At 41.9% G+C, this 57671-nt stretch carries 52 protein-coding genes and 1 pseudogene; 32 read left to right on the forward strand and 21 right to left on the reverse strand.

Annotated features, from left to right (window positions below; genetic code table 11):
- Nucleotides 1-488 precede the first annotated feature (488 nt).
- Together ACE3G9_RS12500 and ACE3G9_RS12505 are read left to right on the forward strand one after the other, a co-directional pair.
- Nucleotides 489-845 (forward strand): helix-turn-helix domain-containing protein, encoded by a 357-nt coding sequence (locus tag ACE3G9_RS12500; RefSeq protein ID WP_449219286.1) that lies wholly within the window; start codon nt 489-491, stop codon nt 843-845.
- Between the two features lie 387 nt (nt 846-1232).
- On the forward strand, nt 1233-1820 hold the full coding sequence (locus tag ACE3G9_RS12505) for a hypothetical protein (RefSeq protein ID WP_449219287.1): 588 nt from the start codon (nt 1233-1235) through the stop codon (nt 1818-1820).
- Nucleotides 1821-1883: 63 nt separating this feature from the next.
- On the opposite strand, the gene yghU is transcribed toward ACE3G9_RS12505, so the two are convergent.
- The 3 genes from yghU to ACE3G9_RS12520 all read right to left on the reverse strand — a co-directional run bounded on the left by yghU (nt 1884) and on the right by ACE3G9_RS12520 (nt 4943).
- On the reverse strand, nt 1884-2738 hold the full coding sequence (yghU, locus tag ACE3G9_RS12510) for a glutathione-dependent disulfide-bond oxidoreductase (RefSeq protein ID WP_449219288.1): 855 nt from the start codon (nt 2736-2738) through the stop codon (nt 1884-1886).
- Between the two features lie 268 nt (nt 2739-3006).
- Entirely contained in the window at nt 3007-3681 is a 675-nt protein-coding gene (locus tag ACE3G9_RS12515; protein WP_449219289.1) for a peptidoglycan DD-metalloendopeptidase family protein, read from the reverse strand.
- 2 nt (nt 3682-3683) lie between these two features.
- A complete protein-coding gene (locus ACE3G9_RS12520) occupies nt 3684-4943 on the reverse strand; it encodes an MFS transporter (RefSeq protein ID WP_449219290.1) in 1260 nt (419 codons plus the stop codon).
- 352 nt (nt 4944-5295) lie between these two features.
- Here ACE3G9_RS12520 and ACE3G9_RS12525 point away from each other — a divergent pair, with 352 nt between their 5' ends.
- Nucleotides 5296-6402: a 4Fe-4S binding protein gene (locus ACE3G9_RS12525; protein WP_449219291.1), complete on the forward strand. Its 1107-nt coding sequence runs from the start codon at nt 5296-5298 to the stop codon at nt 6400-6402.
- A gap of 107 nt (nt 6403-6509) precedes the next feature.
- Here the strand turns inward: ACE3G9_RS12525 and sstT are convergent, their stop codons facing one another.
- Nucleotides 6510-7748: a serine/threonine transporter SstT gene (sstT, locus tag ACE3G9_RS12530; protein WP_417879763.1), complete on the reverse strand. Its 1239-nt coding sequence runs from the start codon at nt 7746-7748 to the stop codon at nt 6510-6512.
- A 379-nt stretch (nt 7749-8127) separates the two neighbouring features.
- Here sstT and ACE3G9_RS12535 point away from each other — a divergent pair, with 379 nt between their 5' ends.
- The gene (locus ACE3G9_RS12535; protein ID WP_449219292.1) at nt 8128-8283 is read left to right on the forward strand and encodes a hypothetical protein; all 156 of its coding nucleotides are present in this window, start codon (nt 8128-8130) and stop codon (nt 8281-8283) included.
- A gap of 44 nt (nt 8284-8327) precedes the next feature.
- On the opposite strand, the gene ACE3G9_RS12540 is transcribed toward ACE3G9_RS12535, so the two are convergent.
- Together ACE3G9_RS12540 and ACE3G9_RS12545 are read right to left on the reverse strand one after the other, a co-directional pair.
- Entirely contained in the window at nt 8328-9650 is a 1323-nt protein-coding gene (locus tag ACE3G9_RS12540; RefSeq protein WP_449219293.1) for a polysaccharide deacetylase family protein, read from the reverse strand.
- A 181-nt stretch (nt 9651-9831) separates the two neighbouring features.
- Nucleotides 9832-10419: a LysE family translocator gene (locus ACE3G9_RS12545; protein ID WP_449219294.1), complete on the reverse strand. Its 588-nt coding sequence runs from the start codon at nt 10417-10419 to the stop codon at nt 9832-9834.
- Between the two features lie 110 nt (nt 10420-10529).
- Between ACE3G9_RS12545 and ACE3G9_RS12550 the strand changes: the two genes are divergently transcribed.
- Nucleotides 10530-10970, forward strand: coding sequence for an Lrp/AsnC family transcriptional regulator (locus ACE3G9_RS12550; protein WP_449219295.1), 441 nt, complete (start codon nt 10530-10532; stop codon nt 10968-10970).
- A 40-nt stretch (nt 10971-11010) separates the two neighbouring features.
- On the opposite strand, the gene ACE3G9_RS12555 is transcribed toward ACE3G9_RS12550, so the two are convergent.
- Entirely contained in the window at nt 11011-12216 is a 1206-nt protein-coding gene (locus ACE3G9_RS12555; RefSeq protein WP_449219296.1) for a multidrug effflux MFS transporter, read from the reverse strand.
- Nucleotides 12217-12386: 170 nt separating this feature from the next.
- Here ACE3G9_RS12555 and ACE3G9_RS12560 point away from each other — a divergent pair, with 170 nt between their 5' ends.
- Nucleotides 12387-13295: a LysR family transcriptional regulator gene (locus ACE3G9_RS12560; RefSeq protein WP_449219297.1), complete on the forward strand. Its 909-nt coding sequence runs from the start codon at nt 12387-12389 to the stop codon at nt 13293-13295.
- A gap of 58 nt (nt 13296-13353) precedes the next feature.
- Here the strand turns inward: ACE3G9_RS12560 and ACE3G9_RS12565 are convergent, their stop codons facing one another.
- Entirely contained in the window at nt 13354-13602 is a 249-nt protein-coding gene (locus ACE3G9_RS12565; protein WP_449219348.1) for a hypothetical protein, read from the reverse strand.
- A gap of 109 nt (nt 13603-13711) precedes the next feature.
- Here ACE3G9_RS12565 and ACE3G9_RS12570 point away from each other — a divergent pair.
- The 4 genes and pseudogenes from ACE3G9_RS12570 to ACE3G9_RS12585 all read left to right on the forward strand — a co-directional run.
- Nucleotides 13712-13855: pseudogene (locus ACE3G9_RS12570) on the forward strand (SDR family NAD(P)-dependent oxidoreductase); the annotation flags it as partial.
- A 309-nt stretch (nt 13856-14164) separates the two neighbouring features.
- Nucleotides 14165-14323 (forward strand): hypothetical protein, encoded by a 159-nt coding sequence (locus ACE3G9_RS12575; protein WP_449219298.1) that lies wholly within the window; start codon nt 14165-14167, stop codon nt 14321-14323.
- A 123-nt stretch (nt 14324-14446) separates the two neighbouring features.
- A complete protein-coding gene (locus tag ACE3G9_RS12580; RefSeq protein WP_449219299.1) occupies nt 14447-14854 on the forward strand; it encodes a hypothetical protein in 408 nt (135 codons plus the stop codon).
- A gap of 91 nt (nt 14855-14945) precedes the next feature.
- Nucleotides 14946-15230, forward strand: coding sequence for a hypothetical protein (locus tag ACE3G9_RS12585; RefSeq protein ID WP_449219300.1), 285 nt, complete (start codon nt 14946-14948; stop codon nt 15228-15230).
- Between the two features lie 110 nt (nt 15231-15340).
- Here the strand turns inward: ACE3G9_RS12585 and yjjG are convergent, their stop codons facing one another.
- On the reverse strand, nt 15341-16015 hold the full coding sequence (yjjG, locus tag ACE3G9_RS12590; protein WP_417879779.1) for a pyrimidine 5'-nucleotidase: 675 nt from the start codon (nt 16013-16015) through the stop codon (nt 15341-15343).
- A gap of 153 nt (nt 16016-16168) precedes the next feature.
- On the opposite strand from yjjG, the gene ACE3G9_RS12595 reads away from it, so the two are divergent.
- Nucleotides 16169-17065 carry a homocysteine S-methyltransferase family protein gene (locus ACE3G9_RS12595; RefSeq protein ID WP_417879780.1) on the forward strand — a complete coding sequence of 299 codons (897 nt, stop codon included), beginning with the start codon at nt 16169-16171 and terminating at the stop codon, nt 17063-17065.
- A gap of 75 nt (nt 17066-17140) precedes the next feature.
- On the opposite strand, the gene ACE3G9_RS12600 is transcribed toward ACE3G9_RS12595, so the two are convergent.
- Nucleotides 17141-17632: a MarR family winged helix-turn-helix transcriptional regulator gene (locus ACE3G9_RS12600; protein ID WP_417879781.1), complete on the reverse strand. Its 492-nt coding sequence runs from the start codon at nt 17630-17632 to the stop codon at nt 17141-17143.
- Between the two features lie 204 nt (nt 17633-17836).
- Here ACE3G9_RS12600 and ACE3G9_RS12605 point away from each other — a divergent pair, with 204 nt between their 5' ends.
- Nucleotides 17837-20710 (forward strand): alkaline phosphatase family protein, encoded by a 2874-nt coding sequence (locus ACE3G9_RS12605; protein ID WP_449219301.1) that lies wholly within the window; start codon nt 17837-17839, stop codon nt 20708-20710.
- A 94-nt stretch (nt 20711-20804) separates the two neighbouring features.
- On the opposite strand, the gene proX (ACE3G9_RS12610) is transcribed toward ACE3G9_RS12605, so the two are convergent.
- The 4 genes from proX (ACE3G9_RS12610) to proV all read right to left on the reverse strand — a co-directional run bounded on the left by proX (ACE3G9_RS12610) (nt 20805) and on the right by proV (nt 25278).
- A complete protein-coding gene (gene proX / locus ACE3G9_RS12610; RefSeq protein WP_417879783.1) occupies nt 20805-21806 on the reverse strand; it encodes a glycine betaine/L-proline ABC transporter substrate-binding protein ProX in 1002 nt (333 codons plus the stop codon).
- A gap of 85 nt (nt 21807-21891) precedes the next feature.
- Nucleotides 21892-22899 carry a glycine betaine/L-proline ABC transporter substrate-binding protein ProX gene (proX, locus tag ACE3G9_RS12615; RefSeq protein ID WP_417879784.1) on the reverse strand — a complete coding sequence of 336 codons (1008 nt, stop codon included), beginning with the start codon at nt 22897-22899 and terminating at the stop codon, nt 21892-21894.
- A gap of 85 nt (nt 22900-22984) precedes the next feature.
- Entirely contained in the window at nt 22985-24085 is a 1101-nt protein-coding gene (gene proW / locus ACE3G9_RS12620; protein ID WP_417879785.1) for a glycine betaine/L-proline ABC transporter permease ProW, read from the reverse strand.
- 5 nt (nt 24086-24090) lie between these two features.
- The gene (proV, locus tag ACE3G9_RS12625) at nt 24091-25278 is read right to left on the reverse strand and encodes a glycine betaine/L-proline ABC transporter ATP-binding protein ProV (protein ID WP_449219302.1); all 1188 of its coding nucleotides are present in this window, start codon (nt 25276-25278) and stop codon (nt 24091-24093) included.
- A 428-nt stretch (nt 25279-25706) separates the two neighbouring features.
- On the opposite strand from proV, the gene ACE3G9_RS12630 reads away from it, so the two are divergent.
- A complete protein-coding gene (locus ACE3G9_RS12630) occupies nt 25707-26063 on the forward strand; it encodes a RidA family protein (protein ID WP_417879787.1) in 357 nt (118 codons plus the stop codon).
- Between the two features lie 104 nt (nt 26064-26167).
- Here the strand turns inward: ACE3G9_RS12630 and ACE3G9_RS12635 are convergent, their stop codons facing one another.
- Nucleotides 26168-29329, reverse strand: coding sequence for a chitinase C-terminal domain-containing protein (locus tag ACE3G9_RS12635; RefSeq protein ID WP_449219303.1), 3162 nt, complete (start codon nt 29327-29329; stop codon nt 26168-26170).
- A gap of 989 nt (nt 29330-30318) precedes the next feature.
- Between ACE3G9_RS12635 and ACE3G9_RS12640 the strand changes: the two genes are divergently transcribed.
- On the forward strand, nt 30319-31899 hold the full coding sequence (locus ACE3G9_RS12640) for a BCCT family transporter (protein ID WP_417879789.1): 1581 nt from the start codon (nt 30319-30321) through the stop codon (nt 31897-31899).
- A gap of 116 nt (nt 31900-32015) precedes the next feature.
- Here ACE3G9_RS12640 and ACE3G9_RS12645 read toward each other — a convergent pair whose 3' ends face one another.
- Nucleotides 32016-32591, reverse strand: a complete 576-nt coding sequence (locus ACE3G9_RS12645) for a hypothetical protein (protein WP_449219304.1) — start codon at nt 32589-32591, stop codon at nt 32016-32018.
- Between the two features lie 418 nt (nt 32592-33009).
- On the opposite strand from ACE3G9_RS12645, the gene urtA reads away from it, so the two are divergent.
- From urtA to ACE3G9_RS12680, 7 genes are all read left to right on the forward strand, one after another.
- Nucleotides 33010-34320 carry an urea ABC transporter substrate-binding protein gene (urtA, locus tag ACE3G9_RS12650; RefSeq protein ID WP_449219305.1) on the forward strand — a complete coding sequence of 437 codons (1311 nt, stop codon included), beginning with the start codon at nt 33010-33012 and terminating at the stop codon, nt 34318-34320.
- A gap of 167 nt (nt 34321-34487) precedes the next feature.
- Nucleotides 34488-36143, forward strand: a complete 1656-nt coding sequence (gene urtB / locus ACE3G9_RS12655; RefSeq protein WP_449219306.1) for an urea ABC transporter permease subunit UrtB — start codon at nt 34488-34490, stop codon at nt 36141-36143.
- Nucleotides 36144-36179: 36 nt separating this feature from the next.
- Nucleotides 36180-37331 (forward strand): urea ABC transporter permease subunit UrtC, encoded by a 1152-nt coding sequence (urtC, locus tag ACE3G9_RS12660; protein WP_449219349.1) that lies wholly within the window; start codon nt 36180-36182, stop codon nt 37329-37331.
- The gene (gene urtD, locus ACE3G9_RS12665; RefSeq protein ID WP_237293897.1) at nt 37328-38191 is read left to right on the forward strand and encodes an urea ABC transporter ATP-binding protein UrtD; all 864 of its coding nucleotides are present in this window, start codon (nt 37328-37330) and stop codon (nt 38189-38191) included. The genes urtC and urtD overlap by 4 nt, the downstream gene beginning before the upstream one ends.
- Nucleotides 38192-38193: 2 nt before the next feature.
- Entirely contained in the window at nt 38194-38889 is a 696-nt protein-coding gene (urtE, locus tag ACE3G9_RS12670) for an urea ABC transporter ATP-binding subunit UrtE (RefSeq protein ID WP_417879792.1), read from the forward strand.
- A 311-nt stretch (nt 38890-39200) separates the two neighbouring features.
- Nucleotides 39201-40064: a mechanosensitive ion channel domain-containing protein gene (locus tag ACE3G9_RS12675; RefSeq protein WP_417879793.1), complete on the forward strand. Its 864-nt coding sequence runs from the start codon at nt 39201-39203 to the stop codon at nt 40062-40064.
- Nucleotides 40065-40229: 165 nt separating this feature from the next.
- Nucleotides 40230-40412, forward strand: coding sequence for a hypothetical protein (locus tag ACE3G9_RS12680; RefSeq protein WP_027695013.1), 183 nt, complete (start codon nt 40230-40232; stop codon nt 40410-40412).
- Between the two features lie 103 nt (nt 40413-40515).
- Here the strand turns inward: ACE3G9_RS12680 and ACE3G9_RS12685 are convergent, their stop codons facing one another.
- On the reverse strand, nt 40516-40608 hold the full coding sequence (locus ACE3G9_RS12685) for a GFA family protein (RefSeq protein ID WP_449219307.1): 93 nt from the start codon (nt 40606-40608) through the stop codon (nt 40516-40518).
- 119 nt (nt 40609-40727) lie between these two features.
- On the opposite strand from ACE3G9_RS12685, the gene ACE3G9_RS12690 reads away from it, so the two are divergent.
- The 10 genes from ACE3G9_RS12690 to ACE3G9_RS12735 all read left to right on the forward strand — a co-directional run bounded on the left by ACE3G9_RS12690 (nt 40728) and on the right by ACE3G9_RS12735 (nt 50114).
- Nucleotides 40728-41618 (forward strand): urease accessory protein UreD, encoded by an 891-nt coding sequence (locus tag ACE3G9_RS12690; protein WP_449219350.1) that lies wholly within the window; start codon nt 40728-40730, stop codon nt 41616-41618.
- Between the two features lie 140 nt (nt 41619-41758).
- Nucleotides 41759-42061 carry an urease subunit gamma gene (ureA, locus tag ACE3G9_RS12695; protein ID WP_417879794.1) on the forward strand — a complete coding sequence of 101 codons (303 nt, stop codon included), beginning with the start codon at nt 41759-41761 and terminating at the stop codon, nt 42059-42061.
- A gap of 9 nt (nt 42062-42070) precedes the next feature.
- Nucleotides 42071-42406, forward strand: a complete 336-nt coding sequence (locus ACE3G9_RS12700) for an urease subunit beta (protein WP_417879795.1) — start codon at nt 42071-42073, stop codon at nt 42404-42406.
- A gap of 149 nt (nt 42407-42555) precedes the next feature.
- Nucleotides 42556-44298, forward strand: coding sequence for an urease subunit alpha (ureC, locus tag ACE3G9_RS12705; protein WP_449219308.1), 1743 nt, complete (start codon nt 42556-42558; stop codon nt 44296-44298).
- A 188-nt stretch (nt 44299-44486) separates the two neighbouring features.
- Nucleotides 44487-44972, forward strand: a complete 486-nt coding sequence (gene ureE, locus ACE3G9_RS12710) for an urease accessory protein UreE (RefSeq protein WP_417879797.1) — start codon at nt 44487-44489, stop codon at nt 44970-44972.
- A gap of 52 nt (nt 44973-45024) precedes the next feature.
- A complete protein-coding gene (locus ACE3G9_RS12715) occupies nt 45025-45627 on the forward strand; it encodes a HupE/UreJ family protein (protein ID WP_417879798.1) in 603 nt (200 codons plus the stop codon).
- Nucleotides 45628-45642: 15 nt separating this feature from the next.
- Nucleotides 45643-46398, forward strand: a complete 756-nt coding sequence (locus tag ACE3G9_RS12720; RefSeq protein ID WP_417879799.1) for an urease accessory protein UreF — start codon at nt 45643-45645, stop codon at nt 46396-46398.
- A gap of 48 nt (nt 46399-46446) precedes the next feature.
- Entirely contained in the window at nt 46447-47076 is a 630-nt protein-coding gene (ureG, locus tag ACE3G9_RS12725) for an urease accessory protein UreG (protein WP_417879800.1), read from the forward strand.
- Nucleotides 47077-47474: 398 nt separating this feature from the next.
- A complete protein-coding gene (locus ACE3G9_RS12730; protein ID WP_417879801.1) occupies nt 47475-48800 on the forward strand; it encodes a peptidoglycan DD-metalloendopeptidase family protein in 1326 nt (441 codons plus the stop codon).
- A 78-nt stretch (nt 48801-48878) separates the two neighbouring features.
- Entirely contained in the window at nt 48879-50114 is a 1236-nt protein-coding gene (locus ACE3G9_RS12735) for an MFS transporter (RefSeq protein WP_417879802.1), read from the forward strand.
- A 100-nt stretch (nt 50115-50214) separates the two neighbouring features.
- Here the strand turns inward: ACE3G9_RS12735 and ACE3G9_RS12740 are convergent, their stop codons facing one another.
- From ACE3G9_RS12740 to ACE3G9_RS12755, 4 genes are all read right to left on the reverse strand, one after another.
- Nucleotides 50215-50739, reverse strand: a complete 525-nt coding sequence (locus ACE3G9_RS12740) for an RDD family protein (RefSeq protein ID WP_449219309.1) — start codon at nt 50737-50739, stop codon at nt 50215-50217.
- A 49-nt stretch (nt 50740-50788) separates the two neighbouring features.
- The gene (locus ACE3G9_RS12745; RefSeq protein WP_449219310.1) at nt 50789-51499 is read right to left on the reverse strand and encodes a DUF445 family protein; all 711 of its coding nucleotides are present in this window, start codon (nt 51497-51499) and stop codon (nt 50789-50791) included.
- 108 nt (nt 51500-51607) lie between these two features.
- Entirely contained in the window at nt 51608-51964 is a 357-nt protein-coding gene (locus ACE3G9_RS12750; protein ID WP_417879805.1) for a YibL family ribosome-associated protein, read from the reverse strand.
- A gap of 127 nt (nt 51965-52091) precedes the next feature.
- Nucleotides 52092-54923: an FAD-binding and (Fe-S)-binding domain-containing protein gene (locus tag ACE3G9_RS12755; protein WP_449219311.1), complete on the reverse strand. Its 2832-nt coding sequence runs from the start codon at nt 54921-54923 to the stop codon at nt 52092-52094.
- A gap of 231 nt (nt 54924-55154) precedes the next feature.
- Here ACE3G9_RS12755 and ACE3G9_RS12760 point away from each other — a divergent pair, with 231 nt between their 5' ends.
- Nucleotides 55155-57524: a Lon protease family protein gene (locus tag ACE3G9_RS12760; RefSeq protein WP_449219351.1), complete on the forward strand. Its 2370-nt coding sequence runs from the start codon at nt 55155-55157 to the stop codon at nt 57522-57524.
- Nucleotides 57525-57671: the final 147 nt, after the last annotated feature.

A 57671-nucleotide genomic window follows, 5' to 3' on the forward strand; every position in this document is an offset into this window, starting at 1 on the left:
AACCATGACACCACGTATCCTCAGTTTGCTGAACCGAAGAAAAGTTATCTTGTCCTTGATAGCTTCTCACGACTAACGATTCGTCACTGACGCCATCGACACTAATACTAAATTGTAGCGTTGCCATAGATAAACCTGCTCGTTAAATTTGGAGTTCAATAGTGGCCATTTATATGATCGGTTGAACACTATGTTTGGAGTGGTCTAAGCAATTATTGAGCCATTTTTTATTTTTACTTAAATCATATGGTTATGTTTTTGTTGTTTTTAAGTTAGGCAAAAACTTGCCAACAGTTCGGCAAGTTTTTGCCTAGTCGATACGTGTGGTTTTTAACGAATAAAATCCGATTAGCAAGTAAGGTGCTATAGCTCGTGTGGTCATAGTTTTAAATTTCCCTAAACAAAACCTGACCTGTCAATGACATGCCATTTACCGGATTTTGTCATTTTTATAAGCAGTTTTTATCGGTTATGGATTTACAGAAGTAATGGAATATACAGAGCAAGACAGAGACGCGATTTATCATTTATGGATGTCACAAAAAGCCAAGCGTCACTTAACACAAATGGATATGGCAAAGCGTTTAGGCATGACGATCAGTGAGTTTTCTGAAGTGATCCGAGGCAAAGGCGAGATTAGCAAAAGCTTTGTCAGTCGCTTCTTTCAGCAGTTAGATATTGAGCCGCATACGATTTTACCGTCACTTAAAAACCAGATCGCGCCAGAAAATGCGGTGGTGTATTTGCAAAATCGAATTAGCATTGATGGTGAGATTCAAAATGTACAAATCGATGGTAACCAAGTGGTCATTGATTACTGTTGTAAGGTGGTTAAGCAGAAGTAGTTTGGATAGAAGCAAATCAGACAGAAATAAGCACTTATCTTTATGAGTTTTTAAGTCCCTAACTTTGATTTTTCAGGTTGGGGATTTTTGGTGTTTATGAACCAAAATTTTTATATCGGTCTAAATTTTCTGTTTTTAATCAGCATAATACTCTCCCTCGTATATATTGATTTACTCAAGAAACTTACAAACAGTGTGTGAGTAAGGGTAATTTTCATATCTATATCAAGCGGGTTTCCCATGTTATGCCGAGCTATTTTTATCATTATTAACTTATTGCTTATATCGAGTTCTGCCAATGCTGCGAAAATCTATCAGTGTGGCGAAGGAGATAGCCTGGTTTTTCAATCGTCGCCTTGTGCGGAAGATTTTAATCATGGTAACGGAGTGTCTGCATTTGATGGTTGGCAGTATGGGATGAATATTATTGCGGTAAAGGCTGAAGCAAAACGTCGAAACCTACCAATGGGCTCAAATAATATATTGTTTAGTACCCAATATAATGAAACGATTGTGAATCGAGATCCTTCAGCTAGAGCTTATTCATATTTTTCGGAAATAGCAGGGAAGAAAGTCAGGGTTACACTGCACTTTACTCAACAGTCTCAGCGGCTTTATAAGGTTCAGGCTCGCTTTATGATTATGCAAAATACAAAGGAAGAAAAACGATATTTTTATGATAGCCTTGTTCGTTCGCTAACAAGTAAATATGGCGAATTTATGGAAGTGACCAACTATCCAAATTCTGGCAATACATTTAGTAAGTGGACTCTTAAAGATATAGTCGGTACTGCAAAGCTGTGGGGCTGGACATCTAATAATGTTATTTCATTAACAGGAAATAACTCTATAGAAAGTGCTTACGATGTCATTTATCGTTTTACTCCTTTAGTTAAATTGAATGCGGCTGAAACAACCAAAGAAATTAAAGTTAATACTAATAATGACTTTATAGTTGATTCGAATAAGTTCTAATTAAAAAATCCCCCAACAGCAATGCCATTGGGGGATGATATTTCAAACATATACTCAATTAACTTAAGGCTTCAAACTCAGTGCTTTATCAATATCTTCGGCGCTATGACGCTCTTCAATGGCTTCCCAAGCTTCGCCCATCGGTTTATTGACGATACGGCCACGTTGAACAGCAGGGCGATCTAATACCGCTTTCGCCCAACGCTGAACATGAGTGTAACTTTCAACGTCTAAAAATTCAGCGGCATTATACGCATTATTTAGTACCAAGTTGCCATACCAAGGCCAGATTGCGATATCAGCAATACTGTACTCTTCACCCGCAATATAAGTATTGTTGGATAATTGCTTATCGAGTACATCTAGTTGGCGTTTGGCTTCCATGGTAAAGCGATTAATAGGGTACTCATATTTTTCTGGTGCATAGTGATAGAAATGGCCGAAACCACCGCCTAAATATGGTGCAGAGCCTTGCAGCCAGAACAGCCAGTTTAATACCTTAGTCCGGTCTTCAAGGTTACTTGGAATGAAGTGGTCAAATTTCTCGGCAAGATAAAGCAGGATTGACCCAGATTCAAAGACATTGATCGGTGAATCACCACTACGATCAACTAACGCTGGAATTTTGGAGTTCGGATTCACTTCAACAAAACCAGAAGAAAACTGCTCACTATCGCCGATCTTAATCAAAAAAGCATCGTATTCAGCTTCGGTAACGCCTTTTGCCAGTAATTCTTCAAGCAAAATCGTGACTTTTTGGCCATTTGGCGTACCCATTGAATACAGCTGAATTGGGTGCTGACCGATAGGTAGTTCTCGTTCAAAACGCGCGCCAGAATCCGGGCGGTTAATACTACCCCAAGTGCCACCTTGTTGTTCATTGGTCCAAACTTTCGGTGGAATATATTCGTTCGTCATCATTTTCCCTTTTGTTGAGTTTACCCACTATTGTATAGCCAAAGTAATTGGAGTTGCAGCGAGGCGACAAGTGAATGAGACCCCATGAGCATAGCTCGTCTATGACTTTCTTTATAAAGAGATAGGGAGCGAATGAACGCCATCAACAAAGCTGCAGCTTCAAGTATGAAGGATATATTAGATATTAGGCCGTTTATTTAGATTAAAAGGATAGACAGACTTTTTCCGTGATTTTGTTCAGATCCTTTAGTTATTAAAAAGAGAGTTTTTATATAGCTAAATCTTCACGCTTAAGCATCAAATTAGGATTTGGACAATTCTTGAGGTAAAAACTTGCGTGAATGGGATCGACAACGCCGGGGTAATCATTTTGATATTCTGCCATATCACGGATGATTTGAAAGTGTAGGTGAGATGCCCAACCGCCATTTTCATGATAATCGCCAATGGTCGCGAACGCTTCACCCGCTTTAATGATTTGCCCACGTTGGAGGTTATTTAATGATGATGCCGCTAAATGGCCATAAAGCGTGTGAAATATATAACCTTCTAGCTCATGACGCAAAATGATGGTTGGGCCGTAATCGCCTTGTTGTTGGTGGTTGGCAAATCCAAGCACTTCACCTTCTAATGGTGCGAAAACACATTTCCCAGTTGGGATACCAAGATCAATCCCAATATGTAGCGTACGAGATTCACTACCCGAAAAGTTATCGGTATCTTGATAAATCATACGTTGTTCCGCATAACGACCAATCTCGACTACCGCCCCGATTTCAGCCACCTGTCTTTTTATTTCTGCTGAAAAATCATGCTGTTCATTCACCCTGTTCCAGATATCACTACTTGGTGAAAGGTCGACAATCAGCCCTTTACCAAACTGATACTTACTATCCAGAACAGGATGAAATTGATGATTTTTAAGAACAGATTCAAAAGTCATGATTACGCTTTCGCCTCTTGAAATTCTGCTGATGATTGACTAGGCACTAGCATCATAGCTACCGCATAACCCGCCGCGGCAATAAAGGTTGGCAGCATTAAATCAATATTAACGAAAATAGCGGTGAGATAACCTGTTAATGTCCACGCTAAACCGACCATGGCACTTGATAACGCCATCGCCCAACCTTGGTCACCATCACTGGCACGATCTGATAATGCTGTAATGTATAAAGGGAACGAAGAGGCCACCATAATTGATGTCCATATCATGGCGAGAACGTGAGTGGTTGGCGTCGGTGTGATCGCCAGTAAAATCATGCCTATGCCCGCACCGATTAACACAGATTTTAGAGCACGCGTGAGTGGCATCCAAGTAAGTAGTAGGCGAGGAACAAACAACAAAGAAACAATCATCACGATGCCAATTGCCAACATGAAGTATTGGTAAAATTCACTTTCTACTGCCAGTTGCCATTTTTGCGGCAAAATAAAAGAGATATTCTGGAAATATAAACTCCAACTGAACTGGCAAATAAAGACAATGGCTAAACAAGGCAATAAACCTTTTTGACTACGTGATAATGGCGCCGCTAACGAGAATGGACTTTCCTGTTTTAGAGAAGTTTGCTTTAAAATAGCTTGTTTTGGTAGTTGGATGATGTGCAGCAAAATAAAACACACCACAGCAATCAATAAACAAGCATAGAAAGGGGCTTGAGGGCCATAGAGCGCAGTAAGTTTACTGCCCAGTGCCGGGCCAAAAGACATTGCTGCCGTCATCACAACTGCCACAAAACTCATTAAAGTTGTTTTGGTTTTTCCTTGGCTATTATCGGCCAAAATCGCTTGAGCAATAGGCTGGCTAGCCGAGCCCAAGCTGTTGATCATATTGCCTGCAAACAACAAGGCCACCGAACCTGCAATAATCGCATACACCGGCATCACAAAACCAATTGCCGCTACCACCAAACATAATGCCATGACCATTTTACGACTATAACGATCCGCAAAACGAGCGATAAACGGTGTAAAAAACATCGAGATAAAAGGCGCAGCAGACATGACCGTACCAAATAAAGTGCGTCTATCTTCCAATGGAATCGCTTGAGCTATCTCCAGAGAATGATCAGTTAAAAACAAGTTCACATAAGCCGGAATGGTAATAAAGAACCCCGCCGAACCTAGAAAGATAATGAAATATAAAGCGAAAAGAGTGCCTTTAGGCAGTTGAGGTAAAGCGCTGTTGGTTGTGGACGTCATGACTATCTCCAAAATTGTCTGAGTATTTTACTCGGGTATATGGAGGATGGGAATAGGACTAGGAGAATCTAGTTATTTCCATTGATATGCATGTAAAACTTTTGGCACCTCGCCACCCAAGTTATGAATATCAGAACTACTCTTAAGTAGTAGTTAAACTCGCACCAATCTTAATGCGCATCAAAGAAACAATAAGGGGAGGTTTTACTATAGAGATATAATAAATAGCGTAAATGGTGCGGTTGTGACAATTATAGAATCTCTGATCTTAATGTTTGCCCTGGTGTATAGCATTAGCCTTTTGTATTCTAGTGGGAAAAAGCTAGGCGCTAGTCTCACCTTTGGCATATTGATGTTAGCGAGTGTAGCTTCACTCTATTGGCCATTGATGTTATCACTTAGCTTGGCGGTCATTGTGATGGTGGTTGTGCATCGGTATCAACCGGAAGTTCTACAAGCCAATTATCGCCCAAACACATTACGTTATTTTTGCCAGCACACGATGGCGTTATTATTTTTTTTCGTCGCGATACAATACACGCTCCACACTGCACTATTAACCGCACAAATATCTCCGAAATTCTTGCGTCCTGATGTTGTGGATGCCTTCTTACCGATTGCTGCTGCCATTGAATTAAAAGCGATTGTTAGTCTTGGATTTTGGGATCAAACTCACCCTGCTGGAGCAGTGATGTTATTTACGGTTCTCATCACGGGGATAGTCTGCAAACGTGCATTTTGTGGATGGATCTGCCCACTCGGGTTGGCCGGAGAATACTTATATCAGTGGCGTGTGAAGTGGATTACAAAACCTTATCCTGTTCCCAAGTGGCTAGATTGGCCGTTGAGGATGATCAAGTATCTATTGCTGGCCTTTTTTGCTTTTATTTCTCTAGGTATGCACCCTGCCAATATTCCTTATTACCTCAACGGCAACTACCATAAGATTGCTGATATCAAAACGGCTTGGTTATTTGTCAACCCAGGTGTGATTACCCTAAGTGTCTTAACCATTATGCTATTGCTTGCGGCGTGGCGTCAGCGTGCATTTTGTCGTTACTTGTGTCCTTATGGCGCATTGCTCGGAATTGTTAGTGTTATTAGTCCATTTAAGATCCATCGTAATACAACGCATTGTTTAAATGAACGCGGTGATCTCAACTGTGATAAGTGCACACGTGCTTGTCCTTCGAATATTATTATTCATACCGTGAACACAATTCGTACGGATGAATGCCAAGCTTGTATGCGTTGTGTGAGTGCTTGTCCTAAAAAAGAGGCATTGGGGTTTGGTACGCGTAATGGGTGGCAATTATCGAGTAAGCAGGTGCTTGGGCTTGTGTTAGCTATTATGTTTGGCATTCCATTATTCGCATTCTTGGCTGGTTTTTGGCACAGTCAAACGCCAAATGAAGTGCGTATGCAATTGATCCAAATTATGGATTACATTAGTTATTAAATTCTGTCGTTTTCGAGTTAGATGTATTTTTAGATTGGATAGGAAACAAAAAATGGCCAACTGATCATTCAGTTGGCCATTTGCATTTCTAGTTTATTTAAAGAAACTTAAGCTTGGCTAGATTGTGCTGCTGCTTGAGCTTCATCTGCGCGACATACTGCTGCAGTGAATACTACGTCTGTAGAGCTGTTTAGGCCCGTTTCTGCTGAATCTTGGATAACACCAATGATAAAGCCTACACCTACAACTTGCATTGCGATGTCGTTTGAAATACCGAACAAGCTACATGCTAGTGGGATAAGTAGTAGAGAACCACCGGCAACACCAGATGCGCCACAAGCAGAAACTGCTGCGACTAGGCTTAGTAGAACCGCTGTTGGTAGGTCAACTTGAATACCAAGTGTGTTTACTGCAGCAAGCGTTAATACGGTGATCGTAATCGCTGCGCCGCCCATGTTAATGGTTGCACCTAGTGGGATAGATACCGAGTAAGTATCTTCATTTAGCTTTAGTTTTTCACATAACGCCATGTTAACTGGAATGTTCGCAGCACTTGAGCGCGTGAAGAATGCCGTTACACCACTTTCACGTAAGCATTGGAATACCAACGGGTATGGGTTTTGTTTAGTTTTTAGGAAAACAAGTAATGGATTCACCACTAAAGCAATAATTGCCATTGAACCAAGCAAAACTGCGAGTAGTTGAGCGTAACCAGCAATTGCCTCAAAGCCAGTAGTAGCAAATGTTGTTGCAACAAGGCCAAAGATACCAATTGGCGCAAGACGAATGATAAAGCGAACAACGGCAGAAACACCGTGGCTGATATCACTAAACATATCTTTAGTTGCGGTATTCGCATGACGAAGTGCTAAACCTAAACCAACAGACCAAGCAAGAATACCAATGTAGTTCGCGTTAATTAATGCATTTACTGGGTTATCAACGATCTTAAAAAGTAGTGTATTTAATACTTCGCCAATGCCTTCTGGAGGTGTAGTGCCAGTTGCTGCATTCACTAAAGTAAGCGATGTTGGGAACGCAAAGCTCATTAGTACTGCTGTTAGCGCTGCTAAAAATGTACCGATAAGGTAAAGAGTAATAACTGGGCGCATGTTACTGCTAGAGTTTTTTTTCTGGCTAGCAATAGATGCTGCAACCAAAACGAAAACTAGGATAGGTGCGACGGCTTTTAGTGCGCCTACGAATAGGCTACCAAAAATAGACATACTAGTTGCTGATGAAGGAGAGATCATAGCAAGTGCAGCACCTGCAATAATACCCACCAAAATTTGCAGTACTAAATTGCCGTTGGCCAATCGATAAATCAAAGAGTTATTGTTTTGCATATTTAAGCCTGTTTTATGTTTTATTGTCAGTCAAAAATCCTGTTTGACCGGCCTAGTAGCTTCTAGGCTGAACCATCATAGCTTCTGTAGTGAATCTGTCTACTAGAAAGCAATAATATCAGTACAAGAATTAACAATTGATGCCTTTGGGTGTGCATATATATTGTTAAATAAATGTTGCGCAGGTTTATAGCATATTAAATAAGCGTGAGAAAAACTTTTTTGTTGGTTTTGTGTTCACAGTTTGAATATTGATATTGTTTGCTTCTAGAACAAATTAAAAAGTCTAATTAGCTATGACTTCTGATGATGTGATTCACTCATGGTGGGGGTAGGTACCTGATGTTGTGCAGTGTGTCATCAGGTCAATAGTGAGAGTATGGCGAATGTCTTCCCGGTAGTGAAAGGCAGCCCAATTGCTACTGGAAATTTATTGTCGCACATTAATGTTGTCATCAATGGTAAAGCCTGCATGGCCATGCAGGCGTTCGTGAATCAATTAAATAAAGAACAGTCGCTTGAGAAGAAAGAGTAGTTGGTTGAAGTTAAAGTGTAATTAGCCGAGAAAATTGATCTCCTTTAACGACAAGCCCCCACTTTCTGCCATGCAGACCAGCTTTTATCTTGTGGTCTTGCATTGTAAGACCACCATTTCGCCTGCCATTCAAACCTTGCATAGTTGACGTTTTGAGCCTTACTATAAGAAGTATCTTTCATCCATTCAGCAGATTCACATCGAGCGGGCAATGCTTGAGGATTTTCCATCCAATTGACCAATTCTAAGTAACTAACAATCCGCACATCCCGTTTTGAAAGCGCGTAATCTAAGAAGTCTTCGATTGCTTGTCGACGTTCTTCGGCGGTAGATGCGGTGGGTGTCCATTGATCGATTTGGTCATCATATTGAGTTGAGTGACCAAGAAATGTCATTGGCGCTTTGTTGCCTGCCAGACGCAGATCGAGGTTGTATTTCAAAATCGCCAATACTTCTGGGCCGCTAAGTTGCGCCATATAAAATAAGTTGTAGTCACCAGCTTCAATTTTGCCAGACTGAACATCAAACCAGCTCATCTTTTGTTGTATTTTGTCGCGCAATGAATAATCAAAGCCGTATTGTTTAGCTATTTCATCATCTGGCACGGTTAAGGCATACACGGGCACTTCCCATAGTCCAACATGTTGAGTGATAGGTGGTTTTATGCCCCAACTTGCGGCCATATCAGCACCCGGGCTGCCGTTATCTAAGGTGTAAGGCCAATACTGATTTCCTGCATGATGATCCGGCTCATAGCCTTCTACAATACTAGCATCGTATTTAAATCCGTTCTGTTTTAAGTAAGCAAAGAGTGCATCGTTGTATTCTAAATAAGGTGAACGAAAGCCCACCGCTTTGGCATCGATTCCTTGAGCATCGGATGGAAATTCAGGATCGATTTGGGTAAATGGCTTACTCATGGCGTTCTGGCAATCATTGATTTGTTGTTGCCATTCTACGGAAGTAAATTCTAAACCATGTAAATGATTGAGAGTGTGATTGGCCATTTCATGCCCGAGTAGGTTGGCTTGATACCAAGTTTCTTTAACATGACCTGCATTGATGCCTTGTTCAATTGCCACGACTATCGCCTCACAGGTATTAAAAAAAGTGGTGTGAATAGCCGAACCATCAAAGGTTGCAGCATTGCCGTGTCCAGTGGGGTTTTGGCGCTTACCCCACTGATCAAGTACCCAGTTTTGCCCATCGACTAACGTGTTGTCATCAAACGCAATGGCGACAAATTGGGGCGCATTTCCAACGGCAATGCCAGCTGGTGGAAGTTGTGAAGGGGCTTGGTGGCCAGCGTGGCTATAAAATGACACAGCGGCCAGTCCTAAACTTAAAGTAAATCCTTGTTTAATCATTATTTTCTCCTTTCCTAATAACGTTAAAACTAATCATAGAAAGAAGAGAAATATCCTGTGTAAAGACTACTCGTAATGGAATCAATATTGAATTTACAATGTAAATAAGCGATTTGTAGATTGCTTTATTGGAATCGAAATGTTCTTTTTAAAGCCTCATTTTTTAGAGATCTATTTCTTTTTAGAACATCATCGGCGCAATTGAGAGTACTAACAATCCTGCCATTGAATAGTTAAACCATTTCACACGTAGTGGGCTATTAAGCCAGATTTGCAGTTTTTGCCCTGCATAAGTCCACAATGTGGCGGACGGCATATTCACCAAGCTAAACATCAGTGACACAATTAACACACCTTGCCAGTTATTGAGGGTGTTATAGACACTGACTGCGGTGATCGCCATGGTCCAAGCTTTGGGATTGATCCATTGAAAATTGACCGCAGCAAAAAAACTCATTGGTTGATATTCGGCATTTTGAGATCCGGGCTGTGCGCGAGCAATTTTTAATGCCAAATAAAAGAGATAAGCAATACAAGCAATATTCAACACTTGGTGTAACACCGGATATAACTGAAACAAGCCCATCAAACCAACCCCAACCAGAAGTACCATAAAGCTAAAACCAAACACCACGCCGAGCATGTGTGGAACGGTGCGCAGAAAGCCAATGTTAGCGCCAGAGGTCATCAACATAATGTTGTTAGGGCCGGGTGAGGCGGTTGAGACTAGAACAAAAGTAAATAATGCGATCAGTTGTTGAATATCCATTTCTTCGTTTCCATTTGATGTGACGGCTCCTTGTATACTATTTGGTTTATGGTTACATTTTATGTCTATTTGATGTGCTGTTTAGATAAAGTGAGCAACAAAGTTAAGTTATGGATAGATTTGACGAAAGAATATTGCAAGAGCTTCAAGCGGATGGTCGATTATCCAATGTTGAGTTGTCGGAACGAATTGGTTTATCGCCTTCTGCGACGTTAAGGCGAGTGCAAGAATTGGAACGCCAAGAAGTGATCAGTGGATATCGAGCGGTGCTTAATTCAGAGAAATTAGGGATTGGTTTTATTGCCTATATCACGATTGGACTATCGGATCATAGTCAAAAATCACAGCGTGGATTTGAGCAAGAAGTGATGTTGGCAAAAGAAGTCACCGAATGCCATAACATCACCGGTGCGAATGAGTATCTACTACGAGTGGAAACCAAAGATTTGACTCGCTATAAACGCTTTCATTCTGAGGTGTTAGGTGAGATCCCGCAGGTAAATACCATAACGACATTAGTAGTGATGGATACCCCGAAAGATACCCGTTAAGGAGTGTGTCCATGAGTTAAGTGCAATTTACCAGTTTGCTTTAGCTTACTGGAACCTGAGTTTCTTTTTGTGTGCGGCGGCTGCCGAGCAATACCAGCATCATGACTAACGCAGTGCAGCAATAAAAAATGCCGAGATCGTTTTGGCTAGCAACAAAGTTGCGCACTAGAAATTCCCCAAAAAAACCCGCAATACACATTTGAATTGAACCGGATAACGCTGAAACGGCGCCTACACGGTTTGGATGAGGTTCTAGTAATAAGGACATGGAAATAGGGAAACTCATGCCTTGCGCAACCGTTAATAAGGTAAACGCGCCAATTAGGTGAAAAGCGGAAAGTGGCATAGTCAGCAACCAAACACCTGAAATCACCATCAAGCTAAATGCGATGCACAACAAGCGAGCTTGCGAGAAGTACTGATGTAAGCGGTTAACCGTCACGCTGCCAATTAATAATCCTGCTGATGGAATGATCATCGCTTCACCATAGTCAGATACCGTCATCCCCAATTGTTTTTGTAACAAGAAAGGTAAAACAGATAGCGAGACGACCGCGCCTAAATAGCTGATCCAGTTATAACTGGCGCTAGACACCACTTGTTTACAGGTGAGCAGTTCACCATAACCTTTTAATACTTTGACCGGATTAAAGCGGCTTTTAGGGTAGGGTAAAGTTTCTGGCAGCACTTTCCAGCCGAGTGTGACAATCGCAATTAAATACACCAGTACCGCACTAAACACACTTTGCCAGCCGAAATGATAGGCGACCCAACCACCAAATACTGGCGAGATAATCGGTAAAATAGAAGCAGTTATCGAGAGATAAGATAACGCTTTGGTGAGATCCGGGCCGTTATAACTATCGCGTAATACACTACGGCCGAGTACCGAAGCACTGCCAGCCCCTAGACCTTGCAAAAAACGGCCAAATAATAACGCTTCAAAGCTGGTCGCCCATAATACACAAATCAATGTACCTAATAGATACACACCTTGCCCTGCCAGAAAAACGGGGCGGCGACCAATCGCATCGGATAATGGCCCATAAAATAACTGTGATAAGCCAAAGCTAATTAAAAAGAAGGTCACGATAGACTGAACTTGCGCTTGAGAAACCGCTAAATCATGGCTAATTAAAGGCAAAGAGGGCAGATAAATGCTTACACCAACTTGACCCGTTGCAATGATCATCATCGCGAGCAAGAGTGGTGTTTTTTTAAAGACATTTATTGTTTTATTTGTCATCTAGGCACTATTGATTTTGGATTGAATTTTTTTGAGATAAAAGCATTGTTGGCGAGAAAGCCGATTGAAGCTTAATGAATACTAAGTTTACTTTGATGAATATAAAATGATAATAGACTTTATAGGAAAGAGATTGGGTCTATTTGAGATATAATGGAATGGAGCGTGCGATGGATTGGATTGAATCGGTAAAAACGTATATTCGAGTGGTTGAAGAAGGCAGCTTTAATCAAGCGGCACGTCGTTTAAATACCACTAGTTCCGCGGTAAGTAAACGCATACATTTTTTAGAAGAACGTATTGGCGTGCAACTACTCAAACGCACCACGCGCTCATTAAGCCAAACGGAAGCTGGAGCAATGTTTTATCAACGTGGTAAAGCTCAGGTCGAACAATGGCAATCGCTGGTGGATGAAACACGTTCAATTAATCAAACCCCAACAGGGATGCTAAGGGTTGGTGCTACGCTCGCATTAGGCTCTAAGTTTTTTATGCGTTATGTTGATGACTTTCTGCATCAATACCCACAAATTAAAGTTCAGTTGATCACTACACTCCCCGGTCAATTGCCGGAGCTGAGCTTTGATATTTACATTGGTCGTGAAATTGAAAACCTTGATACTTTGAGTTTTCGTGCCGCTCCTTTGGTGGATTACCAATCTGGCTTTTATGCCGCGCCAAGTTACTTAAAGAAATATGGCGCGCCACAGACGATCGATGATTTGAGCAATCACAACATGTTGATTTGGGGTGAAAAAGTCGAACGAGAAGTGCGGCTTACGACCCTCGGTGAACGCAGCAAAAAAGTACGCTTAACAGGTAACTTCTCGACAACCAATCCAGAAGCATTATTTCACAGTGCAAAACGCGGCATGGGGATTATTTTATCCAATCAAGTGATGCTGCAAGAAGAAATTGAGCGTGGGGAATTAGTTCGAGTACTACCGAATGTCATCTCCGATCATACTCGTGTATACGCTTATTATCCGAAGTTGGACTATGAACATACTCGCACGCAATTATTTGTGGAATATTTAAAGCAGAGATTGGAAACAGAGAAAGACGTGAAAGTGGTTTAAATCGATATAAAAGAGTAAGGCTGAGCTGGTGATCAGCCTTTCATTCACATAGAAAGCATTAGTGTGCTTTACTTGGGCCATTACGGACAAGATCTTTGCCGTTATCAAACACGTCTTGAGTGACCCAGCGGCCAAGCAATAATTGGTGCTTATCATCTAAAACCGCAACAAACGGGCGACCATTACTGTTATTGGTTGCCAGCGCCACACCGGTGACATTTTTAAGCCCTAGGCCGCCGTTTTCTACTAAGCGCAAAAATGCTTCTAGATCGTCTAAGGTTTCAATTACTAGGTTATCGTCAATCATCATAAATACTCTATTAAAACGTTATGTGTGTAGGATAACAGTTCTGATCACGTCGATAAATATACCCTATTTGTTAATATCATCTTTCACTCATAAATAAGGATGGTTTATGAATGATCAAAGAGTAGCATTAGTTACCGGTGGAGGCAGAGGTATCGGTGCTGCAGCCGCTGAACTGTTTGCAAAGCACGATTATGCGGTGTGTATTAATTACAAGTCTGATTCTACTTCTGCGCAACATTTGGCTGATAGCTCTGAATTCTGCATATTGCAATCACTTAGGTATATGTATCTTACTGTTTATATTGAACGCAACCTGATTTTTATTAGATAACACTATGATTATATTATGATTTTACGGATTTGTGGCCAATCGTTGTAAACCTAAATAACAGCTGTTCTAAATAAAAATCACCTGATTGATGAAAGGTGATGACTATCGTTATCACATCACTGTGGTTAATTTAGTTCTCACACTGACTCTTTATGAGTATTGGCTTTGCCGTGTTAGTTTTGTACTCTGTTTTAAGTGATATAGTTAAGACTTTATGGAGAAAGTACAATGGATAAATGTGGACAATGCCGACAATTTACTCGTACGCCGGATAATCAAAAAGACTTATGCGGTGCATGGGAGCAACCGACTGTTGCAACACGTATCGCTTGTGACTTTTTTATTCCCAAAAAATCACCACGTAAAACCCACAATAAACAAGTCTAATGTCGTCACTTATTTCATCAAATAACGAATTTTTTTACTTACTCCGCAGCCGTTACTTTTTTATTGCAACGCTTCACTATTGAGCGATACCATGCAAGTCCGTTATTTAGTAAAGATCCTGTTATGTCTGATGAAAAACTCGCGCTCGAGTGGATGCGCCAACAAGCACGTAAAATTGATCCATACGTCGTCACCCCGTCATTTGATGAATGTGTGGAGTTGCTCGAACCTGCCTTTAAAAAAGGAAAGAGCGTTGCACAGCTGAAATATTTGCTGTCAGAAGCTGACCGTCGAGCGGGAGCGGCTGAGCGCAAACACGCCGCGCTAAAATATGCTAAAGAAAAGAACCCCAATGCTGGGCAAGTGCTGCGTCTGCAAAGTAAACTTCAGCAAGTTCAATTGGCGTTAAAATTGGCGACGGGTGATAGCAATATGACGATATCGCAATTCTGCGCTGAGTATGATGTGACAAAGAAAGACGGTAGCGCCGCTTGGCATGAAACCTTAGTGCAACTGAGCAAGAAAAAGTAATCACTGCAACATTCCGTATCTGATATTGATACCTTGTGGTACTCTGAGTTTAAACGTGACAATGAGTTAGCGTTGGTAGGAGTAGATAAAGATGAACGTGGATAAAGCAAAAAAACGCATCGCAAAGCTAGTTAAAAAAGGCTTTAAAGGATACCCACAAATTACCCTGCAATATTTTGGTCCGAACCTAGATTGTGCCACAGAGGTGGTAGTCAGTTTTACTTTAGAAGAAGGCGCGGAAGTTCAAGAAGAGCGTTTTTCGAGTGAAATCGATGTTCGAGAGCATGAAGTGATTCAATCAGCCTTGATTAAAATTATTGATCGCGCAGATGCTAAATCTGTCATGGAAGTGGAAGGCGTGTTGGTTAAGCAATAGGTTGTTTGACGTTATTGAGAATTAAACATTGAGCCACTGGTTTCCTATTTCAATATGAATAGAGAATCGGTGGCTCTATCGTTTGTGTTCAGTGCTATTTGAAGACGTTACTATGCTTCTAAAATCGCTTGCAATTCCATTAGCGAACTCACGGTGTAGTGTGGGTTAATGCCATCGGTTGCGATTGCGCCGTGTGGATTTAACCAACAAGTCTCTATCCCAAAATTGATGCCGCCCAGAATATCTGAATGCAAATTATCGCCTACCATCAGCACTTTTGATTTACATGGATTCCCCGCGCGCTGTAGAGCATGTTCAAATATGATGCTATCCGGTTTTGCCATGCCGACTTCTTCTGAAATGATCACTTCATCTATGTAGCTATCCATACCAGTACGAGTTAATCGAATTGCTTGTAAATCGGTAAAGCCATTAGTAATGATGCCAACTTTTGCTTTGCCCGTAATCGCTTCCATTAACTCTTTGGCACCGGGTAGAACAGAACAAATATCAGCCATGGCTTCTAAAAATGCTGAGTTCAGTTCTGCTGGCGTAGTGTTTAGTCGCTGCGCCCAGGAATCAAAACGAGTGTGCTTGAGTTGGTCGGCCGTGATATCGCCATTTTGATAATCAACCCATAGTGGTTTATTAATGTTTTGATAGGCTGCGTAGTCGTGTTCGGTGAAATCAATGCCTTTGCGAGAAAACATCAATTGCATGCCTTTGAACGCGTCAAAGTGGAAAAGGGTTTCGTCGGCGTCAAAAAAGATCCAGTCGTATTTCATGATTTATCCATTGGTTATTGAAGCTTTAGTATACCTTTAATCGTGAGATTGATTAAACCATCGCCGAGGAGAAAAATTCCCATTAAATTTATTTGATCTCTAATCTAATATGATTCAATCTTCATCACAAACAAGCCAATTAAGTTAAATGAAATGAAGAAAGCATTAACGATCCTTGATGGTGGAATGGGGCGAGAATTACAAAGAATAGGCGCACCATTTTCACAACCTTTATGGAGTGCACAAGCGCTAATTGAATCACCACAACAAGTGACACAAGCTCACCAAAACTTTATCGATGCGGGTGCTGATATTATTACTGTTAATAGTTATGCATGCGTTCCTTTTCATTTGGGTGAGGCGTTGTATCAAAGCAATGGTGCTGATCTGGCAAGACAAGCAGCGGAAATTAGTTATCAAGTAGCTAAAGAAAACGCTGTCCTTGTCGCGGGTTGTATTCCTCCTGCATTAGGTAGTTATCGACCAGACCTTTTCGAATCATCACAAGCTGAAAGTATTTCCCGCGCACTTTTTAATGCACAAGATGAGTATGTTGATCTGTGGTTAGTCGAGACCATTTCGAGTATGGCTGAATTAACGGTGATTCATTCAATACTGAACTCGACCAATAAAAAATGCTACTACGCTTTTTCATTGGATGATGAAGTTTTGAATCAAGCTAAGTTACGTTCAGGCGAAGCAGTAGAAGAGGCGGCGGAATTTGTTTGTCGTCATGGTGGGGAAGGCGTGTTCTTTAATTGCTCGATTCCTGAGGTGATGGAGCAGGCAATTAAAGTCAGTAAAAAGGTTATCGATAGTCATGGGCTCGATTTAGAAATTGGAGTGTATGCTAATAATTTCACCCCTATCTCCTCTGGGCATCAGGCAAATAATGAGATTAGTTCACTACGGACTTTTACCCCGGATGACTATCTGAAATTTGCACAGCGTTGGTACGAACTCGGTGCGACGACAATAGGTGGGTGTTGTGGTATTCGTCCAGATCATATTCAAGCATTATCCCAATGGAAACTTGAACAATTCAATTAAATCGACTTTGTTATGGTGACTATCTGTTAATAAACTAACCGCCACAAAGAGTATGGTGGCGGTATTAACTTGGTACTAGTTACTTGGCGTACCTTGATGGTGCGCGATATTACCCACTTCCAATAGCGGTGCGACATCAAGATCGGCAGCGTTCATCATTTTTGAAATACGTTGTACCGATGAAAGCAGTAGCGATTGTTCCCATGAATCGAGATTTTGGAAACGTTGAATAAAGTGATCTTGCAATGGTAGCGGCGCTTTTTCTAGCAGCTTTGCACCTTCTTCGGTTAAGTAGGCATGCACTTTACGCTTATCAAGCTGGCTGCGTTGGCGCTGAACTAAACCACGCTTTTCGATGCGATCAATAATGGTTGTCGCGGTCGCCTGACTCATATTGGTGTTTATGGATAACTGACGGATCGTTACTTCTCCTGAGTCACGAATTGAACGCATCAGAAGTAATTGCGGCCCGGTTAAACCAAGCTCTTTATTCAGTTGTCTTGAGTGCAGATCGATCGCGCGAATAATTTGTCGAATAGCGATCAGAACTTCTTCGTGTTTATCCATGTTATTGCTCCCATAATGAAGACGTGAAAGTAACCTATCTGTCTTTCGCAAAGGGAAAAGTACATTGAGGTATAAAGATGTGGGTATTTTACGTTAAGTGTAGATAACAGGTGAAATTTTACTCAAATCATCACTGTTGCTTATGTATTTGTGGTTAAATTAATCACTTAAATATTGACGATATTGTACAAGAATTAAAGGTATATGGAAATGAAGCCAAGGAGAAAAATAAAGCTTGTCAGTTTGTGGGTCGTGGCCACTTTGACCAGTTTTAAGATGTCGATAGTTCATGCGGAGAGTGTTTCGAATATTCCCGTTGTTGCCCCTATTTATTACAGTGGTACTTTAATAAAAAATAATATTTTAAATCAGTTCGATACCACTATTTCAACAGGAAGAGATGTTACCGTATTCACGATTGCAGGCATGACATTAGATGCTTATATTCTGACACTTCCTCTTGATGTTGAAACCAAAAGTAGAGTGATTAAACGCCTTTCTAACCCTTTTTATAGTATCTCTTTAGGGCGCTTTCTCTACGTTTTTTATGATCAATACAGCCGTGCAGAAAACCAAGACCAGTTTCGAAAATATTTAATTGATCATTATTCTTCTACTCAATTAGAAGCTTGGCAACATTCTCTTTTTCGTCTGGATGAAGATAAATCTAAAATAACAGAAGAAGAATTAAGTGATGGTGTTGAGCGCCGTGAAGGGCTGACGATGAATCGCCAGTTTTTCGCTATGTTAGTGAGTATTTACGATGAACTATTTAATAATGATGATTGGGAGTTGGCGAAATCTTTGCCCGATCATTACCAATATTTAACCACCTCTGCAAAAGATCGAGCAACCATTGAGCATGTTCAATGGTTGCTTATGGAAGCGTTGTCCAAATATGTTCAAAGTATGCCGCAAGGTGAAATGAGATCCGCAATGAACGCCATCTTGGATGATGCGAAACCAGCCAACCAAGGTAAAACCAACAATAAAGCACAAGCATTGACGATTACTTTAATCGATTTTGTTCGCATGAATGTATTGAAAGCCTACCGTCAATATGTGCAGCCGACTCAACGAGCGGAAGTTTTTACGGCATGGATGCAAGATAAATTAGAAGATAACCCGGATGAATTAATTGCCTATTTACAATCACGCCAGAACCGACCGAGAGCGGTTCAAATTGTGGTGGATGGTTTAAGTCAAGGTTTAATGGAAGGGTTAGCGCAATCTAAAGACAGCCCATATTTACACCAAGTACTCAAACAAGAGCAAGTATTTAAAGCGTTTAAACCAAAGGGTGAAACGGGTTCTCCAGAACATCAACCTCAGCATAAATTTTTGAATCAGTTGGTAAATAAAGGGGAAAATGATCCGAGCTATTTACCATTTTTTAAGCACTTATATCAGCAACATAAAAATGGGATTGCGAGTGATGGCATTTCATCCACACCGACGATTAGTGTGCGTAATTTACCGATTGTGAAAACGGGGGCCGCGGTTTCAGGTAAAGGAGGAACGGGGATCCCTAATTTTCATTTTGTGGATAGACAACACGACCGTGCTTATTACTTTTTTGGTAATGATGCTTTGCAATTAGAGCCTTTAACGGAACAGCGTGGCATGAAGACCATGTTTGATCGTTTAAAGTATTTGAAAACTATGAATTGTAATGCGCAATATGATTGGAATGCACAACTGAGTTTTGATGCGTTAGTGAACTTAGGTTTGGGTGAATCGATTCGTGATTTTGGTGAGCAACGTTGCTTACTTGAATTACACCACCGAGCAGAAATGGAACGTATCGCGTCGAAAAGGCGCCAAGCCTTAATTAATGAAATTCAGGCTTATCAAAGTCTAAGTGATTGGAGACTGCTAACAAAAATGAGCCAAAAGGGAGTGTTGAGAGATCAAATTGCCGAGTTAGCCACATTGAATGAACAAGCGATGCCAGATTATTTATTGATGTATAACCCATGGCCGGATCACTTTGCCCACTTTAAAGGCCCATTTGGTGATGAGATCATTAACCCAACAGGGGAGTTGAATCGATTAGATTTTTGGTTAGGTCAGGTGGATGAAGCCTACAAACAAGCGGGCATACATCCACACACGCTTTGGGGCATGGCGGGAGATCATGGCTTGTCTGCGGTGCATTATACCTTGAGCCCAGAATCGGTGGTGTTTGATGGTTTGAAGAAACAAGGAATTGAACTGAAAGTGTTAAAAATTTCCTCAGATGAAGGCGAAGGGCCCAAAATGACGAACGCTTTGCATTATCCGAGTAATAAAGGGGTCGATGTTGTGATTGCATCAACCGCTGGTGGTAACTATATGATGGATTTTTTTAACTCGAAACGAGGATGGAAAGTTCAGCCGCTTTATGATGAATTGTCCAAGTTTATGCCCATTTCTGGTAGTAAAACGATTAATATTATTGATGAAATTGTCTATCGATTGCGTGAATCGTTAGATTATTTAGTGGTTCGTGAATCAGATTGCTTACCTGAACGTTGCGCAGTACGTGTGGTGGGGTATCGTCACGGTAAACTTAGAAATGAAGTGATCACTCGTGTGGGCGATCATATTTCTTATCAAGCGGTGGATGGTAAAAGTGAACCGGAATTATTATCAGTTGCTCAATCTAATCCTTATAAAGCCACATTAAGCCACCAACAAGTGAAACGTAAACAAGTGTTGATGAAAAGTTGTATGACAGAAAAAGGTTGTATTGGTTCGCAATGGCGTGAATTAACTGCCATGAGTGCTAGACCGGATTCGGTGATGCAATTAATTCATTTATATGAAGATGATCGGGCGGGGACGGTCAATTTATTTCCTAAAGATGGGTTTGGTTATAATACGTTAGTTCCAGGTCGTCATGCCGGTGAAACATATTTAGAAAAAGATGCGTTTATTGGGTTTTGGAAAGATGGCATGCAACCTAAAGCTCGTCTTGGAGCGGTAGATAATGGATCGTTGGCTCCGACTTTATTTGAATATTTGACAGGTAAACCGGTTAAAGTTGGAGTCGATGGTTGGGGATACCCATCGGTATTAATGTCGCTTCAACATTAGTTTGTGTAATAAAAATAGGTTACTGCTAATGAATAGCAGTAACCTATACCCAAGTAACTACAAATTTTAATACAGCTAAATAGTGTACGACAAATTATTTAGCCGAAGCTTTAGCTTGTGCAACCCAAGCATCAAATTGTTTCTGATGGGCTTTAATCCACCCATTCGCGTGCGCTTCTATATCTGCTGGTTTGTTTTGACCTTTTCTCATCATCATATTTTGTTGGCTAATATCACCAATGTTGAGTTTCATGATAGAGAACAGTTTTGCGGCTGCTGGATTCGCTTTCGCAAATTCTTTATTGGCGACAATACGCATGGTGTTGACCTGAAAACCATAGTTGTGGCCATTTGGCAGCGCGGTATCTTGTTGTAGGCCTTCTGGCATGGCTGAGAAAGGTACTTGTAGCCATACTACATCTTTGCCTGGCACTAATACGCTGCTGACCCAGTATGGTGTCCAAGTGTAATACAACACAGGCTCACCGTTTTTATAGCGTGAGATAGTGTCAGCAATTAAAGCTGAGTAGCTTCCTTGACGCTGAGTTACGGTATTTTGTAAGCCGTAGGCATCGATTTGGTGGTTGATGATAGATTCCGTTGTCCAGCCTGGCTCACCACCGGTTAGGTCGGCTTTACCATCGCCATCAGAATCGAATAGTTTGGCGAGTTTAGGATCTTTTAATTGGCCTAGATTGGTAATGTGATATTTATCGGAGGTCTTTTTATCGATTAAGTACCCTTGAGCGGCATTATTGACATAGACACCTTTACGATAGAATTTATCATCGCCACCGCCCATTTCATATTTGTCTTTTTGCTGTGGATCCCAGTTAACTGCAAGGTAGGTCGCATCCCCATTAGCGATAGACGTAAAAGCAACGTTGTAGTCAACTTCTTTGGTTGGTTTTACGGTGTAGCCTAGTTTTTCCATTGCTTTATTAACGATCAATGTTTGAAAGGTTTCTTCGGCAATGGTGGATTGTACCGGTTGTACGGTGATCCCTTCACCCGGTAGATCGCTTGCAAAAGTGGATAATGAAATACTACTTGCTACCAACATGGTCATTGAAAGAGTTTTTGTTATATTTTTCATCCGTGATGTCTCGATGTTTTTATTTATACTGATAGAAGAAAAGCTGCCAAGATAGGCAGCTTGATAGGCTTAATTTTAGTAATAATTATTGAGCGGCGGCTTTCGCTTCGGCAACCCAAGCATCAAATTGCTTTTGGTGTGCTTTGATCCAGCCATTAGCATGCGCTTCAATATCCGCTGGTTTGTTTTGGCCTTTTTGCATCATTAGGTTTTCGGCACTGATATCGTTGATATTCAACTTCATGATGGCAAACAGTTTGGCGGCCGCGGGGTTCTCTTTAGCGAATTGCTTGTTAGCAATAATGTGCATTGCATTCATTTGGAAGCCATAGTTTTTACCATTTGGTAGTGTGGTATCAATATCGCTACGGTCACCCGGTAGAGATGAATGAGGTACTTCTAACCATACAACGTCTTTGCCTGGAACCAATACACCACTTACCCAATAAGGCGTCCATGTATAATACAACACAGGCTCACCATTTTTATAGCGAGAAATAGTATCGGCGATAATGGCAGCGTAGTTGCCCTGGTTGTTATCGACAGTATCTTCTAGACCAAAGTCTTTTAATTGGTGGGCAACCACGGCTTCACAACCCCAACCTGGGTTACAACCTGTCAAATCAGCTTTACCATTATCATTAGTATCAAATAATTTTGCCAATTTTGGATCTTTTAACTGACCAATATTGGTGATGCCATATTTGTCTGCGGTTTTTTTATCAATTAGGTAACCTTGCGCCGCACCTGTGACATAAGTACCTTCACGGTAGAATTTGTCATCGCCACCGGCTTGCTTATATTTGTCATCATGCAAAGGAGCCCAGTTAACCGCAAGGTAGGTTGCATCACCATTAGCAATAGAGGTGTAGCCGACGTTGTAATCCACTTCTTTAATTGGTTTTACATCATAGCCTAGCTTTTCGAGTGCTTTATCAATGATCAGAGTTTGGAATGTTTCCTCTGCAACTGTCGATTGAATAGGTTGTACACTCACGCCTTCACCCGGTAAGGTTTCAGCATTGACAGCAAACGAAGTTGCAGAAGTCAGTAGGGTCGTCGTAAGTAAAGTTTTCATCCGTGTTGTTTTCATTATTTCTCCTATTTTTTCTTTTACGCTTATTGGTGAACGCTAGAACATTCATTGTTCCAGCGGTGGCGCTGAACTGGAATTGGAATCAAGAAGCCTTAACATCACCAGGCTTGCTTGATTTTCCTTTGGTTAATCGATAAATCAATGATGCTGGACCAGTTTCATACCAGTGGGTTTTTTTATCGCGTGAAGCGACCCCAATGGTTTGAGTTAGGCGGTCTAACAAGATGGCAAGGATAACAATCCCTAAACCACCGACTGCAGCAAGCCCCATGTCTAATCGACCGATACCACGTAATACCATTTGACCTAAACCACCAACGGCAATCATTGAGGCGATGACGACCATTGAAAGCGATAACATTAAGGTTTGGTTAACACCCGCCATAATGGTCGGCGTTGCCAGTGGTAGTTGAATTCGATACAACATTTGTTTCGGACTAGCGCCAAATGAATGACCCGCCTCGATTAATTCTTCAGGAACTTGCTGTATACCTAAAATGGTTAAACGCACGATTGGCGGTAGTGCAAATATAATGGTTACTACAACGCCTGGTACGTTACCGATACCAAACAGCATTACGATTGGTACTAAATATACAAATGCCGGTGTGGTTTGCATCGCATCAAGTACTGGTCTAATAACTCTGGCTGCTGATTGGCTGCGGGCCAACCATATCCCCATCGGTAAGCCTATCAATAAACAGAAAAAGACTGAGGTGAGAACCAAAGCGAGTGTTACCATTGCTTCCGACCAAGCTCCTATAAAGCCAATCACAGCAAGTGATACTAGGGTCGCAAAGCCCATTTTTTTACCGGCAAGTTGCCAAGCAATTAACACTAACAAGGCAATCATGATCAGCGAGGGGGTTGAGACCAAGGCAGTCTGGAATGATGTTAGGATAAAGTCGATTGGTACACGTACCGCTTGGAATACCGGGCGTCCGTGCTCGACGAGCCAATTTAGGCCACTTTCAACCCAGTGATCAAATGGGATCACCGCATCTTTAAACGGGTGAGCCCAATCAATAGATTGCTCTATTGGTTGAGTTGGGGTATTGCTGAGCCATGAAGACGTGCTTTCTGCTGAGCTTGCGGTCGCCCATGGATCGCTTGATGTTGTTGAAGCAGCTGAAGCCCATGGATCAGCGGCTTGCGCTGCACTTACGGTTGTTTCAGTTGTCATAATAATTACTCTCTATCTAAAGTTTGAAGCAGACGGGTTTTGGTAATCACCCCGTGATATGTCCCGTCGTCATCGATTACAGGCACCGCATAAGGTACTTCAGCAACTTGGCTGATCAGTTCGCTAACTGGGGTATCAGCATGTAAAGAAACGGTGCCTTCTAATAGCGCAGTGCTAAGAGGGCATTTTTCTTTGTAGGCTGCTTTTAGAGAGTCTTGTGACACAATTCCTGAGTATTTGTTGGCTTTATCAATCACCACACCATAATCGCGGTCATGATCCGATAGTATTTGCAGCGCGGCGGCTGGGCCATCGGTCTCACCTTTTTTAAATACTGCGGCAGGTTTTTTTCGCGCAATATCTTTGGCGGAATAGACATCAGCAACGTTTACACCACTAAAGAAAGATTCTACGTAATCATTGGCTGGATTTTGCAGTATTTCATCGGGTGTACCGACTTGAACCACCACACCGTTTTGCATAATGGCAATACGATCACCAATACGCATTGCTTCATCTAAATCATGTGAGATAAACACAATAGTGCGTCGGTCATCATTTTGTAGACGAATAAGCTCATCTTGCATTTCAGTACGGATAAGGGGATCGAGCGCTGAGAAGGCTTCATCCATTAATAGAATATCTGGGTCTGTCGCCAAAGCTCGGGCAAGGCCAACACGTTGCTTCATACCACCCGATAATTCATCCGGGTAGGATTCACATTGGCTTTCTAAACCTACTCTTGCCAGTGCGTTACGTGCAGCATCATTACGTTTATCCAAATCAACGCCAGCAAGTTCTAAGCCAAAGGCAGCGTTTTCTATCACGCTCATGTGAGGCATTAGGGCGAAGTTTTGGAAAACCATACTGATATTATTGCGTCGTACATTACGTAATTCTTCATCCGAAATAACCGCAATGTCTTTACCGTTTAAATATACATGGCCACGAGTAGGCTCAATTAAACGATTTAATAGTCGAACTAAGGTGGATTTACCTGAGCCAGAAAGGCCCATGATGACGAATATTTCTCCTTCATTAATCGAAAGTGAAACATCTTTTACCCCAACAGTGAGGCCAGTTTTTTCAAAAATTTCATCTTTATCTAAACCTTTATCGATGAGAGTAAAGGCTTCATCGGGTGTTTCGCCAAACACTTTATAGAGGTTTTTTACTTCTAATTTCGTTGTCATTATTTAGCATCCTTGGCTATTTTTTTGCAAAACTAATACACAAATGCCTTGCAAACTGTTTAGTACCCTAAACAATTTGCCATAAAATTGCAAAAGTTAGACAGAGTGCACAAGTTGATGTAATTAATAAAGCTGTGACTATTGTAGGGGATTTTTGATTCAGAACACTTTAAGTGAATAAGGGTAAGCATCTGAAGTTTAAGGTTATGAACATAGAATATTGAATTCAATATGTCCGACATTGGTTGTATTGCAATTTCAAATATTGATGCTGAAATTATTTATAAAAAGTATGGTTTAGTATTGAAAGGTGGGCCTACTAATATTTTTATCAATCCGTTATTCTGTCATCAAACTATTTAGGCGAACGGATATTTTTTGAATTTTATAAGTTCGTTATTTTTAATTATTACTTAGGAGCAGTAGTCATGAGCACAATTGAGCGTCAGCAAACCAATCAAAGAATGAGTAAAATTGTTGTGCATAACGAGACGGTTTATCTTTGTGGTCAAGTAGGTGTTGCTGGAACGAGTGTTGCAGAACAAACTGCGGAAGCATTACGTCGTGTTGAAACCTTATTGTTAGAAGCGGGATCGGATAAACAACATGTACTGCAAACCATTGTTTGGCTTGCGGATATGGCTGATTTTCAAGAAATGAACGCGGTTTGGGATGCATTTTTTGAAGAAGGGTTTGCGCCAGCTCGTGCGTGCGGTGAAGCGAAATTAGCTCGCCCTGAATTAAAAGTGGAATTGATTGTTACGGCGGCATTAAAGACCGGCTAAATGTATCTTTCTTAACGAATAAAGTGATAGAAATAAAAACGCACGTCAATGTTAGTATCGGCGTGCGTTTTGCTTTGGTTTTATTTATCTATTCGCGCTTACGCTTATAGAGTACAGACTTTTGTCCAGTCAGCGTTGTTACCCGGCTCTGATGATGTCCACCAGTTTGCTTGGTATACCACACCGTCGTTGATGACTTTATCACCTTGGTTAGCGTGGCTTGGGTTACCTTGCCAGTCGGTTTGAGGGAAGTCAGGGTAGGTAACCAGTCCTGCGCTATCACAAGTTCCGTCACTGTTGTCATTATCGCCGCCACCTGTGCTTGATGAAATATCACCTAAAGGCAGTTCTGGATGTTCAAACTTAAAGCCATAGTCCACACCATTGATATTGACGGTGTAGTTCGCGGGGCCTGAAATCGGTAGGTAGTACACCATATCTAATTCATAAGATTCGCCAGCAGGTAGGACTTTCCAAGAAGGAAGCGTAAAGGCGACACGGTGCATATCACCATCTAAACCTCCAATGTTATCCGCACGACTATGGCCAGAGCTAATCACTGCTAAGCCACCACCAGATTGGTCTTTGGCATTATCTGGCGCAGAAGTTGGAATATCGAACTGGAATTCGGTTCCACCTGGCAGATCTTGACCCGTATTGTTAGTGAAGGTGATTTTCGGATTGACTGGGAAGTTTTGATCACCCACTTTAAATCCGCCAATGCTGACTGAAATATCCACTACTTGGTCGGGCATTGCTTCGGTTGCAACTTTGTTGCCATAAGGCGCTGCTGACTTAAACTCATCATAAATGGCCTTGGTCATAGTGTTACCCATGTGGTATTCACCATTACCAGATGAACAAGCTTGTTCTGTTGGATCGACACTTGTACGCTTGCCATTTTCATCAAGGATATAGCAGCTGTAGTCACCCGCGAGTTCCCAGAACATGATACCGCCAATACCATGGTCGATAACGTATTGCGCTTTGGTGGTAATCGATTCTTTATCCTCGGTTGATAGGAAGACGTGTTTCTCTTCATTCCACAACCAAGGGGCAACCGCGACTTCATCATAATGACGAGTATAAGTACCGGTGAGTGCATCGGTTGGATCGTTTTGTGGATCTAAACCATAAGCCTCAGCATAAGAACCCCAGATGCCTTTCTCTAGGTTTTTCGCATGCCACATTGGGTTAGAGCCTGCCCCCATTTCGTTGCCCTTCGGATCAGTATCGTGCCACATGTTGTCGATGCCGGTCGCACCATAACCACAATTGTTTTTTTCTCCTTCACCCGTCCCTTCAGCACATTCAGATTGGTTAGGAAGGGCTGCACGACCCCATAAGCCGTTATCGCCACCAGTGACGCCTTGCCAACCACGGGTATAGTAAGGGACACCAATATTGATTCGACCTGCAGGCATAGAACCACGGAAATAGTGGTAAGCCCAGTCAGTATTTAAGTAACCGATGCCACCGTAAGCGGCAGTTCCGTATACGTTCCATTGCGCAAGCTCAGAATCTTTACCGGTATCGTATAATGCAGCATTATGGCCAACGTGATCATTCCAAGCACCATGTAAGTCGTAAGACATGATATTGACGTAATCGAGATATTTCGTTACATCAAAAGTTTCCATACCACGTAGTAGGTAGCCAGATGATGGTGCGGCGATAGTTAACATGTAGTAGTGATCGTCTGCTTCTGATGCACGATCGAGTTTCTCACGTAATACTTTCATCAGCTCTTGGTATGATGCCCATAAATGTTCACGACGTGGTTCCATGAAGTCTTTATCGTAAGGGTTGCCTGCACCTGCCATTGAAGTAGGGTATTCGTAATCAATATCTAAACCGTCAAACTTATACTTACGTATTAATTCAACAGCAGAATCGGCAAATTTTTCAATTGCAGCGTGGTTGATTGATCCATCGGCATTGGTGGTCATCGTGTAGAAACCGCCGTCAGCAACGCGTGAACCGTCAGTAGCAAAATGACCGCCGGTTTCTGCCCAGCCACCAATTGAGATTAAGGTTTTCACGCCATAACGTTCTTTATATGTTGCTAGTGCACCAAAGTGACCTTTGAAGCCTAGTGCTGGATCTACATCAACACCCGGCCAAGTTTTACCCACCGCGGCATTTTCAGGATCGTTAACATCACCAATATTAACGTTACCGTCAGAACCAATGCTAGCAAACGCGTAGTTAATATGAGTTAATTGTTCCCAAGGAATATCTTTGACTAGGTAAGCCGCTTGATCGTTATCACCAGCACGCCAACTAGTGAAGTAACCAATAACACGACGAGGATGATCAGATCCCATTAATTCACGACCATCTTCATCGTAAGCATCGCAATAAGGAACGTTTACGCCTTCTGTTTGATAGAGGCCATCTGGATGACAAGTTGTAGCAACCGGTTGATCGCCAGCAACTTGTAAGCTTGTTGAAGTAGAGTTTGTGGTTGCGCCTTCATTATCGGTTGCTTTAGCAAAAACAGAAAGGGAGCCAGTTTGAGTCGTCGTGTAGTTAAGAGTGTATGGAGAAGAGGCGACGGTTCCAACTAGGCTGCCACCGACGTAAAAGTCGACTTTATCTACGGTACCATCTGAGTCTGCGGCAGTAGCGGTTAGTGTGACCACTTCACCTAAGGTTACGCTGCTACTAGAAAGTGCAACAGACACACTTGGAGCTTGGTTAGCGTCAGTTTGAGAGTTTTGTACTTCAAGCGATACTGTGCTCTGAGTACTTTGCGCGCCTTCATTATCGTAGGCAATCGAACTAAAGGAGTGTGTACCGGCAACCGCCGTCCAAGTTGCTGAGAATGGCGCATTGGTTGATTGCCCAATCACGTCACCATCGACTAAGAAATCAACACGAGCAATGGTGCCATCGTTATCAGTTGCATTGGCTGTTAATGTTACTTCATCACCTTCAGTGAATGAAGTGTTTGCGGTTGGAGAGGTGAGATCAACGGTTGGCGCTTCATTGTCCACAACGTCAGTGGTACAAGCATCAACCAATGCCCAAGCACCCCATTCGCCAGCTTCTTTAGGGCTATTACCTTGTGTCCAATATTTTGCACTATAGGCATTATTGTCTTGTTGTACTTGATCACCACCAGTGTAAACCGTGTCGATATCCCAAGTGTTTAAAGATCCACAATCAACAGCGGCGTAGCTGTTAAACGCCATTAAGCATGAAGCCGTTAAAGTGCTTAGCCTAAAGGCCTTTTTCCCTAAGCTATTTCGATTTATAGCCATAATTAATTATCCTTAACTTGTTGTTATAAAATTAAATTCTTCTAACTTTATTGAAAGTGAGAACTTTTATTCTCATGCGAAACAACTGTAGGATAATTGACGTAATACACACTTATATTTTATGAGAATTCGATACCGACTCGAAAAATTCTCCAAATTTGATGCAACAAGACATTGAAAATTGCTTTTTAGGACATGTTTTGACTTATCCTGACATTTCTGTTTTTTGATATAAATCACGTTTAATCAATATGTTAAATGATTTTTAAGTGGCGGTTGGCAATAAGTCTTAAGAGTTTTGATGGCTGAAAATAAGAAATGGTTTTTTATTTTATAAATAAATCAATAGTTAATATGACTTTTACATTCGAGAGCGGAAAAGTAGCCTAGTACAGTGAGCGTTAATTTATAAATTGAAATATGTTGAGTGAAGGTATTTTTCAAGTGTTGAAGATGAAATTATAGATAAGGTTGTTTGTTTTTTAATCGCTCGGGTTGTGTTTTTACTGTTTGGGTGAAAAGTGACCGTATTTGGGGAAGCTGTTGTTATCGTGTTGTTATGTTCAGTGAATTTCTTTTAAGTTCGTTAACTGTTGTTTTTCTGTTTTTATATTCACCTGATGGCTAAGGTGTCGATTTAGTATTTACTTGGTGGATTGTGTTGATATTTTATGTGATGAAGATCAATACTTTGCTGTGGTTTTTATCACCATTACATTGGGGTAAATACCGATCGTGAATGGTAAGTGATGAGAATCTATAGCTTTAATAAATAAATCGCTTCGGTTGCACTTATGACATAAATCTATACCCTAAGGCGGCTAAATTTCACTGTGCCTAGGTTTTAATTCTCTTTATTAGAGTGGACCTGCCAGCAGTTAAAGATACGCTGCCTGTTTGGAAAGGATGACATCGGGTGTAAATACAACTTTGCAATGTAAAGCACTTTAGAACTTTGTGGCTGTTTTGCAAAGAAAATTGGAGTCAGAATGTCTGATTTAACCAACTCGATAAAATCTCCCTCCGCAACTTATGATCCTGCAACTCACGAACCCGTATCGACCTCAGACAAATTAGGTCTGAACAACCCTGTACTTTGGTATAGCGGTGGTTTTATTGCGCTTTTCGTTGTATTAGCGCTGTTCGATGGTGAAATATTATCTCACTTAGTGAATGTCGGTTTCGCTTGGTCGGTAAAAGTGTTTGGTCCATTTTGGCAAATTTTATTGCTTCTTACTTTTCTTATTGGTCTGGCACTTGCGATTGGACGTACTGGTCGAGTCGTATTGGGTGGTATTGATACCCCTGAGTTACCAAATTTCCGCTGGATGGCAATCTTGTTTTGTACTTTGCTGGCTGGTGGCGGTGTCTTTTGGGCTGCGGCTGAACCGATTGCTCACTTCGTGAGTGCACCACCAATTTATGGTACAGCAGACGATGTTCAACAACGTGCCATTAATGCCCTTTCTCAAGCCTTTATGCACTGGGGCTTTTTAGCTTGGGCGATTATCGGCAGTTTAACGACGATAGTAGTTATGCACTTACATTATGATAAAGGCCTACCGCTTAAGCCAAGAATTTTGCTTTATCCTGTACTTGGTGAGCGAGCATTAAAAGGTCATTTAGGTGCGTTGATTGACGCGTGCTGCATTATTGCAGTGGCAGCGGGTACGATTGGGCCGATTGGCTTTCTTGGTCTACAAATTAGCTATGCATTGAACTTGTTATTTGATGTACCTGATGGCTTTACTACTCAAATGATCATCGTACTATTTGCAATTGTACTTTATACCTTATCAGCTCTAAGTGGTTTAGATAAAGGCATGCAAATGTTAAGTCGCTATAACGTGATTTTAGCCTCGGCATTGATGTTTTATATTCTTATTTTTGGCCCAACTAACTTCATCTTCAATGGTTACATTCAAGGTGTGGGGACTATGATTGATAACTTCATCCCAATGGCGACCTATCGTGGTGATGAAGCTTGGCTAAGTGGTTGGACAGTGTTCTTCTGGGGTTGGTTTTTAGGTTATGGCCCTATGATGGCGATCTTTATTGCACGTATTTCTCGTGGTCGCTCTATCCGTGAACTGATTGGCACCATTAGTGTGATCGCGCCTTTAGCCACCTGTTTCTGGTTTACGATTATTGGTGGTAGTGGCTTGGCGTTTGAAATTGCTAACCCAGGTAGTATTAGTGGGGCATTTGAAGGCTTTAATTTGCCAGGTGCACTCTTTGCGATCACTCAACAATTTCCAATGCCAATCTTAGTTTCTATTTTGTTCATCGTTTTGACGACTGTGTTTATCATCACGACTGGTGATTCAATGACTTATACCATTAGTGTGGTGGTAAGTGGTGAAACGGAGCCGAATGCCTTTATCCGTACCTTCTGGGGCGTGATGATGGGTGTGACAGCCTTGATTTTGATTTCTTTAGGCTCGGGCGGCATTTCTGCGCTGCAATCTTTCATTGTGATCACTGCAGTGCCAGTATCGTTTATTTTGTTGCCGTCTCTTTGGAACGCGCCACAAATTGCGATGAAGATGGCGAAAGAGCAGAAATTCTAAGAAGGTTATTTTTAGATCAAGGTTTTAGGAACCGGTTTCTCGTTGAAATACTTTAAAATTTACTTATAAAAATGCCAGTCAGAGCATGTACTGATTGGCATTTTTGTTTTGTAGAATTACAGGTTAACTCTTTCACTTAACTCTAATAAATGCTTCACCGCTTCCATATGTTGTGGATACCCTTCAAACTCTTGCTGTTTTTCTTGTGTCATTTTGTATAAATCATCGGGCAACTTCCAATACAAAATCGAGGTATACAGCATTTCGGTTAGAGGCTTATATACTTCTATTTCATAGGTCATCGCTAATTGTTCACGTACGGCTTCGTGCTGATCTTGATTTTTAATAGGTTGCGATAGTGTTTGAATGACATCTTGATAAAGCTGGCTTTGTTGTAATTTTTCCATCACAGGTAGGTTATTTTTTGCCTGTTCAGCAAGAGAGGCATGGATGCAGTTGAGCCAATTTTCTTGTGTAAGGTCGAAATCTGATACGTCATCAAACTGGTGCTTAATTTTCTTCTCAATGGCTTTCTGAGATTGCTTTAACACCTTCCTCACTGCTTGAAATGGAAGTAAGTACTCACGTGCCAGTTCAACGATTAACTTATGAAATCCACTATTGGGTAGGTGAAGATTAGCTTTGAAAGTGGCGATGGCTTGCTGTTGAGGCGTGAGAGTGAGTTCAGTCATGATGTTAGTCTTATCTGTAATATTTAGTTGGTATTATGCCATGTTTATACCCAAGTGACTTCAATATGCAGAATTCACATCTTGAAGTGACTTAGGTATATATTATTGCGTTGAGATTAGTGATGAGCATTGATGGAGTGATTTTATTTTATAGTGCTACGGATTTAGCTTATTTCACGATCCCTTTCACCAATCTAGTGCGTGATTTCAATTTTTTATAAGCTTTTCGAGTAATGTCACTTTTTTGGTGAATCAGTGGGTTCTTTCGCACTGTTAATGAGCGTTTGCTTGCTTCTCATTTGTGCAGATAACTTTATTTGATTGTAAAGTAAGGCGTTTATTTGTCTGGCACGCTCTTTGCTCTATTGGTAATACCACCAATACCTAATTGGTTATTTATCAAGGAGTGATAGCTATCATGCAAAACAAAACGCATAACAAATCCCTTAAAACCCGTCTTAAACTGTTGGCAGGTACTGTGGCAATTAGTGCTTGTGCCTTTACCGTACAAGCAGCCGATACAATTAAAGTCGGTGTTCTACACTCGCTTTCTGGCACTATGGCGATCAGCGAAACCACTTTAAAAGATACTGTTTTAATGCTGATTGAAGAGCAGAACAAGAAAGGCGGCGTATTAGGTAAGCAGCTTGAGCCGGTCGTGGTTGATCCAGCATCAAACTGGCCGATGTACGCTGAAAAAGCGCGTGAGTTAATTGAAAAAGATAAAGTAGCGGTCACGTTTGGTGGCTGGACTTCGGCTTCTCGTAAAGCCATGTTGCCGGTGTTTGAGCAAAACGACAGCATCTTGTTCTACCCAGTGCAATATGAAGGACAAGAGTCTTCGAAAAACATCTTTTACACTGGCGCAGCTCCAAACCAACAAGCGATCCCTGCGGTTGATTACCTAATTGATGAACTTGGCGTACAACGCTTTGTGCTTGCTGGTACCGATTATGTTTACCCACGAACCACCAATAAAATTTTAGCGGCTTACCTTAAAAGTAAAGGCGTAGCCGATGCCGATGTAATGGTGAACTACACCCCATTTGGTCATTCAGATTGGCAGTCGATCGTTTCTAATATCAAAAAATTCGGTTCAGAAGGTAAGAAAACCGCGGTCGTTTCGACCATTAATGGTGATGCTAACGTTCCATTTTATAAAGAACTCGCAGCGCAAGGTGTTTCTTCAGAAGATATTCCAGTGATTGCCTTCTCGGTTGGTGAAGAAGAGCTTTCTGGCATGGATACGTCAGCATTAGTGGGTCACTTAGCGGCATGGAACTACTTTATGAGTGTTGATTCTGAAGCGAACGATACCTTTATTGATACATGGCACAAGTACATTAAAGATGATTCTCGCGTAACGAACGATCCTATGGAAGCGACTTATATTGGTTTCAACCTATGGGTAAAAGCGGTTGAGAAAGCCGGTACGACTGATACGGCTAAAGTGAGCGATGCCATTGTGGGTCTTTCTGTTCCAAACTTAACGGGCGGCAATGCGACTATGTTAGCTAACCATCACATTACTAAACCAGTTGTGATTGGTGAAATCCAAGATGATGGTCAATTTGATGTAGTTTGGGAAACCGAACAAGAAGTAAAAGGCGATGCATGGTCTGATTTCCTACCAACTTCTGAGCACCTAGTGTCTGATTGGACGGCACCAATTATGTGTGGCAGCTACAACACACAAACGAAAGCATGTTTAGGTGGTGAAGCCAAATAAACCTATTAGCCTCATTGAGTTTTATACGTTCAATGGGGCTTTTTTCGGTTCTTTGCGAGTTTTAGTTTTTCGCAGGTTTTTAGTTCTTCACGAGTTAATAGAGAGAACCGTTTCAAAAATAACGGATATTTGACTGCCATGCTTTTGATTGTCAGGGATGAGACATAATGAAAATAAAACAATATCTACATAACAAATTACCGTCTCAAATATCATCATTCATCGGTTTTATGCTGATGGTGTATTTGAGCTTATTTAGTGCGCCTTCGCTTGCGCAAGAATCTTCTATTCAATCGCTTGCTGATGTGCAGGTGGCATTGCTATCGAAAAAAAGTTCGGTAAAACAAGACGCCATTGAGTGGTTATCACAATCTTCTGATGCAGAAGTCGCTAAGGCCGTATTAACGCCTTGGCTAGAAGGAAATTTATATTATCAAAAATCCGATGATGCTTTATTTGTTATCACGGATTTAGAAGAAGGTAAGCAAGCTCATGGATTACTTTCTGAACAAGTGGTGACTATCGAAGGCAAGCGTGATTTTGCAAAGGTAAGAACCAATAACTCATTGCGTTCTGATATTCGTGACGTATTGGCGCGTATTGATATTTCGGCGAGTAGTGCGGATGTACGTTTGTCGGCAGTGAATAGTTTACTGGGTACTACCAATCCGAAAACAATCGAAAAAATCACTCAGCAATTGCAAGTAGAAAGCGATCGGGATGTTCGAAACAGTTTAGAGTTGGCGCTAGCAATGCAGCAACTCAAAACCAGCACCAATGCGGCTGAACAAATTGATGCGATTGAAGTAATTAGTGAGTCTAAACAACAAGAGGTTTATGGCGCGCTATCTCAAGTGATTAATAGCGATGCTGATGAAAAAGTGATTGAAGTGGCGCAACTGGCGTTAAACCAATATAAACAAACCCAAAGTTTTTACGGTGGCATGGAAACCGTCTTTTTTGGTTTAAGTTTAGGTTCGGTGTTGGTGCTGGCGGGTATTGGCCTTGCGATCACTTTTGGCGTGATGGGCGTGATCAATATGGCACATGGTGAGTTGATCATGATCGGCGCTTATACCACTTATGTGATTCAACAATTAATGCCGAATAATATTGGGGCCGCGTTGCTTCTTTCTATTCCAGCGGCTTTTGCTGTATCAGGGCTAGTAGGCATCGCGATTGAGCGTACGGTGATTCGACGTTTGTATGGTCGGCCGCTTGAAACACTCCTTGCCACCTTTGGTATCAGCCTTATTTTGCAACAAGCGGTTCGCAGTATTTTCTCTCCTTTAAACCGCTCAGTCAGTACACCAGATTGGATGGCCGGCGCGTTAGAGCTTAACCCTATGTTATCTCTGACCTATAACCGTCTATACATCATCATTTTCTGTTTCATGGTTTTTCTTGGTTTAGTCGCGATCCTCAAAAAAACACCGTTAGGTTTACAAGTACGTGCAGTGTCTCAAAACCGAGCTATGGCGCGTTCTATGGGGGTTCGTTCGGAACGTGTTGATGCTATGACCTTTGGTTTAGGTTCCGGTATTGCGGGTGTTGCTGGGGTGGCGTTATCTCAGTTAACCAACGTAGGTCCAAACATGGGACAAAACTATATTATCGACTCCTTTATGGTGGTGGTATTTGGTGGGGTAGGTAACTTGTGGGGCACGCTAGTCGCAGGGTTAAGTTTAGGTCTATTCAATAAGATCTTAGAGCCTTGGGCTGGCGCAGTTCTCGCCAAAATATTGGTTCTGGTTTTCATTATTTTATTTATTCAAAAGCGCCCGAAAGGTTTGTTCCCTCAACGTGGCCGCGCGGCAGAATAAGGAGGCGTTATGACGAGTGTAGTAGCAACTAATTCAATGAGTAGTACGTCGAACTTTGCAAGCCGTCGTTCTTTTATCGCCTCAGATACAGGCGGAAAAATCACGATTGTATTTTTATTGGCGCTCGCGATTGTGGTGCCATTTTTAAATCTAGTGGTACCGGAAAGTAATCCCTTTCATGTGAGCTCATTTACCGTGACTCAAATGGGGAAATATCTGTCTTATGCGCTGGTGGCGTTGGCGGTTGATCTTATCTGGGGCTATTTAGGTATTTTAAGTTTAGGGCATGGTGCTTTTTTTGCGTTAGGCGGTTATGCGATGGGCATGTATCTCACCCGTGAAATTGGTGACCGCGGCGTTTACGGTAACCCATTATTGCCAGACTTTATGGTATCGCTGAACTGGCAAGAACTGCCTTGGTTTTGGCATGGTTTTGATAACTTTGCTTTTGCCGCAATGATGATCATGTTGGTGCCGGGCGTATTGGCATTTGTATTTGGTTATCTGGCGTTCCGCTCCCGTGTTTCCGGTGTGTATCTTTCTATCATGACCCAGGCACTGACTTATGCGCTAATGCTGGCATTTTCACGTAACGAAATGGGTTTTGGCGGCAGTAGTGGTCTGACGGGCTTTAAAGATGTACTTGGTTTTAGTCTAGAGCAAGACACCACCAAAGTCGGCTTATTAGTGACGACGATTGCTGCGCTCATCATCGGTTATTTGATTTGTCGTTTAGTGGTGGCAAGTCGTTTAGGCCGAGTAGCCATGGCGATTCGTGATGCAGAATTACGTACTCGCTTTACCGGGTATGATGTCGATAGCATCAAGCTGTGGGTATTTGTTCTTTCTGGTGTATTAGCCGGCATTGCTGGTGCGTTATACGTGACGCAAGCCGGTAGTACCAGTGCCGCTCAGTTTGCGCCAATTAACTCAATTGAAATTGTAGTTTGGGTTGCTTTAGGTGGTCGAGCGACCTTGTTTGGCGCCATTGTAGGGGCATTAATTATTAACTATGCCAAGAGTTGGTTTACCGTCGAGTTTCCAGAAGTTTGGTTATTTGCATTAGGGGGAATTTTTGTTCTTGCCACCATGTATTTACCAAAAGGCGTGATGGGCGCGTTATCCGAAAAATGGGCAAAGAAATCGAGCCAACAAGATAAACCATCGGCACAGGAGAGCCACTCATGAGCGCATTAGAATCAGTCGTCACACCAATCAGAAAAGTGGGCGAAGGCTTTGAGAAGTTTACTCGTCGTGATGAAGTGTTCGATTTTCTTAAACCAGTTAATCATCCATTGATTGATACTCGCCACAACATCATGTTGTACATGGAAGGCGTATCGGTTTCCTTTGATGGTTTTAAAGCGATTAACGACTTAAATCTGTATATCAAACAAGGAGAGTTACGATGCATCATCGGACCAAACGGCGCAGGAAAAACCACTATGATGGACATCATTACTGGCAAGACTCGTCCGGATCAGGGCAAGGTGTGGTTAGGTTCAAAAACCAACTTGTTGAGTATGTCCGAAGCGGAAATCGCCAACGCGGGTGTGGGGCGTAAATTCCAGCAACCTACGGTATTTGAAAGCTTAACGGTGTGGAATAACTTGGAACTGGCGATGACCGGCACTCGTTCGGTTTGGTCAACTTTTACCGCTAAATTAACCGGCGAGCAAAGTGATGAGATCGATGGGGTTTTATCTTTGATTGGTCTTGAACAATGTCGAAACTTGTTAGCTGGCGTGCTTTCTCACGGTCAAAAACAATGGCTAGAAATCGGTATGTTATTGATGCAAAAGCCAAAGCTTCTGTTAGTGGATGAGCCGGTTACTGGCATGACTCATCAAGAAATGGATCGCACGGCGGAATTATTGAAATCTCTGGCTGGTAAGCATTCAGTAGTAGTGGTTGAGCATGATATGGAATTTGTACGCTCGATTGCCGATCAAGTCACCGTGCTGCATCAAGGGCATGTGTTGGCGGAAGGTAATATGGATCAAATCCAGTCACATCCAGAAGTAAAACGCGTCTACTTGGGAGAATAAGGATGTTAAAAGTACAAGGCGTAAACCAATTCTACGGTGAAAGTCATATCTTGTGGGATCTCGATGTTGAGGTCGAGAAAGGCAAATGTACCGTGTTGATGGGACGTAACGGGGTAGGCAAAACTACATTACTTCAATGCATCATGGGGTTAAATCCAATTAAAAGCGGCGATATCGTGTTTAAAGGTGAAAGCATTAAAAAAGCGTCAACTGAACAACGCCCTCATTTAGGCATTGGCTATGTTCCGCAAGGCCGACAAATCTTCCCGATGCTAACGGTGCAAGAAAATTTAGAGATTGGCCTGCCTATCCGTAAGCGTGGCGATCGTAAGATCCCTGATTTTATCTTCGAACTATTCCCCGTGCTAAAGGAAATGCTGCATCGTCGCGGTGGTGACTTATCGGGTGGTCAACAGCAGCAATTGTCGATTGGTCGTGCGTTAGTCGTCGAGCCGGATTTATTGATTCTGGATGAACCAACCGAAGGCATTCAACCGAATATCGTTCAAGAGATTGGCGATATTATTAAACTGCTCAATGATAAACATGGTTTAACCGTATTGCTGGTGGAACAAAAACTGCCATTTGCTCGTAAAGTCGGTCATAACTTTTGTTTACTTGATCGTGGCAAAGCAGTGGCTAAAGGACAAATGGAAGCCTTGAATGAATCGTTGATTAAGGAGCATTTGACGGTTTAAGGTTCTTTCCGTATATGTAAAGGTCAAAGCTCTTCAGAGGATGTTGGAAATCATTTAATGTTCTTTGAAGGGCTTTTTATTTTTAGGTTCTGGATATAGAGCCTGAAAAAGAGATGCTTATGCTAAATTTATTGATGCTTATGTGAATATAATGTTTCTCATAATAATAAAAAACTATATATTTTATTGAGGTATAAGGTGTTGGAGTCAAAAGTTTCTCCAGAGTCTGGATCAATCTCTTAATAACCTTTAATTATCATTATCACCAATGTAATGATGGGAAATAGCAGTCTTAACATAAGGAATTAATCATGGCTGTAGAAAATAATATTGAATTAATATCTGGTGCACAAAGTACTTTCAATACGTCGATTTCAGCTAATTGGTTAACAGATAATGCAGATTTTCTGGTTCAATATGGTGTCAATTTTCTTGCAGCACTTTGCATTCTATTCGTGGGTAGTGTTTGCGTTAAGTTTATCCATAAAGGTGTAATCAACTTGTTGCAAACAAAACGTGTGGATGCGGTTGTTGTGCAATTTATTGGTAATGTGGTTCGCTATGCTTTGTTAGTAATGGTGTTTATTGCCGCACTAAATACAATGGGGGTTGAAATGGCAGCGATGATCGCTGTGCTCGCTTCTGCTAGCCTCGCGGTTGGGTTAGCGTTAAAAGGATCGCTTTCCAATTTTGCTTCTGGTGTGCTAATTGTGATTTTTCGTCCATTTAAAAGCAAAGATTTCATTGAAGTTGGTAAGGTTTCAGGCAAAGTCCAAGCGATTGAAATTTTTCATACCGTTTTAACTACTGGCGATAATAAAATGGTCGCGATACCGCATCGTTTAGTGATGTCTCAACCCATAGTCAACTTTTCGAAACATAAGATTCGCCGTATCAACTTCGAAATTGGCGTGTCGTATGACGCTGATTTGCAGAAAACGAAGCAAGTGCTTGCCCGTGTTCTTGAATCGGAAGAGCGTATTCTTTCTTTACCGGCTCCAACTATTGGAGTATTAGCTCTCGCCAATTCTTCAGTTAATATTGCGGTTCGCCCTTGGGTAAAATCTGAAGAATACTGGAAAGTGTACTACGACACATTACAGGCAATAAAAGAAGAGTTAGATAAAGAAGGTATTCACATTCCATTTCCTCAAATGGATATACATATTAAGTGATAGTGAATATTCTTGGTGGTAAAGCTACCATCACTAACGAGATTTAATTGACTCGACCATGACCAGAAATGAATACAAAAAGTGATATTGTCAGTTGATAAAAAGTGTATTTCTCTTGGTTAAGTGCGAAGATATTCTCGATCAGAAATTAAATAAGGATGTGTTATGACGAACAAAAAAGCTGTCTATACTGCGTTAATTTGTGGCTTATTATTGAGTGGTTGTGCGAGCACAGGGTCAGATTCTAACGCTAAATCTCAAACGAATGCAGAGACAGCAAAGACCGACTGTACTGCTTCTGGCCAGAAGAGTTATGAAATGGCAGATGGTACGATTATTTGTTATTAATCTTCTATCAAGCGGCAATGAATTTGCGGTTTGCTCGGAAGGGCGTTAAGTCAAGTTAGCCCCGCCCTTCTTCACCATGAAAGCCCATAAAAGGGCCGCCACATCAGCGTCTGCACATCCCGCAATGGCACGCTCCAAAGCTTTGTTTATCTTCGGTAGTCAGCGTCACGCTGCCACATAAGCAATGTCCCTGCATTTTCTTTCCTCATTCGTTTTTAATCGTGCTTTCAGTATAGACCTCCTGATAGTTAAATCATTAGGCGGCATAGTTATTGCTTTAATAATACTAGATGGTAATAAATGGAAGTCACACGAATGGAAGCGCTAGAAGAATTAAATATAGCGGGAGTCGCTCAAACATCGCCAATAAATACATTAAATCGCAGCGATGGTTGGAAAGCAGAATTAACACTGGGGTTTACCGATCGAGGCGACAAAACCGTCGTTGGGCACAAAACTCAACTAGGACCGCTGGCGATTCAAAGGCCACTGTATCCTGAAGGCGACGTTTGCCATACCTATTTACTTCACCCTCCTGGCGGGGTAGTTGGCGGCGATGAGCTGTTAATTAAAGCCACGACTTATCCTGGAGCGCATGCTTTAGTTACCACACCCGGTGCGACCAAGTTTTATCGCTCGGAAGGAAAAATCGCCCGTCAAAAACAAATTTTAACTGCCAAGTCAGGAAGCTGTTTGGAATGGCTTCCGCAAGAGAATATTTTCTTTCCTACCGGACAAGTGCGTGTCGATACCGATATCCACCTTGAATCTGACGCACTATTTATGGGCTGGGAAGTGCACTGTTTTGGTCGTCCTGCACTAAACGAGTGCTTCGATGCAGGTAAAGTGTGGGGTAAGACGCAAGTTTTTGTTGATGGAAGGAATACTCTCACCGAAAACGTGCAATTGATCGGAGGAGATAAGTATATATTAAACAGTGGTTTACAGTTTTTTCCCATGATGGGGAGTTTGTTTATTACCGCTCAGTCTGAAGATGACCTTGAAATGGTACAGGATTTGCTCCGTGACTTTGCACCAAATGATGAATTAGTGATTGGTGCGACTCAAATAGAACAGTTAATCGTGGTTCGAGCATTAGGTAAATGGGCCGAGTCAATGTTGGAAGCGTTTACATTGATTTGGCAACAATTTAGACATCAATGGTTTGGTTATGTACCCGAGCCACCAAGGATTTGGGCAACTTAATCCGTTGCTCGGCTCGCTGCGCGACTAGGGCGCTTCGCTGCTCGTATTACGAAAAGACAACCAGATCAATACTAATGAGTTAAATGGAGCATTTCGAGAGACGAAAAACGAAGTGCCCGAGACCCGAGGATCGAATGTAGATGGAACTGACCCCAAGAGAAAAAGATAAATTGCTGATCTTTTGTGCTGGCATGTTAGCACAGCAGCGTAAAGATAAAGGCTTAAAGCTCAACTACCCAGAATCTGTGGCGTTGATCAGTAGTGCGATTTTAGAAGGTGCGCGCGAAGGTAAAACGGTTGCTGAATTGATGAACTTTGGTCGTACTATTTTAACTGTCGATGATGTGATGGAAGGCGTGCCGTCGATGATTCCTGATGTTCAAGTCGAAGCTACTTTTCCAGATGGCACCAAGCTTGTCACTGTCCATGATCCGATAGTGTGAGGAGAAAACATGAAAACCAGTAATGCCAATCCTAATGCGTTTATCCCCGGTCAGCTTGTTTCTGGAAAGGGTGAGATTGAGCTGAATGTCGGCCGTGAAACCATCAAAATTAAAGTCGAAAATTTAGGGGATCGCCCTGTTCAGATTGGCTCTCATTATCACTTTTATGAAGTTAACGATGCTTTGAATTTTGAACGAGAATCGGCCAAAGGCTTTAGGCTCAATATTCCAGCAGGCACTGCGACTCGTTTTGAACCTGGACAGTCACGTACCGTTGAACTGGTGGAATATGCCGGTAAGCGAGAAGTATATGGATTTAAAGGCCGCGTCATGGGTCCTATCTAGCGTTCTTGAGCCCACAGCTTTGTTGGCTGCTTTCGTTCACCCCAATCACATAGAGAATCTATGCTCATGGGGCTTCACTCAATTGCCGCCTCACTGTGAACTCAATTACTTGGATAGGATTGACTGAGAAATTATAAAGGATTAATAGCATGGCAAAAATTTCAAAAAGAGCCTACGCCGAGATGTTTGGGCCAACGACTGGCGATAGATTAAGACTTGCTGATACTGAGCTATGGCTCGAAGTAGAAAAAGATTACACGGTTTACGGCGACGAAGTGAAATTCGGTGGCGGTAAAGTGATTCGTGATGGCATGGGGCAGAGCCAACTGGCGTCTGAATTTACGCCTGATCTTGTTCTAACCAATGCGGTGATTTTAGATCATTGGGGGATAGTGAAAGCGGATATCGGTGTCAAAGATGGCCGTATTTGTGGCATCGGTAAAGCAGGTAACCCAGATGTGCAGCCGAATGTTGATATTATTATCGGGCCAGGAACCGAAGTGATTGCCGCAGAAGGCTCGATAGTTACCGCTGGTGGCATTGATTCACACATTCACTATATCTGTCCGCAACAAATTGAAGAAGCGCTGACCTCTGGTGTCACAACTATGATTGGCGGTGGTACTGGCCCTGCAACTGGAACCAATGCGACAACCTGTACGCCGGGCCCTTGGAATATGCACCGAATGTTAGAAGCATTGGATGAGTTTCCAATGAATTTTGGTTTACTCGGTAAAGGAAACGCCAGTTTGCCTGAAGGCTTAATTGAGCAAGTAGAAGCCGGTGCTATTGGATTAAAACTGCATGAAGATTGGGGAACTACACCGGCTTCAATTGATATGTGTTTAACCGTTGCCGATCAAACTGATATTCAAGTGGCGATTCATACCGATACACTGAATGAATCGGGTTTTGTGGAATCGACCCTAGATGCGATTGGCGATCGCGTGATCCACACATATCACACCGAAGGCGCGGGTGGCGGTCATGCACCAGATATCATTCGCGCTTGTGGTGAATCGAATATTTTACCGTCTTCAACCAACCCAACTCGTCCTTACACAATCAACACTGTCGATGAGCATCTAGATATGTTGATGGTATGCCACCATTTATCCCCGTCGATTGCCGAAGATGTGGCGTTTGCTGAATCTCGTATTCGTCGCGAAACCATTGCTGCGGAAGATATTCTGCATGATCTCGGTGCTTTCTCGATGATTTCATCGGATTCTCAAGCGATGGGACGAGTCGGTGAAGTGATCTTACGAACATGGCAAACCGCTCATAAAATGAAAGTGCAGCGTGGCTCCTTAAAAGAAGATCAACAAGCGTTTGATGCTCAAGAAGAAAAGTTTGGTCATCAAGCGCCAAGTGATAACTTCCGTTTGCGTCGATATGTTGCGAAATACACGATAAACCCAGCGATTACTCATGGTATTGGCCACGAAGTGGGTTCAATAGAAGTAGGTAAATTAGCTGATTTCGTATTATGGAAACCGGCTTTCTTTGGCGTAAAACCAAGCGCGATTATCAAAGGAGGCATGATCGCAATGGCACCTATGGGTGATCCGAATGCCTCTATTCCAACACCTCAACCTGTTCATTATCGTTCTATGTTTGGCAGTTATGGTAAAGCCTCAAAAAAGACTTCAATGTTATTCGTTTCTCAATTGGCTAAAGACAAAGACATTGCACGCCAGTTAGGGCTTGGCAGCTTAATTGGTGTAGCCAAAAACTGCCGCACCATTTCAAAAGCTGATATGAAGCTTAACGATTGGCAGCCTAAGATTGAAGTGGATTCTCAAACCTATGAAGTAAAAGCGGATGGGGAACTTCTCACTTGTGAACCTGCGGAAGTATTGCCAATGGCGCAACGATATTTTCTGTTTTAGTTAACGTAGCTTGAAGGCTCGGACGCTTCGCTCTCGTTGCTCGAAAAAGCTTGTATTAATCAACGTTCTTAAGATCTTGCCTTCGAGACACGAGACACGAGACACGAGACACGAGACACGAGACACGAGACACGAGACACGAGACACGAGACACGAGACACGAGACACGAATAATTGGATATAAAATAATGATTGAAATAACAAAAATAGTCGCAGATAGCACTCAAATTACTGAGAGAAATGTGGATGGTGTATTGAGCCTTCCTATTAATAGTCGTATTAAAAGTCGCTTAAAAGTGTCGCTTGAAGATGGACGTGATGCGGGGTTGTTTTTACCTCGCGGCAATATTTTGCGTGGCGGTCAGTTATTGCAAAGTGAATGTGGGTTATTGATTGAAGTCACCGCAGCACCGGAAACGGTTTCTAGTGTGTATTGCGAAGATGCACTATTACTAAACCGAGTGACTTACCACTTAGGTAATCGCCACGTTCCTCTACAAATAGCAAATGGTTGGGTACGTTACCAGCATGATCATGTGTTAGATGACATGGTGGTGGGGTTGGGTGCCAAAGTCACGGTAGAACAAGCTGAATTTGAACCTGAAGATGGGGCGTACGGCGGCCGTTCAGGTGGGCACCATCATCATGATCATTCGCATGATCACTCTCATTAATAACAACTTGAAATTGAATTCAAAAATAGAAAAAACAAAAAGGATATTTGCCATGAAATTCGTTCGCTTACTCACACTTGCTTCTGTTTTTGCTGCTCCAGCGGCGTTTGCACATGTTGGTCACATGCATGAGCACGGCTCAAGCAATGCATTTTTTGAAGGTTTTGTACACCCATTAACTGGTCTTGATCATTTAGTGATGCTCCTTGGTCTAGGTATGTTCATCAGCCATTTTACGGCGAGTAAATCAAGCTCAGTGGCTAAGCCTACTTTGTTTATTGCAGCCCTTGTTAGTTTAACGGTTGGCCTTGCGGCAGGAAGTCTATTTGGCGCGATTAGTGGCGTAGAGCTAATAATTGCCGCATCCATTTTTGTAGTTGCATTAGGGATTTGGAATACCTTCTCTGTTCGTGAATCTTTAACTCAGGCGTTAGTGATTGTTTCCATTGGCTTGGTGTTTTTCCATGGTTTTGCTCATGGCGTAGAAGCAACTGGCGGATTATTCGGATTTGGCGCAGGTATGCTAGTAGCCGCGTTTGGCATCATGTTTACCGGTGAGCGTCTGGCACATTTCTTGTCAACTAAGTTCTTCGTAAATAAGTGGCTTGGAGCGGGTATTGCCGCTTCTGGTGCAGCCTTAATGATGGCGCCTTAATTGCTTATGAATGATATGAGAGACATAGACACTTTATCTATATCTAACTCAGCACTCAACTCAGTCGCATCGTCACAGAACAATGGTTCCGAAGTCGCTTGCTTTCGTTTGTTTCAGCTAATTAGCCCTTCACTACCCATTGGCGGCTTTACCTATTCACAAGGTTTGGAATGGGCGGTTGAGGCTGGCTGGGTGAGTAATCAAGCTAAGTTAATACATTGGCTTGAGATGATGCTTAATAACAGCTTGGTGACATTAGAGTTGCCTATTTTGGCGAAGTTCTATTACGCGTTAGAACAAGGTGATAACACGAGTATTGAATATTGGAGTCAATATTTATTTTCATGCCGAGAAACTCGCGAGTTAAGAGCAGAAGAGCTTCAACGTGGTAAAGCGTTATTTACTTTATTAAAGCAGCTCGATTTACCTCTGAATGCAGAATGGCACCCCGATAATGACCCCAAAGCCGCAACGCAAAATCAGTTGTTAGGTTTTTGTGTCGCGGCGAAAGCGTGGGGGATTTCGCTCCATAGTTTACAACAAGGCTATTTATGGAGTTGGGCGGAAAACATTGTGATGGCGGGAGTTAAGCTGGTTCCTCTTGGTCAAACCGCAGGTCAAAAAACTTTATTGGCTTTATCTGAACGCTTACCTCAAGCGATAGGCAAAGCCAATCAAATACAAGATGACGATATTGGTAGCTTTACCCCTTCGGTTGCTATCGCCAGTAGTCGTCATGAAACACAATATACAAGACTATTCCGTTCCTAGCTGTCATGGCGAAAAGAATCGAATGAGTGAGCAAACAAGGAATAAAACATGTCTCAAGAAACGTATAAACAACCGTTACGAATTGGTATTGGTGGCCCTGTTGGATCGGGCAAAACGGCGTTGTTAGAAGTTTTATGTAAAGCGATTCGAGATCGTTTAAACATTGCCGTGGTGACCAATGATATTTACACCCAAGAAGATGCCAAAATACTCACTCGAGCTGAAGCGCTAGACGCAGACCGTATCGTAGGTGTCGAAACTGGAGGTTGCCCTCATACTGCGATTCGTGAAGATGCATCAATGAACTTGGCTGCAGTTGAAGAACTGGCCAAATTACATAAAAACCTTGATGTGGTATTTGTTGAAAGTGGTGGTGATAATTTAAGTGCTACCTTTAGCCCTGAACTTGCCGATTTAACTATTTATGTTATTGATGTGGCTGAAGGGGAAAAGATTCCGCGCAAGGGTGGACCCGGTATCACACGTTCAGATTTATTAGTGATTAATAAAATTGACTTAGCCCCTTATGTGGGAGCGTCATTAGAGGTAATGGAATCGGACACTCAGCGTATGCGTCCAACCAAACCGTATGTATTCACTAATTTAAAAGAGAGTGTCGGGCTGGATAGTATTATCGATTTTATTATTACAGAAGGTATGTTGCAGCCAAAATATTAATTCGATTAACGCGCAATAAAGCTAGGCTTAGTGGCAATTTGGTCACTAAGCTTTTTTTAACTTGCCCTTCGGGAGCTTCATCTAAATCTTTATACTGCGTTAGATTGGTTTGAAAGGTGCCTACATTCCTTCGCCGATCTTCCTTGTCTAAAGATTGGGATGATAGCTCTGAATTCTGCACCTTGAAGTCACTTGGGTATAGAGTAGGCGGTTATTTTGATTAACGGGTTAAATTCGCTTTTTATGAAATATTAAGTTACATTTGCCGCCACATTTTTGAACTTTTCAATTTTAAATGGTCTGTTATAACATATCAATTATATCAAGTTGATATTTAGCCGGCTCTTGAGGTCGATTCACACAACTTCCTACGTTGGGAACTATAGAAACTAAACCCTATGTCTAAACAAAAATTTGCAAAATTTCGCCAGAACCCTAAGTTTCCATTGATGCTTAAAATAGGCGTGGCTTTTGTCGTATTACTTATAATTGTTTTTATGGCCGAATCTGGTGATGGACGCAAGTCAGTTCCTATGGATATGGACAAAATTTTAGCAGATGAGGCGAAAGCGGTTGCCGCTACCAAGCCTGTTCATGTGGATGAAAACGTTCCGCTTTATTCATACGAAATTCAAGATGGTGACAATTTAAGTAGTATCTTTGTTCGTCTTGGTGTTCCGTATGGCGATATGCTCAGCGTGATGGATACCGATCAAAACCACCTAACACTTGATACTTTAAGACCGGGTGACATCTTAAAAATTTGGATGGACGAAGATCTAGAACACTTAAGCAAATTAGAGGTTGAATTTACTCTAGCAGATCGCGTGGTATTTACTCGCAACGATGATAAGAGCTATACCTTTCAAGAAGTAAATTTACCCGGTGTTTGGAAGACTTATCCCTTAATAGGGGAAATTCATGGTAGTTTCTCTACATCGGTTTATAAATATGGGATTTCGGGTGCGGAAACGGCTCAAATTACTCAGCTATTAAAAGATAAACTGAATTTTGTGCGAGATTTGCGTGCAGGTGATAAATTTGAAATTTTGCATAAGCGTCAATTTATCAATGGTGTCGCAACTGGTAATCGTGAGATTGACGCGATCCGTATTTATAATCGGGGCCGTGTGATCAGTGCTTATCTGCACAGTGATGGTCAATATTATGACCGTAATGGCGATAGTTTACAGCGAGCATTTTTACGTTGGCCAACTGCACAACATTATCGTATCAGCTCCCCATTTGATCCGAATCGTTTACACCCTGTGACTCATCGCCATGCTCCACATAATGGTGTTGATATAGCTTGTCCTTCTGGGACTGATGTTATAGCAACTGGCGATGGTATTGTGACGTTAACGACTAACCACCCATACGCGGGTAAATATATCGTGGTTCAACATGGATCGACTTACCGTACTCGCTACTTACACTTGAGCAAAATTTTAGTGCGCCAAGGTCAAGTGGTTCATCGAGGACAAGTGATTGCAAAATCGGGTGCTACAGGGCGTGTAACTGGACCACACTTGCATTATGAGTTCATTATTCGAAATCGCCCTGTGAACTTCTTAACCGCTAAAATCCCGATGGCAACATCGATTTCGAAAGAAGAGAAGCCAGCCTTTGAAAAGCAAGTAAAAGCTATCGATGCTGAGTTTGAAGCGGTAAAACAAGCTGCCGGAACAAATAACGGTCCGACTACTTTGGCAAAAATAATTTAATAATTTGAATTATTTCTATGAGAGCAAGTGATATCATCGCTTGCTCTTTTTTCGTCTATTATATTACAAGGATGGGCAATGAGCTCTTTGGAAGATACACCGAATAATTCGCCACACTCAGAACAAACTAAAACTTGGAAAACACCACAAACCTTTTTGATGCTCATTTCTATCGTGGTGCCAATTGCCTTTGCCAGTTGGATGGCGTTATTAAATAACTTCGTGGTAGAGAAGGCATCTTTCACTGGTGCTGATATTGGTTTGCTACAAAGTGTACGTGAAATCCCCGGCTTTTTAGCTTTTACTGTGGTGTTCGTATTGCTGTTTATTCGTGAGCAAAAGTTCATGATAGTTGCATTAGCTATGCTATCTATCGGCGTGGCAATCACCGGTTTTTTCCCTTCGGTACTTGGCCTACTAATGACGACTTTGTTGATGTCGATAGGCTTTCACTACTTTGAAACCTTAAAGCAATCCTTGTCTTTACAATGGCTCACTAAAGAAGAAGCGCCAGAGTTTCTAGGAAAGTTAATCTCGGTGGGTGCGCTTGCCTCATTACTGACTTACGGTGCATTGTGGGTCATGCTAGAAATCTTGAAGTTTGATTATTGGCACGTGTATTTAATTACCGGCAGCATTGCTTTAAGCGTCACTGTCTTTATGTGGCTATCGTTCCCACAATTTGAATCGACAACTATTCAGCATAAAAACTTGATTCTAAGAAAACGCTATTGGCTGTATTACGCCCTTACTTTTATGAGTGGTGCTAGACGTCAAATTTTCACCGTATTTGCGGGCTTTTTGATGGTGGAGAAATTTCATTATTCAGCGGCAGATATTACATTACTATTTTTAATTAACTATGCGTTTAACTTCTTATTTGCTAAGAAAATCGGTCAATTTATTGGCATTGTGGGTGAAAGAAAAGCGCTGATGTTTGAATACTGCGGGCTGGTGTGTGTATTTGTTGGTTATGCGATTGTTGAAAATTCACATATTGCTGCGGGGTTGTACGTGGTTGATCATTTATTTTTTGCCTTAGCATTAGCGGTTAAAACCTATTTGCAAAAAATTGCCGATCCACAAGATATGGCCTCTACCGCTGGGGTTTCATTTACCATCAATCATATTGCAGCGGTGGTGATTCCTGTGACATTTGGTTTGTTGTGGCTACATTCACCGGCAGCAGTGTTTTATATTGGGTCCGCGATGGCTGTAGTATCTTTGATTTTATCTTGTAATATTCCGCGTATGCCGAAGCCGGGTAATGAAGTGTGTCGCTTTAAGTGGGGAAGTGTAGCAGCGGAAAAATAATTGACGTCTAAACTTTCTTGAACGAGGCAATATGATCTAACCGGATCCGTTGCCTCGTTTTATTTTTGTCGACGAGTTCTACTTCGAGCCATTTTCCAGTTTAGTTTTTAAATGCACTTGGTGTGAAAGTATCCGCTTTCGGACGAATCACTACAGTGCCGGCAATCTTGTCATGGAAGCCTTGTTTCTTGCTATCAAAGCCGACCCAGATGAAGCCCAACATAAATAAGAAAGTTGATACAAAGTAGCCTAGGTAACGAATAATTGACTGAATGGTAGTTAAACGTTGTCCTGTTTTTGCATCGACAACTTGTGCTTTAATCAGCATTTTACCCGGTGTTGCACCGCGGAGCTTCCAAAATAGTACCGTGATAATTAGCAGTGGAATGTAGCTCCACCAAGTATCCGACAGCATAGTACCAGCCCATGAAGTGGAGTAAGAAGAATAAGAGTAGTGTTCTGTTTGAGTGGTAAAGCTTTGTTGATATGACTCTAGCCCCGGTAGCGCAATGAGCACTAAGGCAATGGAATAAAGAATATTATCAATAATACTGGCACCAACACGCGACCAAAACCCCACATATTCGTATTCCATTAAGGTGTCGCTTAGTTCAAATTTTTTCATAACTTATCCAGTTTGTTTTTATTATCTATACGCAAGATGTTGTTTTTTGTTAAGCCGCGCTAACGATAGCTGAAATAACACCAATAAGGCCACCAAATACACCGCCCCATACAACAAGCCAACCTAAATGCTGTTGAATCATGGTCTTAACGATTTCTTTGACCATCTTAGGGGTTAATTCGTTCAATCGCTGATCAATAATATTTTCAATATTGGCTTGGATATCATCCATCATTGACGGTTGTTCTAGCTGTTCTTTTAATGCTTGTTTCACCTGATCACTTTGGCTGATTTCAATCATAGATTCTTGCATTTTTTCAATAAAAGGTTGTTTTAGCGGTTGAAGTGCTTCCGCGCCACCTAACATTGCGAGCATTCCACCAAAAGAAGAATGGGTGATCACTTCTACTAAAGAATCAAAGCTCGGCTCTAAATCGATTTTCTGTATGACTGGCTTTAAATCGAATGAGGCACTGCTTGCCAATTCTTGATTTAAAAACTTGTCGATATTTTGGCTAGTGAAAAACTGCATCATCATGAGACTTTTAATTGCCGCTTTAAACTCTTCAAAACGAGCAGGGATAATGCCCGAGCCATACATGCCCGGTACTTTTTCAAATAGCATGTGAATGGCGAGCCAATTGGTCACCGCACCTGAAAAGGCAAATAAGCCAGCATAAAGCACAATGGTGTTTTGAGTTTGGTAACCAATCGCTAATAAAACAACTGAAATAAGGTTAGTGATAAAGCTTTTGTTCATAGTGATTTTCTTGTTTTGTTATATCCAAGGGACGTAAAATTAAGGCACAAAAAAGGATGATAAACGTGAGTAGTATCATCCTTCGACAGTCATTGAGAGGTGACTCGCTTAAAACTTTTTAGGAGCAAAGCCTGTCATTTCTTCTAATTTTAACTCTTTACCAATTTTGGTTAAAGGGTGAACGATAACAAGGCCTTTCACTGATTTTTTCAGTTTACCTTGGTCGGCTTTCTCTTCTTTTGTTAATGCGCGGCTAAAAGGCATCGCGAGTAAGGCTTTACGTTCTTTATTTAAATCGTAGCTTTTTTTGTGGTTAAGCTGAGCCACTTTTTTACTGAGTTGATTAATTTCAGTTTCAAATTGATAAATCATCGCTTTATCTGCTCGTTTTTGAGCAGCTTCAAGTTTATGGCGGCACTTATCGAGTCGATTATTCAGTTGTTGTAGTTCGTTTTGTTGGCTCATGTGTTCACCATATACTCTAAAATTAAATCAGTGGATTGCGTCAAATTACGCGAGGGCGGAGTATAGCACGTGAAATATTATTATACCCAAGTAACTTGAGTATAATAAGGTTAAAGTTACTATGGTTTTATTTCATCGCCTCATCCACCAAATATAAAATTGATTGATAAGGCACGCCGCTGTGATGAGATAACCCAATTTCACAGGTTAAACTATTGCTGAAACCTCGGCTGCAATGTACGGGTACTTGCTCTTTAAGTGGGGTGAGGGCGGCTTCATTAAGCTCTGGAGTGTTAAAGCCTTTATCGCCAGCCCAGCCGCAACATTGAATATGCTCAGGGACGATCACTTTCTTAGCGCAACGTTGAGCCAGTTCAATCATGGTGCTTTCCAACCCTAGCGTACGCGCACTACAAGTCACATGAAGCATAACCGTTTCATTAATCGGCTTAAGGTTAAGATGAGGCGTCACGTGTTGCATGACAAATTCAGAAGGTTCAAACAGGTGTAACGGCTTAGTAAATTGCGCTTGGCTTTGCTTCACACACGGACTGGTATCCATCAAAATTGGGTATAAACCTTGATGGCTTGCTTGCCATAAGCTGTCTTCTAAATCTTTCGCCTTACTGTCGCCTAATTGGTTTAATCCTTTGCTCTTATAAGGCATACCGCAGCATTGATTATCCAAATCTTTAGGGAGAATAATATCGAAACCCGCTTTGGTGAGCAGCGACATCGTGACTTCTGTTAGTGATTGCTTACTATGATTCGATGTGGCGGTTCGGCTGATGCATGATGGAAAGTAAACCACTTTTCGATGTTGAACATCGGCGATTTTAAATAGATCTTGCTGCGCTTGTTTTTGAGTATCCATCGGTAACTTATGATGGTTAGCGTTTGGAATTTCAGGGAGCCATAAAGGCAGTCGATTGCCGCTTAGCCGACGAGTACCGTTGGCGACTTTGGACACCAGCGCATTGGGCAACAATTTAGAAATAATGTGGTTAATGGTGAGCCCATGTTTAACCAGTTTTGTAGAGGCGCTGAAATGCTCATGAGTCCAATGAGCGATGAGAGGTGCTTTATCTGTGTGGCGTTCGGAGCGTAATTTCTTTATCAAATCGCCAGTATTTATCCCAACCGGACAACGTTGTTCGCATAGTCCTGTCGCGGCGCAGGTTTCAATGCCCTGGTAGTTAAACAGTTTCTCTAGTTCCGGCGCAGTCGCTTTACCCTCACGCTTTTGTTGCTGTAATTCTCGATACAACACAATGCGTTGGCGGGGTGATAAACTTAAAGTGCGCGAAGGACAAACTGGTTCACAGAAACCACATTCAATACAACGGTCGACTAACTCATCCGCTTTCGGCATAGGTTTGAGATCGCTTAAATGGGCATGGGGGTTATCATTAATAATCACACCGGGATTCAACAAGCCTTGAGGATCAAATAATTGCTTAATTTCTTGCATTAATCGGTAGCCTTGTTTGCCCCACTCAAGTTCAACATACGGTGCCATATTGCGACCGGTGCCGTGTTCTGCCTTAAGAGAGCCTTGGTATTTCACCGCAACCAATTGAGTCACTTCATCCATAAATTGACCATAGCGATCAATTTCAGTTTGCGCTTCAAATCCTTGGGTAAACACAAAGTGTAAGTTGCCATCTAGTGCATGCCCGAAAATAATGCCTTCGGAATAGTCATACTTTTCAAACAACTGCTGCAGTTCACGAACGCCTTGCGCTAAGTGTTCTACCGGAAAAGCTACATCTTCAATAATGACGGTAGTGCCCGCTTCTCTTACCGCGCCTACAGAGGGGAACAAACCTTTACGGATATCCCATAAGCCTGCAACGGTTTTGGGATCGGAGGTAAAGGGAATTGATTCAATAATCTCAAATGAAGCCACACGCTCTAAAATGGACTTGCATTGTTGCCGCAGCTTTTCTTGATCGTTGGCGTGAGATTCAATTAATAATGCTGAGGCTTCTAAGTCTAGGTCTTTAATAAAGTTAGGCATGCCCGGTTTATTGGCGACTGAACGTAAAGATCGCCCATCCATCATCTCAACCGCGGCAACCGGAGAATTTGATAGAACCGTTACCGCTTGGCTGGCTTGTTCAATATTTTCAAATACCAGCAGGGCAGAGACTTTATTAGCGTGCTCTTCTACCGTGTTGTAAGTGATGTCGGCAATAAAGCCTAATGTGCCTTCAGAGCCGATCATCAAATGTTGAATGATCTGAATCGGGTCACTGAAATCTACTAAAGCATTAATTGAATAGCCGGTGGTGTTTTTTAAACGGTATTTGTGTTGAATAAGATGTGCCAGTTCGTGATTGGCTTTCGTCGCTTGGGCAAGTGCGCCAATTTTACTGATAAAGGTGGCATTGGACTTTTTAAAGGCTTCAACACTACTTGGATTACCAGTGTCTAAAATCGAACCATTGGCAAAGACGATTTTCATACTTTCTAATGTTTGATAAGAGTTTTGTGCAGTACCACAGCACATACCACTGGAATTGTTGGCGGCGATACCACCTATTTTACAAGCATTGATAGAAGCTGGATCGGGGCCGATTTTTCGTGCAAAAGGGACCAGATATTTATTGGCATCAGCACCTATCACTCCCGGTTGTAGCGTGATCTTTTGGCCGTTGTCATGAATTTGATGAGAGCGCCAATTATCGGTGAGGGTAATGAGAACGGAATTCGAAACCGCCTGGCCAGATAAACTAGTACCTGCGGCGCGAAAAGTGAAGGGCAGTTCCAGCGTTCGACAGCAACGTATAGCATACAGCACTTCTTCTAAATCTTTTAATCTCAATACCAACTTAGGCACTAAGCGATAAAAACTGGCATCGGTACTATAGGCAAGGCATTTATCTTGTTGAGTAATGATGCGTTCGCTATCAATGCGTTTAACTAATGCGTGCTCAAGTTGAGAATAGATGCCCATGCTTCCTGCTTTATTTTCAGTATATTAACGAAATTATGAATAAGTATAGGGGGTGATGGTGGGTAACAAAAGTGATTAGGATCGGATTCATTCGAAAACCTGTTCAAGAGAGTAGACATTGTTGTATGTTTTATGAGCGCTTAAACAGGAAAGGTACTTAAATCACTCAAATCGAAACAAAAATCGGCTATTCTCTAATAACAAACTTTAAAGTAGGGATTGCTTATGACGATGTATTCTTCCTCCCTCAGCTTATCAAGCGACAAGCTATATCATCCTGCTGAACTCGAACAGCTGCCTTGTAAATCGACCAAAGATATTCCACCGATTGATGAAATCGTCGGCCAAGAACGCGCGCAAAAAGCGGTGGAATTTGCGATGTCGATTAAAGACAAGGGCTATAACATATATGCGACGGGGCAAAATGGCCTAGGCAAACGCACCATGATTTTGCGCTATTTGAACCGCCATCAACCTGATGATATGCAAGTGTTTGATTGGTGTTATGTCGCTAACTTTGAAGATATCCGCCAGCCGAAAGTACTTAAACTGCCAAGTGGTATTGGCAAAGCATTTCGCCAAGATATGGAAAAATTATTGGCGAAATTAGTGAAAGCAATTCCATTGGCGTTTGATAATGAAGTGTATTTTACTCGCTCTGAAAAGTTGAAAAATCAGCTTAATCAAAAGCAGCAATCGGCACTCGAAGAGATCAGCAAAATAGCGAAAGAGAAAGGGGTAAGTCTTACCATTACGTTGCAAGGTGACTATGAATTTATCGCCATGCAAAATGAAGAAGAAGTCCATACCGAAGAAAGCTTTCTTGAATTAAGTAAAAAAGATCAGGAAAAATTCCACAGTACGATTGATGCGTTAGAAATTCAGTTGCGCGGCATGATCCGTCAATTAACGGAGTGGGAAGAATCGTTTAGTGAAAAGATGAAAAAGCTTAACGATGAAACCGCGCTCGAAGTGTTTTCGCATTTGATCAAAGCCTTGAAGAAAAGCTATTCAAAGTACCCAGAAATTAAGCAATATCTCACCGATCTACAAAAAGATATTGTTGAAAATGTTGATCAGTTTTTACAAGAATCGAACGAGCAAAATGAAATTGCCTCCGCCTCTTTAGATAGCAAATTACCGCGTCGTTATTCCATTAATGTGTTGGTCAGTCAAGCTAAAGATTCCTTTCCAATCATAGTAGAAGACAACCCGAATTATCATTCATTATTCGGCTGTGTGGAAACCGCGACCTACAAAGGCACAGTATTTACTGATTTCTCACTAATTCGCGCTGGTAGTATGCACAAAGCCAATGGCGGTGTATTGCTGATGGATGCGATTAAGGTACTTGAGCAACCTTATGTGTGGGATGGCATTAAACGTGCGCTACGTGCTCGCCAGTTGAGCTTAACGTCTCTGGAAAAAGAGGTCACGTTAACCGGCGCAGTTTCGCTGGATCCTGAGCCAATTCCGTTAGATGTAAAAATCATTTTGTTTGGTGACTACCGGACTTATCAATTATTGCAGCACTACGATCCAGAGTTCAGCGAATTATTCCGTGTTACTGCGGATTTTGAAGATGAAATGAAGCGTACCCCAGAAGCAGAGATGCATTATGCGCGCTTTATTTCCAGCATTGTACATGACAACAATATGTTGCATTGCGATAAAAAAGCGATTGCTAAAATCATTGAACACAGTTCACGCAACGCAGGCGATCAGAATAAATTATCGCTTCATTCTGCGCATATTGCCAACTTATTGCGTGAATCTAACTACGTCGCACGGGGGGCAAAATCGAGTTTGATTCGAGCCTCGCATGTCGAACAAGCGTTGAATAACCAACAAATGCGCGTGAGCCGTTTACAAGATAACGTGATGGAAACCTTCACTAATGGCACTACCTTAATTAAAACTGAAGGTAGTGCGGTTGGACAGGTAAATGCGTTGTCGGTGTTATCAACCAGCGACCACATGTTCGGTGCGCCCAACCGTATTACCGCTACCACTGCATTTGGTGATGGCAATATTTTAGATATTGAACGAAATGTGGATCTCGGCGGTAGCATTCACTCTAAAGGCGTGATGATTTTGTCTGCCTACTTAGCTTCAATTTTAGGGCGTAGTGCCAAAATTCCACTGACGACTCATATTACCTTTGAGCAATCTTATGGCGGAGTCGATGGAGACAGTGCTTCAATGGCGGAAGTGTGCGCGATTGTTTCGGCATTTTCGAAACTCCCACTACGACAAGATATCGCGATTACCGGCTCGATGAATCAGTTTGGTGAATCGCAGCCAATTGGTGGTGTGAATGAGAAGATCGAAGGCTTCTTTGATGTTTGCGCTATTAAAGGTAGGAGTTCAACTCAAGGGGTGATCATTCCTCAATCGAATGTCCATAACTTAATGCTACGCAAAGATATTGTTGAAGCGGTGCACAAAGGTGAATTTCATATCTGGGCAATCGAGCATGTCACTCAAGCTTTGTCGATTTTCACCGGAATAGAAGCTGGAGAATTGGAAGATGATTTCACTTATCCTACGGGCAGTATTTTTGGTATCACTCAAGCCAAACTCAATGCGTTGAGAAAATAACACAGTACAAGTTTTATGCGGTGTTAAATTAATTAGAGATAGAATAACGATGATCCTATTCAATTTGCCATGCTTAAAGCTTGTTTTATTTTCTGGAGGACAAATCAATGGGATGTTGTAATCAAGCGCCAAATGGTGGTGGTGATT

The sequence above is a fragment of the Vibrio sp. E150_018 genome (assembly GCF_053544035.1).

Coding starts and splice junctions, on each gene's coding strand:
- ACE3G9_RS12500 (WP_449219286.1), top strand. CDS start 489: ATGGAATATACAGAGCAAGACAGAGACGCGATTTATCATTTATGGATG.
- yghU (WP_449219288.1), bottom strand. CDS start 2,738: ATGACGAACGAATATATTCCACCGAAAGTTTGGACCAATGAACAACAA.
- ACE3G9_RS12515 (WP_449219289.1), bottom strand. CDS start 3,681: ATGACTTTTGAATCTGTTCTTAAAAATCATCAATTTCATCCTGTTCTG.
- ACE3G9_RS12520 (WP_449219290.1), bottom strand. CDS start 4,943: ATGACGTCCACAACCAACAGCGCTTTACCTCAACTGCCTAAAGGCACT.
- ACE3G9_RS12525 (WP_449219291.1), top strand. CDS start 5,296: ATGTTAGCGAGTGTAGCTTCACTCTATTGGCCATTGATGTTATCACTT.
- sstT (WP_417879763.1), bottom strand. CDS start 7,748: ATGCAAAACAATAACTCTTTGATTTATCGATTGGCCAACGGCAATTTA.
- ACE3G9_RS12535 (WP_449219292.1), top strand. CDS start 8,128: ATGGCGAATGTCTTCCCGGTAGTGAAAGGCAGCCCAATTGCTACTGGA.
- ACE3G9_RS12540 (WP_449219293.1), bottom strand. CDS start 9,650: ATGATTAAACAAGGATTTACTTTAAGTTTAGGACTGGCCGCTGTGTCA.
- ACE3G9_RS12545 (WP_449219294.1), bottom strand. CDS start 10,419: ATGGATATTCAACAACTGATCGCATTATTTACTTTTGTTCTAGTCTCA.
- ACE3G9_RS12550 (WP_449219295.1), top strand. CDS start 10,530: ATGGATAGATTTGACGAAAGAATATTGCAAGAGCTTCAAGCGGATGGT.
- ACE3G9_RS12555 (WP_449219296.1), bottom strand. CDS start 12,216: ATGACAAATAAAACAATAAATGTCTTTAAAAAAACACCACTCTTGCTC.
- ACE3G9_RS12560 (WP_449219297.1), top strand. CDS start 12,387: ATGGATTGGATTGAATCGGTAAAAACGTATATTCGAGTGGTTGAAGAA.
- ACE3G9_RS12565 (WP_449219348.1), bottom strand. CDS start 13,602: ATGATTGACGATAACCTAGTAATTGAAACCTTAGACGATCTAGAAGCA.
- ACE3G9_RS12575 (WP_449219298.1), top strand. CDS start 14,165: ATGGATAAATGTGGACAATGCCGACAATTTACTCGTACGCCGGATAAT.
- ACE3G9_RS12580 (WP_449219299.1), top strand. CDS start 14,447: ATGTCTGATGAAAAACTCGCGCTCGAGTGGATGCGCCAACAAGCACGT.
- ACE3G9_RS12585 (WP_449219300.1), top strand. CDS start 14,946: ATGAACGTGGATAAAGCAAAAAAACGCATCGCAAAGCTAGTTAAAAAA.
- yjjG (WP_417879779.1), bottom strand. CDS start 16,015: ATGAAATACGACTGGATCTTTTTTGACGCCGACGAAACCCTTTTCCAC.
- ACE3G9_RS12595 (WP_417879780.1), top strand. CDS start 16,169: ATGAAGAAAGCATTAACGATCCTTGATGGTGGAATGGGGCGAGAATTA.
- ACE3G9_RS12600 (WP_417879781.1), bottom strand. CDS start 17,632: ATGGATAAACACGAAGAAGTTCTGATCGCTATTCGACAAATTATTCGC.
- ACE3G9_RS12605 (WP_449219301.1), top strand. CDS start 17,837: ATGGAAATGAAGCCAAGGAGAAAAATAAAGCTTGTCAGTTTGTGGGTC.
- proX (WP_417879783.1), bottom strand. CDS start 21,806: ATGAAAAATATAACAAAAACTCTTTCAATGACCATGTTGGTAGCAAGT.
- proX (WP_417879784.1), bottom strand. CDS start 22,899: ATGAAAACAACACGGATGAAAACTTTACTTACGACGACCCTACTGACT.
- proW (WP_417879785.1), bottom strand. CDS start 24,085: ATGACAACTGAAACAACCGTAAGTGCAGCGCAAGCCGCTGATCCATGG.
- proV (WP_449219302.1), bottom strand. CDS start 25,278: ATGACAACGAAATTAGAAGTAAAAAACCTCTATAAAGTGTTTGGCGAA.
- ACE3G9_RS12630 (WP_417879787.1), top strand. CDS start 25,707: ATGAGCACAATTGAGCGTCAGCAAACCAATCAAAGAATGAGTAAAATT.
- ACE3G9_RS12635 (WP_449219303.1), bottom strand. CDS start 29,329: ATGGCTATAAATCGAAATAGCTTAGGGAAAAAGGCCTTTAGGCTAAGC.
- ACE3G9_RS12640 (WP_417879789.1), top strand. CDS start 30,319: ATGTCTGATTTAACCAACTCGATAAAATCTCCCTCCGCAACTTATGAT.
- ACE3G9_RS12645 (WP_449219304.1), bottom strand. CDS start 32,591: ATGACTGAACTCACTCTCACGCCTCAACAGCAAGCCATCGCCACTTTC.
- urtA (WP_449219305.1), top strand. CDS start 33,010: ATGCAAAACAAAACGCATAACAAATCCCTTAAAACCCGTCTTAAACTG.
- urtB (WP_449219306.1), top strand. CDS start 34,488: ATGAAAATAAAACAATATCTACATAACAAATTACCGTCTCAAATATCA.
- urtC (WP_449219349.1), top strand. CDS start 36,180: ATGAGTAGTACGTCGAACTTTGCAAGCCGTCGTTCTTTTATCGCCTCA.
- urtD (WP_237293897.1), top strand. CDS start 37,328: ATGAGCGCATTAGAATCAGTCGTCACACCAATCAGAAAAGTGGGCGAA.
- urtE (WP_417879792.1), top strand. CDS start 38,194: ATGTTAAAAGTACAAGGCGTAAACCAATTCTACGGTGAAAGTCATATC.
- ACE3G9_RS12675 (WP_417879793.1), top strand. CDS start 39,201: ATGGCTGTAGAAAATAATATTGAATTAATATCTGGTGCACAAAGTACT.
- ACE3G9_RS12680 (WP_027695013.1), top strand. CDS start 40,230: ATGACGAACAAAAAAGCTGTCTATACTGCGTTAATTTGTGGCTTATTA.
- ACE3G9_RS12685 (WP_449219307.1), bottom strand. CDS start 40,608: ATGCAGGGACATTGCTTATGTGGCAGCGTGACGCTGACTACCGAAGAT.
- ACE3G9_RS12690 (WP_449219350.1), top strand. CDS start 40,728: ATGGAAGCGCTAGAAGAATTAAATATAGCGGGAGTCGCTCAAACATCG.
- ureA (WP_417879794.1), top strand. CDS start 41,759: ATGGAACTGACCCCAAGAGAAAAAGATAAATTGCTGATCTTTTGTGCT.
- ACE3G9_RS12700 (WP_417879795.1), top strand. CDS start 42,071: ATGAAAACCAGTAATGCCAATCCTAATGCGTTTATCCCCGGTCAGCTT.
- ureC (WP_449219308.1), top strand. CDS start 42,556: ATGGCAAAAATTTCAAAAAGAGCCTACGCCGAGATGTTTGGGCCAACG.
- ureE (WP_417879797.1), top strand. CDS start 44,487: ATGATTGAAATAACAAAAATAGTCGCAGATAGCACTCAAATTACTGAG.
- ACE3G9_RS12715 (WP_417879798.1), top strand. CDS start 45,025: ATGAAATTCGTTCGCTTACTCACACTTGCTTCTGTTTTTGCTGCTCCA.
- ACE3G9_RS12720 (WP_417879799.1), top strand. CDS start 45,643: ATGAGAGACATAGACACTTTATCTATATCTAACTCAGCACTCAACTCA.
- ureG (WP_417879800.1), top strand. CDS start 46,447: ATGTCTCAAGAAACGTATAAACAACCGTTACGAATTGGTATTGGTGGC.
- ACE3G9_RS12730 (WP_417879801.1), top strand. CDS start 47,475: ATGTCTAAACAAAAATTTGCAAAATTTCGCCAGAACCCTAAGTTTCCA.
- ACE3G9_RS12735 (WP_417879802.1), top strand. CDS start 48,879: ATGAGCTCTTTGGAAGATACACCGAATAATTCGCCACACTCAGAACAA.
- ACE3G9_RS12740 (WP_449219309.1), bottom strand. CDS start 50,739: ATGAAAAAATTTGAACTAAGCGACACCTTAATGGAATACGAATATGTG.
- ACE3G9_RS12745 (WP_449219310.1), bottom strand. CDS start 51,499: ATGAACAAAAGCTTTATCACTAACCTTATTTCAGTTGTTTTATTAGCG.
- ACE3G9_RS12750 (WP_417879805.1), bottom strand. CDS start 51,964: ATGAGCCAACAAAACGAACTACAACAACTGAATAATCGACTCGATAAG.
- ACE3G9_RS12755 (WP_449219311.1), bottom strand. CDS start 54,923: ATGGGCATCTATTCTCAACTTGAGCACGCATTAGTTAAACGCATTGAT.
- ACE3G9_RS12760 (WP_449219351.1), top strand. CDS start 55,155: ATGTATTCTTCCTCCCTCAGCTTATCAAGCGACAAGCTATATCATCCT.